Below are 53,973 nucleotides of genomic sequence, written 5' to 3'. Positions count from 1 at the left end.
GCTCGGGGTCGGGCGTGGGCTCGGGGTCGGGCGTCGGCTCGGGCTCCGGCGTGGGCACGGTGGCGGCCTTCAGCACCAGCGAGTAGTGGGTGAGGTTCCCGCCGTCGGTGTGGCGCAGCACGATCGAGGTCACCGGCGTGGCCAGGGTGACGTACTCCGGCTCGCCCTTGGTGCCCTTGAGGCCGGCCGACTTTACGCAGTAGCCAGCGATGACCTGGCCCGAGGGGGCCGACACGGTCAGGGAGTCGGCGTTGCCGGGGACGACGACGGCGTCCGGGCAGTTGCCGACGGGGGCGGCCTCCGCGGCGGTCGCGCCGGCGACCAGGCTCCCGAGGAGGATGCCGGCGACGGCGGTGGCCGAGAGGGCGATGCGGGGGGTCATGGGAAGACCGTGACAGCGGCGCAACCCGGGGGGAAGGGACTTGGGGAGACCTTGAGCCAACCTGCGGCAATCTTGAGGATTCCTTGAGCGAACCGCCTCCACGGCGCGCCTGACAGGATGGATCCATGACCGCGCCGAGCCCCAGCTCAGCCACTCTGGGCCTCGTCCGCACGCCGGAGGAGCGCTTCGCCGCGATCTCCGACTACCCCTGGACCCCGCAGTACGCCGAGGTCGGCTCGCCCGGCGACGACACCTGCCCGGGCCGCTGCGGATGATCCTGGGTCGCGCCGACGGCCCGCTCATCGCCCACGTGCCAGGTGCCCAGGGGCAGCCGCACGACCGCCTGGTGGGCGGCCACTTCGTCCAGGAGGACGTCGGGCCGGAGCTGGCCGCGGGCATCGTCGACCTGGTGCAGCGCACCGGCTGAGGCTGCTGCCCGGTGCGCGCGCCTGGTCCGGACCAGCCGTGCGCTCCGGCGTGACCGTCGCGTGACCTCCCGGCGGTGTGCTCGTTGAGACGAGCACACCGCACCAGTGCCTGGAGGGAGGCCCGCGATGACCAGCAGCTGCACCGTCACCGAGACGGGTCACCCCGTGGCCGGGGTCCGCGCCGGCACCCGCACCGTCGAGGTCAGCGGCGCCTGGGCCGGCGGCACCTGGATCGACGCCACCGTGCTCGCCCAGGCCGAGCGCTCTGCGTTGGGCGGCTTCGACTTCACCGTCCGCTCCGCCGAGGTCGCCGACGCGCTCGTGCGCCACGGCCTGGCCACCCGCTCCGGCGACCGGGCCCTGCGCGGGTCCACGGTCGTCTCCGCCGTACGCCGCGAGCAGGAGGTGCCCGCGCCGCGACCCGAGGTGCGCGGCTGGTGCGCCTCGACCCACCACGTGGAGCCCGTCCGGGCCGTCGTCGAGGGCCGTCGCGGCCGCTCGCACGACGACCCGTGGGCCGAGGACGTCCGCCTGTGCGGTCGGTGCGCCGACCTGCTGGGTGAGGCGGGCTTCTTCACCGCTGCCTGAGCATCGTCTCGAAGGAGGAGTCACCGTGCTGCCCACGATGTCGCTGGACTCGTTCCACACCGCGCACCTGGACCCCGCGAGCGGGTACGGGCTGGTGGTGTGCCCGCGTCCCGAGGACGACGTGGTGCTCGACGGGCACTCGCTCTTCACCGCCGCGTGGGACACCGCGTGCGAGTCCCTGGCCTCCCTGGGCTGGTCGCCGGTCCGGGACGACGCCGGCTTCCTGTCCTACCTCGGCGCCACCGTCGACGGCGGGCTCGTCGTCGAGGCGCGCTCGTTCCGCGCCGGCGCCGGCGCCCCTGACGCCGCCTCGATGCGCACGTTGTTCGCTCAGGTGCGGCTGGTGACCCAGGCCGTGCGGCCGCGTCGCGGCTGACCGGACCTCTCGAGCCGGCGTCAGTCCCGTCGGCGCAGGACCTCACCGGTCCACAGCGCCGCGAGCACCAGGACGGGCTGGAAGAACAGTCGCACGAGGCGCTTGGTGTCGGTGTCGAGCCCGAAGGCGTCCTTCTGCTCGACGTACTGGGCGATGTTGCCGGGGAAGATCGCGACGAAGAACGCCGCCAGCAGACCGCCCACCAGCGGGCGTCGGGCCTTCGGTGCGGCCACGAGCGCGGCGCCCAGACCGATCTCGACGACGCCCGACCCGAGCACCGTGAGGTCCTCGTCGAGCGGGAACCAGTCCGGGACCTGGGCCTGGAACTCCTCCCGTGCGAAGGTCAGGTGGGCGGTGCCGGCGAAGACCATCGCCGACCCGAGCGCGAGGCGGGTCACGGTGCGGAGGAACGACATGGAGCGAGCATCGCCCACTCACGCGACCCGGGCCATCCCCTGACCGGTGGTCGGGCGGTCCGGAGTCGTGGGCAGGACGTCAGCGACGGTTGCGCTTCTTCTTCTTGACCTTGACCGTCATCTCCGGGGTGACCGCGCCCGTGACGGACTCGGTGCCCGGGACGGTCAGCCGGTAGGTGACCTTGCCCTTCTTGCGCTCCTTGGGGAAGGAGATCACCACGCGGTCGCGCTCGACGGGCAGGGTGCGCAGCACCTGCCAGTCGGCGCCGTCGCGGGTGCGCTCGAGCTGGACGTCGGAGAGGCCGGTCTCGTCGACGGTCACGATCTCGGTCGAGGTACGGGTGCCCTGGCGGACGACGCGGCGGGCGGGGTCCCAGTCGTCGATGGTGGTGACCGACTGCGGGACCTCGACGGTGTCAGGGTCGCCGTCGTCACCCAGGATGCAGTGCAGCGGCCCCTCGATGGGTGCGTTGTGGAAGCTCTCCCCGTAGTGGTAGTTCGACCCGCCGACCTGGGTCCACTCGACCCAGTACTCCGACGTGCCGGCCGGCCAGCTCGGGTGCTGGACGTAGTTGAAGGCACGCATGCCGGTCCAGTTGCCGCCGTTGAAGTGGTAGTTCAGCGTGCGGCTGGTGCCGTCGGTGAAACGGATGCGGACATTGACGTCGTTGGTCTGGTTGTCCGGGATGTTCGAGGGATAGAGCACCGTCAGTGCCGAGCACGACGGCGGGTCGTAGCGCCAGTTCCAGTTGAAGCTTCCGTCCGGGTTCGTCGCGGGCGGCCCGGTCACCTCCGGGATGTCGTCCTCGGTGACCTCGGTCGGCGTCGCGGTGGGGGAGGTCGGGGTCTCGGTCGGCGTCGCGCTGGATGTGGTGGGGGTGGCGCTGGGCGTCGTCGGCGTCGCACTCGGGGTCGGCGTGGCCCCGGACCCGTAGAGCACCGAGTAGGCCAGGATCGCCTTGCCGTCGCCCTTGCGCATCAGGACGCTCTGCGCGGGCGTCTGGAGCCGGATGTACTCCACCCCGCCGCCCTGGTCCTCCACGCAGTAGTACGTCACGACCGTGCCCTCGGGAGCCGTGTAGACGTAGGTCTGCGGCTTCTGGCCCGTGATGATCGTGCGCGGCGTCGACAGGGTCTGGCAGTTCTCGCCCGAGCTGCTGGGCGCCGTCGCGGGCGCGGAGGAGGCTCCTGCCCAGGTCGCGGCCGTGCCGAGCGCGGTGGCAGCCAGGGCGCCGGTGGTGAGCAGCGCGACGGCAGGGGTGGTTCGACGGGGCACGGGGGACTCCTGGACCGAGAGAAGGGGGGGGTGACTGTGGGACCAGTCGGTCCCATGGTGGAGCACGTGAGCAGTCCGGCGCTGTCGAACACGAGGAAACGCGAAGGGCCCCAGGTCATCGACCTGGGGCCCTTCGTTCTGTACGCCATCAGGGACTCGAACCCCGAACCCGCTGATTAAGAGTCAGCTGCTCTGCCAATTGAGCTAATGGCGCCTGGTGAAGCGACGTGAACGTTACCAGCGAGGGGCCGTCGCGAAAAATCGAGGGCGCACCCCGGGGCCGTCCTGCCCGGGATCGTCTCCGCAGGGCGGTCCGGCACGGGTCAGCGCGCCTCCAGGACCGCCTGCGCGGCGTTGTGACCGCCCAGACCGGAGACGGCGCCGCCCCGTCGGGCACCGGACCCGCACAGCAGCACCCGCTCGTGGTCGGTCTGCACGCCCCACCGTGAGGCGGGGGTGTCCAGCAGCGCCCGGTTGGCCGCCCAGGGCCACTCCAGGTCGCCGTGGAAGATGTGCCCGCCGGGCATCGCCAGGTCGGCCTCGATCTCCTGGGGGATCTTCGCCTCGATGCAGGGCCGGCCGGACGCATCGGTCGCGACGCAGGAGGAGATCGGCTCCTCCAGGTGCTTGTCGAGCTCGGCGAGGGCGCGCTCGACGGCCAGTGCCTTGCGTGCCTCGCGGTCGGGGCCCTCGAAGAGCGTCGCGGGCGTGTGCAGGCCGAAGTAGGTCAGCGTGTGCGTGCCCTCCGGGGCGTCACCCAGGATCGAGGGGTCGGTCAGGGAGTGGCAGTAGACCTCGCCGGGCATGGTCGAGGGCACCTGTCCGGCCGCGGCCTCGGCGTACGCCCGCTCGATCTGGGAGTAGTCCTCCCCGAGGTGCAGGGTGCCGGCGAAGGCCTTGGCGGGGTCCATCCCCGAGCGCAGCCGGGGCAGCCGCTCCAGCAGCAGGTTGATCTTCAGCTGCGAGCCCACGGGCTTGTCGGGGTGCTCGCCCTCGCCGAGCAGGATGCGCAGCACCCACGGCGCCACACCGGAGAGGACGTGGTCCGCGGTCACCGAGTGGCTGCCGGAGGCGCCGTCCCAGGTGATCTCCACGCCGTCGGCTCCCGGTGTGATCCGGGAGACGCCCGCGCCGGTGAGGACCTCGGCGCCGGCACCGACAGCGGCCCTCAGCAGCCCGTCTGTCACCGCACCCATCCCGCCCACGGGCACCCGCCACTCGCCGGTGCCGTTGCCGACGAGGTGGTAGAGGAAGCACTTGTTCTGCACCAGCGAGGGGTCGTGCAGCGACGCGAACGTGCCGATCAGGCCGTCGGTGCCGACGACACCGCGGACCGTGTCGTCCTGGAACCGTCGCTCGACGGCCTCGCCGAGGGGACGCTCGACGACGTCGCGCCAGATGTCCGCGCCGACCTGGGCCTGCAGGTCGCGCTCGGTGGGCAGCGGGGACAGGAACGTGGGGGCGAGCACGCCTGCCATCTGCTCGAGCTCGCCGTAGAACCGCTGCCACGCGGCGTACTCCTCCTCGCCGCCGGTGAGCGCAGCGAAGGACTCCGCGGTCCCGGGCCCCTCCGGGCGCTGGACGAACAGGCCTCCCGGGACGCCGTCGCGCAGCGTCGGGGTGTAGGACGCGGTCCCCCGCGAGGTGAGGGTGACGTCGAGGTCTAGGTCGGCCATCAGGGCGTCGGGCATGACCGACACGAGGTAGGAGTAGCGCGAGAGCCGCACCGGGTGGCCGGGGAACGCCTGCGCGGAGATCGCGGCGCCGCCGGTGTGGTCGAGGCGCTCGAGGACCAGGGTGGAGAGGCCGGCCCGGGCGAGGTACGCGGCGGCGACCAGCCCGTTGTGCCCACCCCCGACCACGACGACGTCGTAGTGGCTGCGGCTGCTGGTGTCGGTGCTCACCTCGACAACCTAGTCATGGGACCGACGCGAACGGGTAGGAGGGAGGGCGCGCCGTCGATGGTGTCCGGGTCGCCGGGGTGGTCTGATGGTCGCTGCGAGCGGTGACAGGGAGCAACCGTGAGGAGGGTGCGCGTGCTGCGCTGGTGGTCGTCGTCATGGCAGGTCCGGGTGTCCGCCCTGCTCGTGGTCACGGCCCTCACCGGTCTGATTGCCGTCTCCGCCGCTCCCGACGACGGCAAGGTCATCGGCATCTGGCCGGTCGGCGCCGCCGTGGGAGCGTTGCTGCTCGCCCCCCGACGCTGGGTGGTGCGACTCCTGCCGATCGTCACGGTGCTCGCGCTGCTGACCGTGGGACTCGGTGGTCGCCCGTGGGGCGTGGCCACCGGGTACGCCGTCACCATCACCGTCGAGGTGGCGCTGGTGTGGGTGCTGCTCTCCCGTGGCCAGGAGCGCACGTGGACGCTGTGCCGCGACGCGGACCTGCGCCGGTGGTTCCTCGCCTGCCTGGTCGGTGGTGCGGTGGGTGCCGGCGGCGGCGCCCTCACGGCGCTGGCCACCGGGTTCGGCCACCCCCCGCTCATCGCGCTGGGGATGGGCACCGCCCACCTCGCGTCGTTGATGGTGCTGACGCCACTGTGGGCGACCCTCCCGGCGCACGACTCGATCGCCGGGCGCGGGGAGTACGCGCTGCAGTGGCTGCTCATCACGGTGGCCGCCCCGCTGATCTTCATCCCGCAGGACACCCCGCCGCTGGTCTACCTCCTCGTCGCTCTCCTGGCGTGGAGCGCGCTGCGCATCTCGGCCCGCGAGGCGCTGGCGCAGATGATCCTGATGCTGGCCTTCGCCATCCTGCTCACGACCGCCGACCGGGGCCCGTTCGCCGCCGCCCCCGACGTCTACGGACTCGACCGGGACCTGCGGGGGATCCTGCTGTCCTCGTTCGCGGTCGTGTGCGCGGTCATCGTGGTGCCCCTCATCCTGCGGGTGGGGGAGAGCGTCGAGGCGGCCCGGGACGCGCAGGCCGAGCGCGACACCCTGGACCGCATCGTGGCGAGCGCGACGGGGGTCGCGATCATCGTGACCGACGAGCACAGCAGGATCTCGCTCTTCAACCCCGGTGCCGAACGGATGCTGGGCTACCGCGCCGAGGAGGTCCTGGGGCGCAGCACGAGCATGTTGCACAGCCCGTCGGCGGTCGAGGCGGCCGCCGCCCAGCTGGGGGTGGCGCCCGACTTCCGCTCGGTGGCGGGAGAGCTGCTTCGGCGCGGCGTCGCTCCGGTGGAGATGGGCTTCACCCGGGCCGACGGGGTCGACCGCACGCACTCGATGACGCTCAGCCGGGTCACCGACGACCAGGGCGCGGTGGTCGGCTACGTCAGCACCTCCGAGGACGTGACCGACCGGATCGAGACCGAGGAGGCACTGCGCGAGGCGCTCGAGCGGATGCGGGAGGTGGACGCGGTCAAGGACGCCTTCGTGTCCTCGGTCAGCCACGAGCTGCGCACCCCGATCACCAGCATCCACGGTTACCTGGAGATGCTGCTGGACGCGACGCTCGGCGAGCTCAGCCCCGCGCAGCGCTCGGCCGTCGAGAAGGTCGAGTCCAACTCCCGCCGGCTGCTGGGTCTCATCGACGACCTGCTCACCCTCTCGCGGCTGCAGGAGGACGGCCTCAACCTGGCGCCCCGGGTCGTCGACCTGCGCACGGTGGTGGGCGATGCCTGCCAGGTCGTCGCGCCGGCGGCCGAGACCGGCGGCCTCCGCCTGCGGGTCTCGGTGCCCGAGGAGCCGATGCCGTTCCTGGGCGAGCGCGACATGTTGGAGCGGGCCCTGGTCAACCTCGTGGGGAACGCCGTGAAGTTCACCCCGGGCGGTGGGGAGGTGGAGGTCTCCCTGCTGCCGCGCGAGGAGGGCAGCGTGGTGGTCGTGCGCGACACCGGCATCGGCATCCCGCTCGCCGAGCAGGAGCACCTGTTCACGCGGTTCTTCCGGTCCTCCCTGGCCCAGCGCCAGGCCATCCCCGGCAGCGGGCTGGGGCTCTCGATCGCCCGCGCGGTCGTGCACCAGCACGGTGGGTCGCTGCGCGTCGAGAGCGCGGAGGGTGCCGGGACGACGTTCTACGTCGAGCTCCCGGCACTGGTCTGAGTCGCCTGGCCAGCCCTCTCGGACCTGCCCTCCCAGGCGCGGTCGGCGCTCTCGCCGGCAGCGGAATAGTTCGAGTTTCAACGACGTTCTTCCGCTCGACCACCCCGAGGAGGAACCCATGCCTGCCGTCACCGTCGACGACCTCACCGTCCTGCCCCGCCTGCGCACCCCCGGCCTCGGTGACCAGCCGCGCCCGGTCTGGCAGCTGACCACCGCACCCCAGGGCTACGAGGGGGAGGGCTTCCCGGTGCGCCGGGCCTTCGCCGGTCTCGACCTGCGTGCCCTGGACCCGTTCATCATGATGGACCAGATGGGCGAGGTGGAGTACGCGCCCGGCGAGCCCAAGGGCACCTCCTGGCACCCGCACCGCGGCTTCGAGACCGTCACCTACATCATCGACGGCACCTTCGACCACCAGGACTCCCACGGCGGCGGCGGGACCATCACCAACGGCGACACCCAGTGGATGACCGCCGGCAGCGGCCTGCTGCACATCGAGGCCCCGCCGGAGTGGATGGTCACCCAGGGCGGTCTCTTCCACGGCATCCAGCTGTGGGTGAACCTCCCGCGCGACGCCAAGATGAGCGCCCCGAAGTACCAGGACATCCGCTCCGGCGAGGTCCAGCTGCTCACCACCCCCGACGCGGGGGCCCTGGTCCGGGTCATCGCGGGCTCGGTCGACGGGCACGCGGGCCCGGGGTCGACGTACACCCCGATGACGCTCGTGCACGCCACCCTCGAGCCCGGCGCGCGGCTCGATCTGCCCTGGGAGGTCGAGCACAACGCGCTTGTCTACGTCCTCAACGGCCAGGGCACCGTGGGCACCGACGGGCGCCCGATCCGCACCGGCCAGGCGGCCGCGATGGGCGCCGGTGACTACCTCACCCTGACCGCCGACGGCACGCAGGAGAGCCGCAGCCCGCGGATGGACGTCATCGTCGTCGGCGGGCAGCCGATCCGGGAGCCGCTGGCGTGGGCCGGGCCGTTCGTGATGAACACCAAGGCCGAGGTGCTCGAGGCCTACCAGGACTTCCAGCGCGGCTCGTTCGGGCAGATCCCCGGCTGAGGTCCTACAGCTCCTTGCGGAAGAACGCCTCGGCGTAGGGGTTGTCGTTGTAGCGCTCGACCTCGCGGTAGCACGCCGCGGCGTACATCGACAGCGCCTCGCCGAGCGTGCGGTTGGTGTCGAGGACGACCGTGCGGTGCCCGAGCTCGACCGCAAGCTCCTCCAGGGCGGCGAGCACCCGTCGTCCGAGCCCCAGTCCGCGGTACGCCGGGTCGACCCACATCCGCTTGACCTCGGCCGCGCCCTCGGGGCTCGCGATCGCGCGGACGCCGCCCACCGCGGCGGGTGCGCCGTCGACCGTCGCGAGGAGGTAGTGCCCTCCGGGGTCCACGAGGTCGTCGGGACCGGAGACGGTGAAGCCGCTCGGGAAGCGCTCGTCGAGCTCGGCGACGTAGCGGCCCACCAGGGCCAGGACCTGCGGGTCCTGCGACGTACGCCGCTCGAGCCGCACCTCGCGCGCGGGGGACCGGTCGGGTGCTGCCATGCGGCGACCCTAGCTATCCCCGCGCACGGGGGAGGAGCGGCGGAGACGCGACGAGCCCCTGACCCGGAGGTCAGGGGCTCGTGCTCGTGGGGTGAGCGACGGGGCTTGAACCCGCGACCCTCGCGACCACAACGCGATGCTCTACCAGCTGAGCTACGCCCACCACGGACCCGGCGGAGCCGGACCGGGGACGAGTGTAGGGGACTAGGACGCGGGCGCCGAATCCGAGGCCGCGCCCTGCGCTGCGGTGGTCTCACCGGTCAGCCCCGTGAGGGAACCGCCGTGCCGACCGGCGATCTCGCGGGCGGTGTCGGTGTCGGGGCCGGGCTGCGGCACGAACACCGCCTCGCGGTAGTAGCGCAGCTCCTCGATGCTCTCCTGGATGTCGGCCAGGGCGCGGTGGTTGCCCCGCTTGTCGGGTGCGGCGTAGTAGGCCCGGGGGAACCAACGGCGCGAGAGCTCCTTGATCGAGGAGACGTCCACGATCCGGTAGTGCAGGAACCCCTCGAGCGTGGCCATGTCGCGGGCCAGGAAGGCCCGGTCGGTGGCGACGGTGTTGCCGGCCAGCGGCGGGCGACTGCCGTCGGGGCAGTGGGTGCGGATGTAGTCGAGCACCTGCCGCTCGGCGGCGGCCATGTCGACGCCCTCCGCGAGCTCCTCGAGCAGCCCGGACTTCTCGTGCATCTCCCGCACGAAGGGCACCATCTGCTCCAGCGCGGCGTCCGGCGGCTTGATGATCACGTCGACGCCCTCACCGAGCACGTTCAGCTCGAAGTCGGTGACCAGCGCCGCGACCTCGATCAGGGCGTCGGCCCCCAGGTCCAGGCCGGTCATCTCGCAGTCGATCCACACGAGTCGGTCCGTCATGGATCGACACCCTACGCGTCGGCGCCCCCGCCGGTGCGGGCCGCACCAGCGGCCTCTCAGCCGCCCCTCAGACCCTCCCTCTAGGCTCGCGGTCGTGGAGGGACGTGTCGTGGGCTGGCTGGTGCTGGCCGCGAGGCTCGTCGTCGGGGGCGTCTGGATCGTCGCCGGGGCCCTGAAGATCCCCGACCCCGCATCGAGCGTGCAGGCCGTGCGCGCCTACCGGCTGCTGCCCGAGGCGCTCGTGCCGACCGTGGGGCAGCTGCTGCCGGTCGTGGAGGTCGTCGTGGGGCTCGCGCTGGTCGTGGGACTGCTGACGCGGACGATGGCGGTGGCGTCGGCGGTCCTGTTCGTCGCCTTCATCATCGGGATCGCGAGCGCCTGGGCACGCGGGCTGACCATCGACTGCGGGTGCTTCGGCGGTGGGGGCTATGACCCCGACGCCGCCGAGAAGTACCCCTGGGAGATCGCCCGCGACGTCGCCCTGCTGGCAGGGTCGCTGTTCGTGGCGGCCGTCGGCCACCGGGGCCGATGGGCCCTCGACCACGTGCTGTTCCGTCGTACGCCGCTGGAGAGCTGAGGAGAATCATGTCGAAGAAGAACCGCGCCGAGGACCGCGCCGCTCGCGCCGCCGAGGCGCGTGCCGCCCAGCAGCGCGCCGAGCGGCGTCGCACGATCCGGATGGCCACGATCGTGGCGGTCGGCATGGCGCTGGTGATCCTGGCCGGGTTCCTGCTCACCCGTGCCCTGGACACCAGCACCGACGTCTCGGCGGCCCCCGCGGGTGCCAGCGAGCACGGCGTGACGGTCGGCGACTCCGACGCCCCGCACACGGTGGTCGTCTACGAGGACTTCCTCTGCCCGTTCTGCGGCGAGCTCGAGGCCGCGACCCGCGACGACTTCGAGCGCCTCGCCGAGGAGGGCGAGCTGCTGGTGGAGTACCGCCCCTTCAACCTCCTCGAGCGGATCAGCGACTACAGCCCGCGGGCGGTCAACGCCTTCGCCGTAGTGCTGGAGGAGTCCGGCCCCGAGGTCGCCAAGCGCTACCACGACCTGCTCTTCGACAACCAGCCGTCCGAGTCCGGTCCCTTCCCTGACAACCAGGACCTGCTCGACCTCGCGGTCGAGGCCGGTGCCGAGGAGGACGCCGTCTCCGAGGGCATCCTGGAGGTGACCATGCGCGACTGGGTCGACGACGCCACCGCCGCGGCGATCGAGGCCGGCGTGCAGGGCACCCCCACGGTGATCCTCGACGGCGAGGTCGTCCAGGGCCAGCCGCAGGACATCCTCGACGCCGTGCTCGAGGCGACGGACTGATCCGGTGCGCGTGGACCCCGCCTTCATCGCCGGCCTGCCGAAGGCCGAGCTGCACGTCCACCACGTCGGCTCGGCCTCCCCGCGCATCGTCTCCGAGCTCGCGCGGCGCCACCCCGGCACCGTGCCGGAGGACCCCGAGGCGCTGCGCCGCTTCTTCGAGTTCCGCGACTTCGCGCACTTCATCGAGGTCTACCTCGCTGTCGTCGACCTGGTGCGCACCCCCGAGGACGTGCGGGTGCTGACCTACGAGGTGGCCCGCGAGATGGCGACCGAGCAGTCCCTGCGCTACGCCGAGCTCACCTGCACTCCCTACACCTCCGTGCGCCCGCACGAGGACGGGGTGGGGATGCCGATCGAGGCGTACACCGAGGCGCTGGAGGACGCCCGGGTCGCCGCCGAGCGCGACTTCGGGCTGGTGCTGCGCTGGATCTACGACATCCCCGGGGAGTCCGGGCTGCCCGCGGCCGACGCCACGCTCGACTTCGCGCTGCACCACGCCGGGGACGGGCTGATCGGCTTCGGCCTCGGCGGCCCCGAGATCGGCGTGCCCCGCCCGCAGTTCCAGCCGCACTTCGACGCGGCACGCGCCGCGGGGCTGCGCTCGGTCCCGCACGCGGGGGAGACCACCGGGCCGCAGACGGTCTGGGACGCGCTGCACCTGCTGGGCGCCGAGCGGATCGGCCACGGCACGAGCGCCGCGCAGGATCCTGCGCTGCTCGAGCACCTCGCGGCCACCGGCGTACCCCTCGAGGTGTGCCCGTCCTCCAACCTCGCCACCCGCGCGGTCGCGACGCTCGAGGAGCACCCGCTGCCGCGCTTCGTCGAGGCCGGCGTCACGGTCGCGATCGCCTCCGACGACCCGCCGATGTTCGGCACCACCCTCAACCGGGAGTACGAGCTGGCAGCCGACCTGCTGGACCTCGACGAGGAGGGCGTGCGGGAGCTCGCGCGGACGTCGGTGCGGGCCAGCTTCGCCCCCGACGACGTACGCCGGAGCCTGCTCGCCGCGATCGACGACCACGCCTGAGGCGTCGACCCGCCCGGCCCCCGCGTGCCAGTAGGGTCCTGCCATGTCCGAGGCACCAGCACCGGCTCCCGACGTCCGCCCGGGCAAGTCGGCACGCACGCGGGCCGCCCTGCGGGACATGGCCTTCAAGCACTGCCCACCCTGCTGGGTCCGGCGGCGCGCGGCAACCCCCGGGACGGGGCTGTCGGGGTAGCACCCCCGGCAGGACTCGAACCTGCGACCAAGTCATTAGAAGTGACTCGCTCTATCCAGCTGAGCTACGGAGGCTGGGCCCGCCAAGGCTATCTCCCACATGCCGGGACCACCCTGGCGGGGAGCACGGGGAGATACCGGGAGCGGTACCCTTCGGCCGTGGACGAGAAGACGACAGAGTCGAGCCGCCAGCTGCGGTTCCTCGTCGTCGACGACACCGACGACATCCGCGAGGTCATGGCCCGGATGGTCGAGCGGCAGGGCCACAGTGCCGACCAGGCCATCGACGGTGTCGAGGCCGTCGAGGCGCTGCAGCGCACCAGCTACGACCTGATGCTGCTGGACCTCTCGATGCCGCGGATGACCGGCGAGGAGGTCGTGCGCTGGATCCACCAGCACCCCGAGCACGCCACCGGTCTGCGGGTCGTCGTCGTCAGCGCCTGGGCGGGCGACAAGCGTCCGCTGCTGCAGGAGCTCGGCATCACCGACGTGCTGCCCAAGCCGTTCCGGCGTCAGCAGCTCGAGCAGCTGATCGCCGAGACGATCTGACCCGACGCGCGACCTGAGCCGGATCTTTACTCGATCATGGTCAGGACGATGCCGGCAGGGGTATTCTGCGCAGGCTGGGCAGTGAGGGAGGCTGTCCTGCCCGGGTCGCCCACTCTCGGGGACTCGGACGACCTAGTGCGCAAGGGAGGAACGACCATGCTCGCGAAGATCCGCGCCCGCCGGGCCGCTCGACAGCTGTCCGCTATCTACATGTGGCGTCCGTCCCCCTGAGGACCGACACCACCACGGACGACACCTTGGCGATCGGGCGCCTCGGTGCCGTTCTCGGCCTCCGCGACGAGCCCGGGCCGGTCGCCCTGGGGCCGGGCGGCCCCTACCTCGTCACCTCGGTCGTCGACACCCGTCGGGTGCTGACCGACAGTGACGCCTTCCTCTTCCCCGTCGACGTGACCCGCCGCGCCACGACCGGGGAGCACGCGATGATCACCCGGCTGCGACCCGACCAGGTCACCCGTGGCCTCGCCACCTTCGAGCACGAGCTCTCCCGGGCCGTCGTCGCGTGGGCCGCCGACGACGCCGCGGACGCGATGCGCGTCCTGCGCGAGCCCGTGGCCAGGTCCACGACCGACGCCGTGCTGGGCCCGCTCGAGCCGGCGGACCGCGACCGCGTCGCCGACCTGGTGCTGGCGTGGATCGACGCCCTGGCGCCCGTCATCGCCGCGGCGCGCCCTCCTCGTCGGTGGTCGAACACGCGCCGTGCCGAGCGCGCCGCCCGCGTCGACCTCGAGCGAGCGCTCGCCGACCTGCGGGTCGATGCCCCCACGGTGAGCGCGGTGGAGCTGGCCGCCGGTGTCCAGGTGCCGATCGCCGCGGGGGCCTGGCTGCTCGTGCTGCTAGCCGAGAACCCCGCCGCCGCGGCCCAGGCGGCTCGCCGCGGCCTCGCCACGGAGACGGCCTGGGAGACCCTGCGGCTGCGGCCGCCCACGTGGGTCACGGCCCGCATGACCGCGCGGGAGGTCGCGCTGGAGCACGGCACGGTGCCCGCCCACGCCGTCGTGCTCGTGAGTCCGCTGCTGCTCGGGCGCGGGGCCGACCTCCTGCCGGCGGGGTCGGCCGACCCGGCGCTCTTCGACCCCGCGCGGTGGGACGGCGCGGACGTGCGTCCCGGTGCCTGGCTGCCCTTCGGGGCCGGGCACCACGCCTGTCCGGGTCGCAGCCTGGGGCTGGCGCAACTGACCGCGCTGGCCCGATGGGGCCTGGATCGGCAGGTTGTGCTGACGCAGCCCGCACGGATCGACCAGACTAGGGGCATCTTCCCCTCGCCGGCGCTGCTGCGGTGCGGGGCTCTTCCTTCATCCCCCGAGGAGTGACGTGGCCCCCGCGACACCCGTGGCCCTGCAGGAGCTCGCGGTGGACGTCGCCCCCTCCGCGGACGCAGCGCTCCTGAGCGGCCGGCTGCTCACCGGCGAGCTGTCCGTGGAGGGGGCGTGCGAGCGGGTGTCGGCGCACTTCCTGACCGGCGGGGAGGCGGAGATCGTCGTCCTCGCCCTCACGCTCACCCCGCCGGAGGACCGCGACCCCTGGCTGCACCTCGGGGACCGGGTGTGGCTGCGGGAGTGGGTGGCTCCGGGGTCGCCGTGCCACTCCGTCCCGCGCGACGGCAGCGAGGGGGCGCTCACCATGCCCTACCTCTCCCAGCTCGCCCGCGACGAGATCGTCGCGCTCACCGACCGCGACCTGCTGCCGCCGGAAGCGGCCACCGACCGCGACGAGCTCGAGCAGTGCGGCACCGCCGCGATCGTCTCGTGCGCCCTGCAGCGCGACGCCGCGATGTACGGCAGCCTCTCCGTGGGACGGAGCACCCCCGGCCCTTGGTCCCAGCAGCTGCTCGCCGACTACCGCCTGCTCTCGGCCGCGCTGGCCGCCGGGCTCGCCGCGCAGCACTCCCGCTCGCTGCTCACCGACGCCCTCGCGGTCGGCGACCAGGCCCGCCACGTCCAGCAGCAGTTCTTCGCCACGGTCGGCCACGAGCTGCGGACCCCGCTCTCCACGATCATCGGGTACGCCGAGCTGCTGGCCGACCAGGCCGAGCGCCAGTCGCCCGGGGAGTTCGCGGCGGAGGTGGGGCGCGACGCCGGCCACGTCCTCACGGCCTCCGAGCACCTCCTCGACGTGGTCGAGGACCTGCTGGGCACGGGGCGGCTGCTCGGCGCGGAGGACTCGCGCCTCTCGGTCGACGTGGCCGGCGCCGTGGCCGACGTCGTGCACTGGCACCGGGTGCCCGCCGAGAAGCACGGGGTCACGGTCGTCAACGGCGTACCCACCGGCCTGTCGGTGCTCGCCCGCCCCGCCGGCCTGCGCCAGGTGCTGACCAACCTCGTCGGCAACGCGATCGTGCACAACCGCCACGGCGGCACGGTCGAGGTGGGCGCGCAGCCGCTGGTGGGGGAGGGGGGCCAGCCGCGCGTTCGGGTGACGGTCCGCGACACCGGCCGGGGCCTGAGCGCCGTGCAGCTGCGCTCGGCGTTCGAGCCGTTCGTGCGCTTCGCGGGGCCGAGCGTCAAGGGCACCGGGCTCGGCCTGCCGCTGGCCCGCACCGTCGCCGAGCGCGACGGCGGCGAGCTGGGCGCCGACTCGACGCCCGGCGAGGGCTCGGTCTTCTGGGTGGACCTGCCGGCCGGTTGACCACCCGCCGACCGGCTGCGCCGGGTCGAACGGGTGGGGTCAGCGGATCCGCTGACCCATCCACTCCTCGACCGCGTCGGGCGTGCGCGGCAGGGAGGCCGAGAGATTGTCGTAGCCGTCGGCGGTCACGAGGATGTCGTCCTCGATGCGGATGCCGATGCCGCGCAGCTCCTCGGGGACGAGCAGGTCGTCCTCCTGGAAGTACAGCCCCGGCTCGACGGTGAGCACCATCCCCTCGGCCAGGGTGCCCTTGGCGTAGGCCTCCGGCGCCGCCCGGCCGCAGTCGTGGACGTCCATGCCGAGCATGTGGCTGGTGCCGTGGAGGGTCCACCGCGCGTAGGTCTTGTTGTCGTCGGCCAGCGACTCCTCGGCGCTGACCGGCAGCAGCCCGAGGTCGTCGAGGCCGTGGGCCAGCACCCGCATCGCGGCGCGGTGGGGGTCCTGGAACGCCGCGCCGGGGCGCACCGCTCCGATGCCGGCCTCCTGGGCGTCGAGGACCAGCTGGTAGAGGTCACGCTGCAGCGGGGTGAAGGTGCCGTCGACCGGCAGGGTGCGGGTCACGTCGGCGGTGTAGAGGTTGTGGCCCTCCACGCCCATGTCGAGCAGCACCAGCTCCCCGGGCGTGATCGCGCCGGAGTTCTCGATCCAGTGCAGCGTCGTGGCGTGCTTGCCACCACCCACGATGGAGTCGTAGCCGATGTCGTTGCCCATGGTGCGGGCGCGACGGAAGAAGGTGCCCTCGAGCCAGCGCTCGCCGTAGCGCAGCACGTTGTCCCAGTCAGCGACCGCGTCCTCGAAGCCCAGCGTCGTGGCGTCGCAGGCGGCCTGCAGCTCCCCGACCTCCCAGGAGTCCTTGACCAGCCGCAGCTCGGAGGCCACCCGGGCGAGGTCGCCGTCGGAGGTCAGGTCGCGGGTCTTGGTCGTGGAGGCGGACAGTCGCGACTCGAGCTCGTCGACGTGACGCACCTCCAGACCCAGGGAGTCGGAGATCTCCTTCAGCGACGGACGGCGACCGGCCCAGAGCTCGCCGTACTGCCGGTCGCGGAAGAACTCGTCGGTCTGGCGCGAGGAGCGTGGGCGGGCGTAGAGCACGCCCTCGCCGTCCTCGACCACGAGCACGGCGTCGGAGGTGAGGTTGCCGGAGAAGTAGGCGTGCGCGGTGTCGGCACGGAAGCGGTAGTCGGTGTCGTTGGCGCGCACCTTGTAGGTGCCGGCCGGCAGCACCAGTCGCTCGCCGGGGAAGGCGGCGGAGAGACGCTCGCGACGGGTCGCGGCGAGGTCGGCGACCGGGTGGCGCGGTAGGTCGAGCTCGCGGTCGCCCCAGCCGGTGCGCATGAAGGCGGCGTACGCCTCCGGCACCGCCGGGTCGTGCGACTCGGTCCGGGGCTCGGGCTGCGTCTCCTCGCTCATGCCGCCACTGTACGACGGCGCGCGCGACAGGGGTGATCGGTGCGGGCCGCCGGCCGATAGGCTCGTGACCATGGTCAGGACACGTCGCCAGGGAGTCGCGTTCACGGTCGTCGTGACCGTGCTCGTGGCGCTCGGCGCCCTGCCCATGCTGCTGGTCCTGGCACTGTCCGGCGCCCCGGGCACGCTGCTGCTGGCCACCGTGCTGGCCGCGCTGCCGGTGGGCCCGCTGGTCGGCTGCTACCTCTGGCTGGACCGCTACGAGCCCGAACCCAAGTCGCTGCTGGCCCTGGGCCTGCTGTGGGGTGGCTTCGTCGCCACCGCGGGCGCGCTGCTGGTGCAGGGCATCGGAGGCCTGGTCGTCGGGGTGGGTGAGGTGGCCAGCCTCGCCGTCGTCGCCCCGATCACCGAGGAGGCCGGCAAGGGCGCCTTCCTGGTGCTGCTGCTGTGGCTGCGACGCGCGGAGCTCGACGGCATCCTCGACGGCATCGTCTACGCCGGCATGGTCGGCATCGGGTTCGCCTTCGTCGAGAACATCCTCTACCTCGCCGCCGCCTACGACGGCACCGACGGGATGGGGCCGGGCGGCACCGAGGCGGTCACCGCCACGTTCGTCATCCGCTGCCTCTTCAGCCCGTTCGCCCACCCGCTCTTCACGACCTTCATCGGCATCGGCGTCGGCATCGCCGTGACGAGCCGGTCCGGTGCCGTCCGGTTCCTGGCGCCCGTGGGCGGCTACGTCCTGGCGGTGCTGGCGCACGGGCTGTGGAACGGCTCCACCGTCTTCGGGCTGGGCAGCTTCGCGGCTGTCTACCTCGTGCTGATGGTCCCGGCCCTGATCGGCATGTTCGCCCTGGCCTTCTGGGCGCGCCGGGCCGAGCAGCGGATGCTGGGGGTGGCCCTGGGCGACGCCGCCCAGCGCGGGCTGCTGCCGGCCACCGACATCGCCTGGGTGGTCGACCTGCGGGCCCGTCGTACGGCCCGGTCCTTCGCCCGGCAGCACGGCGGTCGCGAGGGCGAGCAGGCCATGCGGGTCTACCAACAAGCAGCGATCGAGCTCGGATTCCTGCATCATCGCTACCTGCGCGGCACTCCTCCGCCAGACTTCGCGGTGCGCGGCCAGGAGCACGTCCGACGGATCTCCGCCGTGCGCCCATCCATCGCTTTCCCCGGACAGGTGGTCCCGACCCGCATGAGTGCCCGATGAGTGCCCGGCACGAGACCTCGACCGACGTCGGCTCCGGCGACGCCGCCATGATCACCGCGCTGGTGCGTCTGCGCGGCGCGCTGCAGGCCGCTGCGCTGCCGCTGGACCTGCCCGGTGTCGACGAGGTGCGCACCTCCCACCAGGAGATGGTCGACCAGCTCGAGGACTACGTCATCCCACGGGTGATGACCGTCGACGCGCCGCTGCTGGCGGTCGTCGGCGGCTCGACCGGCGCCGGCAAGTCGACCCTGGTCAACACCCTGGTCGGCCACCGCGTCACCGCCTCGGGCGTGCTCCGCCCGACCACGCGCTCGCCCGTGCTCGTGCACCACCCCGAGGACGGCCACTGGTTCGGCCAGGACCGCCTGCTGCCGGACCTGCGCCGCGTGGACCACGCCACCAACGACCCGGACTGCCTGCAGCTGGTCGCCTCCGAGACGATCCCGCAGGGCCTGGCGGTCCTGGACGCGCCCGACGTGGACTCCGTCGACGAGCAGAACCGCGCGCTCGCCGCGCAGCTGCTCGCCGCCGGCGACCTCTGGCTCTTCGTCACCTCGGCCGCGCGGTACGCCGACCAGGTGCCCTGGACCTTCCTCAAGCAGGCCGCCGACCGCTCGACGGCGGTGGCGATCGTGCTGGATCGCACCGCCCCGGAGGCCGTGCAGACGGTCTCGACGCACCTGGCCAGGATGCTGGCCGCCCGCGGCCTGAAGGACTCCCCGCTCTTCGTCGTCCACGAGGGCGCGGTCGACGAGGAGGGGCTCCTGCCCGCTGGTCACGTGGCCGAGGTGCGGGGCTGGCTCGAGTCGCTGGCCGAGGACTCCGGCGCGCGTTCCGCGGTCGTGAAGCAGACCCTCGACGGCGCCATCCGCTCCCTGACCCACCACGTGCACCCGGTCGCCGACGCGGCCGCCGCCCAGGTGGAGGCCGCCGAGCACCTGCGTCGTCTCAGCGACCAGGCCTACTCCGACGCGTTGTCCCGGGCGCTGGCCGCCACGGCCGACGGCACCCTCCTGCGTGGCGAGGTCCTCGCCCGGTGGCAGGAGTTCGTGGGCACCGGGGAGCTGCTGCGCTCGCTGGAGACCAAGGTCGGCTGGCTGCGCGACCGCGTCGTCGGCGCGGTCAAGGGCAAGCCCGCCCAGGCCGAGCGGGTGACCGTCGCGGTCGAGTCCGGCCTGGAGCTGCTCGTCCTCGAGCACGCCGAGGAGGCCGCCGAGGCGGCTGAGCGGGCCTGGCGCCAGCTGGAGTCGGGCGTGAGTCTGCTGGCCACCGCCGGCCCCGACATCGGGCGCGCCTCCCGCGACCTGCGCCGCCGCGCCGAGCGTGCGGTGCGCGAGTGGCAGGGCGACGTGCTGGAGATGGTCCGCGCCGAGGGGGAGGGCAAGCGCACCACGGCGCGCTTCCTCGCCCTCGGGGTCAACGGGCTCTCCGTCGCGCTGATGGTCGTCGTCTTCTCCCACACCGCCGGCCTGACCGGCGCCGAGGCCGGCATCGCCGGCGGCTCGGCGGCGCTGGGCCAGAAGCTGCTGGAGGCGGTCTTCGGCGACCAGGCCGTGCGCGGCATGGCCGAGCGGGCGCGGCAGATGCTGGAGGAGCGGATCACCGGCCTCTTCGCCACCGAGCAGGCGCGCTACACCGCCCTGGTCGAGGGCCTGGGCCTGAGCGACGAGGCGCCGGAGGCGCTGCGCGTGGCGGCCCGTCGGGTCGACGACGTGCGCTTCTCCAGCGCCCAGCGCGAGCACTGAGCGCACCGACCCCCTAGGGTGTGGGCCAGCACCACGAACAGGGTCGAGCGGGTTGGGGGATCATGACGTCCTTGCTGGAGGGGGCCAAGAAGCTGGTCACCCGGGGCACCGACACCGGAGCCCGGCTCGAGGGCCTGGGCGCCGCGACCGAGGCGGCCCGGGGTCGGCTCGACGACGAGCTGGTCGGGCGTGCCGCCACGGTGGTCGAGCGCGGCACCAGCCGGTTGCGGCTCTCCGCGCACCACACGGTCGTCGGGATCGCCGGTGCCACGGGCTCGGGCAAGTCGTCCACGTTCAACGCGCTGACCGGGCTGGAGCTCTCGGCCGTCGGCGTACGCCGGCCCACCACGTCGTGGGCGACCGCGTGCGTCTGGGGCACCGAGGGTGCCGGCGAGCTGCTGGAGTGGCTGGGCATCCCGCCGCGCCACCAGACGACCCGTGACTCGATGCTCGACACCCGACGCGAGTCCAACGCGCTCGAGGGCGTCGTGCTCCTCGACCTCCCCGACCACGACTCGACCGAGGTGGCGCACCACCTCGAGGTGGACCGGCTCGTCGCGCTCGCCGACATGTTCGTGTGGGTCCTCGACCCGCAGAAGTACGCCGACGCGGCCATCCACGACCGCTACCTCGCGCCGATGCGCACGCACGCCGACGTGATGGTGGTCGTGCTCAACCACATCGACACCGTGCCCGAGGACCGGCGTGACGCGATGGTCGACGACGTCCGGCGCCTGCTCGCCGCCGACGGCATCCCCGACGTCCCGGTGATCCCGATCTCCGCCCGTCACGGTATCGGCATCGACCAGCTCAAGGGCGAGATCGAGAAGCGGAGGGTGCCGGCGTCCCGGCGATCGTGGAGGCGGTGGAGCGCTCCACCCGCTGGCGGGCCGGTCGCGCCACGGGATGGCCGCTGGTCTCGTGGGTCGGCCGCCTGCGTCCCGACCCGTTGAAGAAGCTCGAGATCGACCTCGGGGCCGACTCCAAGGCACTGCGGGGTCAGGGCGTCTCGGTGCCGCAGGCCACCGCCGTGCAGCGCGCCAAGATCGACGCCGAGGTCCGCTCGCTCGCCGACGACGTCTCGACCGGGCTCGGCGCCCCGTTCGCCGCCTCCGTCCGTCGCGCCTCGACCGCCCGCCTCTCCGAGGTCGGGGACCGTCTCGACGACGCCCTGCGCACCGTCGACCTCGACGCCGAGCGACTCCCGGTGTGGGCCGGCGCCGTGCGGGTCCTGCAGTGGCTGCTCGTGCTGGCCGCCCTCGTCGGGGGCGCCTGGAGCGTGGCGGCCATGCTCTCCGGAGGTCTCGGCGACCTGCCCCGCGTCGGGGGAGTCGCGCTGCCGCTGGTGCTGCTCGGTGGCGGGGTGCTGCTCGGGGTGTTCCTGGCGCTGGTCTGTCGCGGGCTGGTCGCCGCGACCGCGCGCTCGCGTGCGGCCGCAGCGGACCGCAGGCTGCGGGAGGCCGTCTCGGAGGTCGCCTCCGAGCTGGTGGTCGCCCCCGTGCAGACCGAGCTGACGGCGTACACCTCGCTGCGCACGGGCCTGGACCGCGCCCTGGCCTGAGTCCCTCCGGGAGGGGACGGGACCGCCGGGCGTCCACAGGGGCGTCCCTCGGCACGGGTCTCCCCAGCGGTCCTCGAGGCCGCGTCGGAGCACGGCGTACGACGGCAGGCTCCTGCCCGTGGGGACGCCGGTCCCCGAGGAGGAGGACATCGTGCTCAACGACACCCTGGTGACCATGGAGGGCTGGCTCGGCAGCAACGTCACCGTCCGGCAGGCGGGGGAGGCCAGCGTGGCCAGCTTCCGGCTGGCGGCGACGCCCCGCCGGTTCAGCGCGGCGACCGGGCAGTGGAGCGACGACACCACGCAGTGGTTCACCGTCAACGCCTGGCGCGCGCTCGGGGAGGGCTGCGCGGCCTCGTTGCGGCGCGGTGACCCGGTGGTCGTCGTGGGGCGGCTGCGGGCCTCGACGTGGACCAACGCCCAGGGGGTGGCGATGACCTCCTTCGAGGTCGATGCGCAGGTCGTGGGCCACGACCTCAACCGCGGCACCACCGTCTTCACACGCACACCGCGGCAGGCGGGTGAGGAGGGGCAGGCCGCCTGAGCCCGGGCCGCTGGCCGTGGGTAGGCTCGGGGACCATGGCGGAATATGTCTTCACCCTGCGCAACGTCCGCAAGGCCCACGGTGACAAGGTCGTCCTCGACAACGTCACCCTGTCGTTCCTGCACGGCGCCAAGATCGGCGTCGTCGGACCCAACGGCACCGGCAAGTCCTCGCTGCTCAAGATCATGGCCGGGCTCGACCAGCCCAACAACGGCGACGCGATCCTCGACCCCGAGGCCACTGTCGGGATGCTGCAGCAGGAGCCGCCGCTGACCGAGGGCAGGACGGTCCTGGAGAACGTCCAGGAGGCCGTCGGCGAGATCAAGACGAAGATGGACCGCTTCAACGAGATCGGCGAGCTGATGGCCGAGCCCGACGCGGACTTCGACGCCCTGATGGCCGAGATGGGCGACCTGCAGACCGACCTGGACAACGCCAACGCCTGGGACCTCGACAGCCGCCTGGACCAGGCGATGGACGCGCTGCGCTGCCCGCCGCCGGACGCGATCGTCGACAACCTGTCCGGTGGCGAGCGCCGCCGGGTGGCGCTGTGCAAGCTGCTGCTCCAGCAGCCCGACCTGCTGCTGCTCGACGAGCCGACCAACCACCTCGACGCCGAGTCGGTGCAGTGGCTGGAGGGCCACCTGGCCAGCTACCCCGGTGCCGTCCTGGCCATCACCCACGACCGGTACTTCCTCGACAACGTCGCCGAGTGGATCCTCGAGCTCGACCGGGGCAAGACTCACCCCTACGAGGGCAACTACTCCACCTACCTGGAGACCAAGAAGGAGCGCCTGAAGATCGAGGGGCAGAAGGACGCCAAGCGCGCCAAGATGCTCGAGAAGGAGCTGGAATGGGTCCGCTCCAACCCCAAGGCGCGCCAGGCCAAGTCCAAGTCGCGTCTCGCGCGCTACGAGGAGATGGCGGCCGAGGCCGACCGGATGCGCAAGATCGACACCTCCGAGATCAACATCCCGGCCGGTCCGCGCCTCGGTGACGTGGTGCTGGAGGCCAAGGAGCTCACCAAGGGCTTCGACGGCCGCACCCTCATGCACGACCTGTCGTTCTCGCTGCCGCGCGCCGGCATCGTCGGCGTCATCGGCCCCAACGGCGTCGGCAAGACCACGCTGTTCCGGATGATCACCGGCAACGACCAGCCCGACGAGGGCGCGCTCGACGTCGGCCAGACCGTCAAGATCTCCTACGTCGACCAGAGCCGCGGCGGCATCGACCCGGACAAGAACGTCTGGGAGGTCGTCTCCGACGGCCTGGACTTCATCAAGGTCGCCAACTTCGAGATGAACTCCCGCGCCTACGTCGCCTCCTTCGGCTTCAAGGGCCCGGACCAGCAGAAGAAGGCCGGCGTGCTCTCCGGCGGTGAGCGCAACCGCCTCAACCTCGCCCTCACGCTGAAGATGGGCGGCAACCTGCTGCTGCTCGACGAGCCGACCAACGACCTGGACGTGGAGACGCTCTCCTCGCTCGAGGACGCGCTGCTCGACTTCCCCGGCTGCGCCGTGGTCACCTCCCACGACCGGTGGTTCCTCGACCGCGTCGCGACCCACATCCTGGCGTGGGAGGGCGACGAGGAGGACCCGGCCAAGTGGTTCTGGTTCGAGGGCAACTTCGCGGCCTACGAGGAGAACAAGATCGAGCGCCTCGGCGTGGAGGCAGCGCGTCCCCACCGGGTGACGCACCGGCGCCTCACGCGGGACTGACGGGGACGCGCCAGCGGACCCGTCGTCGGTGGTCGAGCGAGCGGCACGGCTGAGCTTGCGAAGCCGTGACCCGCGTGTCGAGACCCGGTGACGTACCCGCTGACCGTTACCTGATCTCCGCCTCCGGGTGACCGGCCACCAGCCGGTCGGAGACCGCGTCGAAGACCCGCGCGACGGCACGGAAGTCATCGGCGTCCACCAGGTCGACCAGGTGTGCGCGCACGCCGCGCACGTGCACCTGCGCGGCGCGCTCGAGGAGCTCCAGCCCCTCCTCGGTCATCACGCACACGATGCCGCGCCCGTCCTCGGGGGAGGTCGTGCGCTGCACCAGGTGCGCCTTCTCCATGCGGGACACGGTGTGGGTGACCCGGCTGCGCGAGTGCGCGAGCGCGTCGGCGAGCTGGGCCATCCGCATCCGGCCCTCGCGCTCGGAGAGCCGCACGAGGATCTCGTACTCGGTCAGGGAGAGGTCGAACGCCCGGCGCAGGTCGGCGTCGAGCCGGTCGAAGAGCAGCGTCGTGCCGAGGACGAGGGAGCGCCAGGAGTGCTGCTCGTCCTCGCTGAGCCAGCGGGTCTCGGTGGAGAGGTCGGGCGTGGGCACCCGCGTACTTTACGCGGCTGCCCACCCCGATCAGCTCAACCGGTGCCGGTCGGGCGGGTGCCCGTCCGGCGCGGCGTCGTACGACGGGACCGCCGGCGGCCCCGCGGGTGGATCAGGACAGGCGCTCGAGGATCAGCGCCATGCCCTGGCCGCCGCCCACGCACATGGTGATCAGACCGGTGGTCTTGTCGTGCCAGTCCAGGCTGTTGAGCATGGTGTTCTGCAGGCGCGCGCCGGTCATGCCGAAGGGGTGACCGACGGCGATCGCGCCGCCGTTGACGTTGAGGCGGTCGATGTCGATGCCGAGGTCCTGGTAGGACGGCACGACCTGCGCGGCGAAGGCCTCGTTGATCTCGACCAGGTCGATGTCACCGATGCTCATGCCGGCGTTGGCCAGCGCCTTCTTGGTGGCCTCGACCGGGCCGAGGCCCATGATCTCGGGGGAGAGGCCCGAGACGCCGGTGGAGACCACGCGCGCGAGCGGGGTCAGGCCCAGCTCGGCGGCCTTGGTGTCGCTCATCATGACCACGGCGGCGGCGCCGTCGTTGAGCGGGCAGCAGTTGCCGGCCGTCACGACGCCGTCGGGGCGGAAGACCGGGTTGAGGCCGGCGATGGCGTCGTAGGTGACACCGGCGCGCGGGCCGTCGTCGGCGGAGACGACGGTGCCGTCGGCCAACGTGACCGGGGTGATCTCACGGGCCCAGAAGCCGTCGGCGATCGCCTTCTCGGTGAGGTTCTGCGAGCGGACGGCGTACTCGTCGAGCTCCTTGCGGTCCAGCCCGCGCAGGGTGGCGACGTTCTCGGCGGTCTGGCCCATCGCGATGTAGACGTCGGGGACCAGGCCGTCCTCGCGCGGGTCGTGCCAGGCGCCCGCGGCGTTGCCGAGCTCGGCGGTCTTGTTCGTGCGCTCCTGCGCCTCGGCGAAGACGGGGTTCTTGGTGTCGGGCCAGTGGTCGGAGGTGCCCTTGGCGAAGCGGGACACGGTCTCGACGCCGGCGGAGACGAAGATGTCGCCCTCACCGGCCTTGATGGCGTGGAAGGCCATCCGGGTGGTCTGCACCGAGGAGGCGCAGTAGCGGGTGGTCGTCGCGCCCGGGACCTCCAGGCCCATGAGCGTGGTGACGATGCGGGCCATGTTGTTGCCGGACTCGCCTCCGGGCAGGCCGCAGCCGAGGTAGAGGTCCTCGATCGTGGTGGGGTCCAGCGCCGGGATCTTGTCGAGCGCGGACTGGATCGCGAAGGCGGCCAGGTCGTCGGGGCGGAAGTCCTTCAGCGAGCCCTTGTTGGCACGCCCGATCGGCGTGCGGGCGGCGGAGACGATGACTGCTTCGGGCATGCGGGGATGCTCTTCTCTGTGGGGTGGCTCCGGACCGGATCACACTAGCCTGGGAGCATCGGGCGCGTGAGACACGTCTATGAGTGCCCGGTGCGGTGGGCGGACCTCGACGCCCTGGGCCACGTCAACAACGTCGTCTACGTCGACTACCTGCAAGAAGCCCGCGTCGACATGTTCCGCAGCCACCGCGTGGAGCTGATGGGGCAGGAGCTGGTCGAGGGGCTCGTCGTGGCCCGCACCCAGGTGCGGTACGTCGAGCCGCTGATGTTCCGCTTCGAGCCGGTGCGCATCGACTGCTGGGTCACCGAGGTCCGCGCGGCCTCGTTCACCCTCGCCTACGAGGTCTACGACGAGCGGCCGGACGGCTCGCGGAGGCTGTACCTCACCGCGACGACCGAGCTGACGCCGTACGTCTTCGCCGAGGAGCGCCCGCGCCGCCTCACCGCCGAGGAGAAGGCGGTCCTCGAGGGCCACCGCGACCCCGATGCCGAGGCCCCCGAGCGCGCGCCGCAGCGGACCCCGGCGCACCGCCTGGAGGTGGGCCACTACCCGGTGCAGGTGCGGTTCAGCGACGTCGACGTCTACGGGCACGTCAACAACGTGAAGTACTTCGAGTACCTCCAGGAGGCCCGCATCGCGATGATGGGCCGGCTCTGGGAGGAGGTGCCCGGGGAGACCGGGCGCAGCTCGCTCGTGGTCGCCCAGGTCGACGTCGACTACAAGGTGCCGATCCTGCACCGAGCCGCGCCGTACGACGCGTGGACCTGGGTCAGCCACGTCGGCTCGACCTCGTTGGTCATGGAGACCGAGATCGTCGACGCCGCCGATCCCGAGCGGGAGGTGCTCCTGGCCCGGGCCCGGGTGGTGCTGGTGTTCTTCGACCCGGCGTCGGGCCGGCCGCGTCGTCCCGACGATGACGTCCGTGCTCCGCTGCTGGAGGTCATGTCTCCATCGTGTTGACCATGAACTGCGCCGCGTGGGTGACGTAGTCCCAGAACTGCTGGTCCTGCTCCGGCGGCAGCGCGACCTCGTCGAGGGCGTCGCGGAAGTGCTTGAGCCAGTGGTCGCGCGCGGTCGGGTCGACCGGGAAGGGCGCGTGGCGCATCCGCAGCCGCGGGTGGCCGCGTCGCTCGCTGTAGGTCGTGGGGCCGCCCCAGTACTGCATGAGGAAGAGCCGGAACCGCTCCTCGGCCGGGCCCAGGTCCTCCTCGGGGTACATCGGGCGCAGCACCTCGTCACCGGCCACGCCGGCGTAGAAGCGGGCCACGATGCGGGTGATGGTCTCCTCGCCGCCGATCTCGTCGTAGAAGCTCACCGGTCCATCATGCCGATCGGGCGGTGGCGGCTCACACCCGGCGTGGAACAGTGGGCTCGACCGCAGGGCCGAGCCCTGACCCACGCACCCCAGGAGTTCACCGTCATGGCCACCACCCGCACCGCGAAGACCACCTGGCAGGGCTCCCTCGCCGAGGGCGCCGGCAGCGTGGAGCTGCAGTCCTCCGGCGTCGGCAGCTTCGACGTGTCCTGGCCCTCCCGCTCCGAGGAGGCCAACGGCAAGACCTCGCCCGAGGAGCTCATCGCTGCCGCGCACTCCTCCTGCTTCTCCATGGCGCTGTCGGCCGGGCTGTCCAAGGCCGGCACCCCGCCGACCACGCTGGAGACCAGCGCCGAGGTCGAGCTGACCGTCGGCACCGGCATCACGGGCATCAAGATCACCGTCCGCGGCACCGTGGAGGGCATCACCGAGGAGCAGTTCGTCGAGGCCGCCGAGGGCGCGAAGGCCAACTGCCCGGTCAGCAAGGCGCTGGCCGGCACCACCATCACGCTCGACGCCGCGCTGGCCTGAGCCGACCGCCGCACCGACCACGCACGAAGGGCCGGCCCCCTGGCAGATGCTGGGGGGCCGGCCCTTCGGCGTACGGCGCTGGGTGCCGGGTGCTGGGTGCCGGATCAGGCGTCGTCGGAGCCGCGGGGCTCCCTGGCCGCCAGCTCGGCGGCGGCCGCGGTCTCCTCGCGGTGCCACACCACGCGCTGGGCGAAGGGGATCTCGATGCCCTCGGCGTCGAAGCGGGCCTTGATGCGTTGGCGCAGCTCGCGGGCCACGGCCCAGTTCTGCAGCGGGGCGGTCTTGACCATGATCCGCAGGTCCACGGAGTCGGCGCCGAGGCCCTCGACACCGGTGACCTCCGGCTGCTCGATGAGCAGGTCGCGGAAGTCGTCGTCGTCCCACAGGGACTCGCCGACCTCGGCGAGGACCTTCTTGGCGTGCACGACGTCGGAGTCGTAGGCGATGCCGACGTCGATGACCGCGCGCGACCAGTTCTGCGACAGGTTGCCGACGCGCATGATCTCGCCGTTGGGGACGTACCAGACCGTGCCGTCCAGCGAGCGCAGCCGCGTCACGCGCAGCGACACCGCCTCGACGGTGCCGATGGCCTCGCCGACGTTGACGACGTCACCGACGCCGAACTGGTCCTCGAAGATCATGAAGATGCCGGAGAGGAAGTCCTTGACCAGCGACTGGGCGCCGAAGCCCAGCGCCAGGCCGACGATGCCGGCCGAGGCGATGATCGGGGCGATGTTCACGCCGATCTCGCTGAGCATCATCGTGCCGATGATGGCGATCAGCAGGCCGGTGACGATCGACTTCAGCAGGCTGCCCATCGTCTGGGCCCGCTGGACGCGACGTGCCTGGGTGATGGAGTCGCGCGCGGCGACCTCCTGCTCGGCCTTGGTGGAGCGGCCGCGCGAGAAGCGGGGCACCCGGGCGGGCAGCACGCCGTCCTCGGCGCTGTTGACGAGACGGTCGACGAGACGGTGGAGCACCCAGCGGACCACGAGCCCGATCAGGAGCAGCCCCAGCAGGGCGAGGGGGACCCCGATGAGGACGTCGGCCGCTCGGGCGAGTGACTCGTTGCCGGTCCAGTCCTGGACCTGCGTGCACCACCACTCGTCCGCCGTGCAGGTGTCGGCTAGGGAGAACATGCCGGCCAGTAAACCGGGGGAGCGGCGAGGAATCGAACCACCCCGAGCGTGGGTCCGGTGTCACGCCCGTCACGTTGCGCACCCGCGCCGGCGGACCGCGCGGAGGGATGAGCGCCGAGCCACTATCCTGGCGCGCGTGACCTCGCAGCTCGCCCCCACCGTCCGTCGTGCCCTGGCCGCGTTCCTCGCGCTGGGCGCCACCGTCCTGACCGCGGTCTCCCTCGCGGTGCTCACCGCGGCTCCCGCTGCGGCCGAGGTGCCGACCGGCTGGTCCGACCCGGACCCGGTCGACCCGGTGTTCGTGCTGCTGGTCGCCGTCGGTCTGCCGCTGCTCGGTGCGCTGGTGATCACCGCGATGGTCTACGGCCCGCCGCTGGCGCGTGGCGAGCGCGTCGCCCCCGGCGCCCCCGAGGTCGAGAACCAGTGGCTCGGCGGCCCCCGGAAGGCCACCGTCGAGCTGGCCGGGCCCGATGGCGAGGGCTCCCAGGCCGGAGGTGCCAGTGGCCGCTGGTGACCCCTTCACCGCCTCCGAGCGGGCCCAGCTCGACGCGACCATCCGGCGCGCCGAGCAGACCTGCCGCGCGGAGATCTCGGTCTTCGTCGGCAACGCCGAGGGCGAGGACCCCCGCGTCTTCGCCACCCAGCTGCACAACACCCTGGTCGCGCCCTCGCGCAGCATCCTGGTGATGGTCGACCCCACCCGCCGTCTGCTCGAGGTCGTCACCGGCGCCCACGTGCGCCGTCACCTCACCGACGCCGAGGTCGAGATCGCGGTGCTGCACATGCGCACCGACTTCGCCACCGGCGACCTCGCCGGCGGCCTGCGCCGCGGGATCGAGATGCTCGCCGAGCACGCCCGCCCCCCGCGCACCCTCCACTCCGGCGCCTGACCGCCGAGAAGTCACTCACGCACGGCCGAGCCGTCACTGGCGCACGGCCGAGAGGTCGCTGGCGCGCGGCCGAGAGGTCGCTGACGCACGCCCGTCGCCCGCCGCCGTACGACGAAGAGGTCACTCCCGCACGTCGACCGTGCGGGAGTGACCTCTCGAGCGTGCGTGAGTGACGCCTCGGCTACCGGGCGGCGTCGCAGGCCTGGGCAGCGAGCGCCCGCTGGGCGTCGGCCAGGCCCTCGCGGACGTAGCGCTGCGCCGGGACCGGGGCGTCGGTCGTGGCCAGCCACGACTCGACCTTCTCGACCAGCTCCGGCGAGGCCAGCGGGGTCGGGAAGATGTAGCCCAGGACCGTCGAGGCCCGGTGGGTGCCGAGGTGCTCCCAGGCCTGCTCGCCGGCGGTGAGGTACTTCTCGACGTACGGCGCCAGCAGCTCCTCCTGGCCGGTGCGCACGAACGAGAACACGATCGAGCGGGCGGTCTCGTTGGGCGTGGACTCGTCGAGGACCGCGAGCCTCCATGCCTCGGCCTTCGCGTCGGCGTCGGGCTGGGCGGCGCGGGCGGCGGCGGCGTGCTCCTGGCCGGAGATCGTCGAGTCCTGGGCCAGCTCATGCTCGATCCGGTCGCCGGCGCGGCCGGTGGCGGCGAGCGAGGTGACCAGCGACCAGCGCAGGTCCTGGTCGACGGCGAGGCCCTCGAGCTGCTCGGTGCCGTCGAGCAGCCCCTCGACGAACGACAGCGCCTGCTCGGAGCGGGCTGCCCCGGCGTAGGAGCGGACGAAGGTCAGCTGGTGGTCCGAGCCGGCCTCGGCGGCCAGGGCCAGCTCGCGCAGGCCCTCCTCCCAACGGGTCTGCAGCGCCTCGCGCCGAGCCGGGTCGGAGTAGAGGTTGACCGCGGTGGCGGCGGTCGCGGGGATCCGCGAGACGCCCCAGGCGTCGGTCTCCTGGCCGATGTTGGCCAGCACCAGCTCGGCGTAGTCGGTGGCCGGCATCTCGGCGTCGCGGGTCATGTCCCAGGCCGCACCCCAGACCAGCGCGCGGGCCAGGGAGTCGTCGAGCTTCGAGAGCCCCTCGATCGCGGTGGCCCGCGAGCGCTCGTCGAGACGGATCTTGGCGTAGGCCAGGTCGTTGTCGTTGAGCAGCAGCAGGTCGGGCTGCTGCTCGCCCACGAGCTCGGTGATCTCGGTCAGCTCGCCCTCGACGTCGGTCTCGACGTAGCGGGTGCGCACGAGCGAGCCGCTGTCGTCGTAGGAGTAGCAGCCGATGCCGATGCGGTGGCGACGCAGGGTGGGCCAGTCCGGGTGGGCGGTCTGGCGGACCGCGACGCGGGAGTAGGCGCCGTCGGCGTCCAGCTCGATCTCGGGGGAGAGCGTGTTGACGCCCGCGGTCTGCAGCCACTCCTGGGCCCAGCCGGTGAGCTCGCGGCCCGAGGCCTTCTCGAGGGCGGCCAGCAGGTCCTTGAACTCGCTGTTGCCGAACGCGAAGTCCTTGAAGTACTGCCGCAGGCCGGCGATGAAGTCCTCGATGCCGACCCAGGCCACCAGCTGCTTGAGCACCGAGGCGCCCTTGGCGTAGGTGATCATGTCGAAGTTGACCTCGACCGCGTGCAGGTCGTGGTTGTCGGCGGCGATCGGGTGGGTCGACGGCATCTGGTCCTGGCGGTAGCCGGTCTGCTTGCGCGCGTTGGCGAAGCCGGTCCAGGCGTCGTCGTACTCCGTGGCCTCGACCTCGGCGTGGTAGCAGGCCCACTCGGCGAAGGACTCGTTGAGCCACAGGTCGTCCCACCACTTCATGGTCACCAGGTCGCCGAACCACATGTGCGCCATCTCGTGCAGGATCACCGAGGCGCGGAACTCGTAGAACGAGCGCGGCTGGCGGGACCGGGGGAGGTACTCGTCGCGCAGCGTCACGGCGCCGGCGTTCTCCATCGCGCCCATGTTGTACTCCGGCACGTAGAGCTGGTCGTACTTGCCGAACGGGTAGGGGAAGTCGAAGAGCTCCTCGAAGAACTCGAAGCCCTGCTTGGTGAGCCGGACGATCTCCTCGCGGTCGCGCTCGAGGTACTCCACCAGCGACTGGCGGCAGAAGTGGCCCAGCGGGATGGTGCCGTGCTTGCCCTCGTAGACGTCCTGGACCTCGTGGTACTCGCCGGCCACCAGGGCGGTGATGTAGGTCGACATCCGCTCGGTGGGCTCGAAGGCCCACTGCGCCTTGCCGTCCCCGAGCGGCGTCGGCTCGGGGGTGGGGGCGTTGGAGACGACCTTCCAGTCCTCCGGCGCGGTGACGGTGAAGCGGAAGACCGACTTCAGGTCGGGCTGCTCGAAGGTGGTGAAGACGCGGCGGGCGTCGGGCACCTCGAACTGGCTGTACAGGTAGACGCGCCCGTCGACCGGGTCGACGAACCGGTGCAGGCCCTCGCCGGTGTGCGAGTAGGCGCAGTCGGCGCGGACGACCAGCGTGTTCTCGGCGGCCAGGCCGGTCAGGGTGATCCGGCTGTCGGCGTACGCCGTGGCGGGGTCGATCGACTCGCCGTTCAGCGTGATCTCGTGGACGACGGCGCCGACGAGGTCGGCGAAGGTCTCGGCACCGGGCTCGGTGCAGGAGAACTCCAGGGTCGTGGTGGACGCGAAGGTCTTCTCGCCCGTCGTGAGGTCCAGGTCGATGGAGTACGACGTGACGTCCAGGAGGGCGGCGCGGGTGGCGGCCTCGTCCCGGGTGAGGTTGGTTCCAGGCATGGCGCCGATCATGTCACCGCCTGTCGAGCCCTTTCCCGCGGGTGCGTGCGAGAGTCCAGCGAGCGTCGGTGGGAGCCCGGCGTGGGACCGAGGTCCCGTGGCTGACGGGACCATCGGGACTGGTGTGACCAATGTGAAAATTTGGTCACGGTCGGCGTGTCGGTGCTTGACATGCGGTTTACTCACGCCTCGTGACCAGGATTCGTGGCCTGATCGGCGTGTCGCTCGCGGCTTTTCTCGTAGCCGTGGGCTTACCCTTCGCGCCCCCGGCCGCGGCGGAGCAGGTCGCGCTGTGCGACGGCTACGCCGGTTGCGCGGACAAGGGCTACGGCAACCGTGGCTACCGCGCCAACAACGACCGCATGTGGTGGCGGATGTACACCGGCCACAACTGCACGAACTACGTCGCCTACCGCATGGTCCAGAGCGGCATGTCGTCCGAGCGTCCCTGGGAGGGCAGCGGCAACGCGTCCAACTGGGGGCACGCGATGTCCCGCATCACCGACGACACCCCCATGGTCGGCTCGGTGGCCTGGTGGGACAGCCACCAGGGCTACGCCGGGTCCAACGGCCACGTCGCCTACGTCGAGAAGGTCGTCTCCAAGCGCGAGATCATCGTGTCGGAGGACTTCTGGGGCGGCGACTTCCACTGGCGCCGCATCACCAAGGGCGACCGCTACTGGCCCAACGGGTTCATCCACTTCAACGACCGCGAGGTCGAGGCCACCGAGCAGCCGACGATCACCGGCGACGCCGCGGTCGGCGAGACCCTGCGCGCCACGACGGGCAGCTGGACGCCGTCGGCCAGCCAGCAGCTGCAGTGGTACGCCGCCGGCAAGCCGATCCCGGGTGCCACCGAGGCCACGTTCACCCCGACGCCCGCGCAGCGCAAGACGCGTCTGAGCGTCGTCGTCACCGCCCGCAGCAAGGGCTACGTCGACGGCACCGCCTCCACCCCGCGCAGCCGCAAGGTGCAGCCGGGCACGCTGGTCGCCGCGGCGGCCCCCGCCCTGGAGGGCACGGCCCGGGTCGCCGAGACGCTCACGACCAGCCGCGGTGACTTCGAGCCCGCCGCCGACTCCACCACCGTGCAGTGGTTCGCCGACGGTGAGCCGATCGAGGGCGCCACCGGCAACCGCCTCAAGCTCACGCCCGGCCTGATGGATGCGCGCATCACCTCGCAGGTCACCGCGGTGCGCGAGGGCTACCACGACCTCGTGGTCACCTCGCCGGCCACCGAGCGGGTCGCACCGGGCCGCATCGTGCTCGACGAGCCCTGGAAGCTCGGGGGCGAGCCTGCGCGCGGCGAGCGGCTCACCGTCGACCCCGGCACCGTCGTCACGCCCGAGGACGCCGAGGTCACCTACACCTGGCTGCGCGACGGCAAGCCGGTCGACGGGCGAGACGGGCTGCGCTACCGCTTGGGCACCGCCGACGTGGGCCGTCTCGTGGCGGTCCGGGTCGAGGTCAGCCGTCGCGGCTACGCCACGCAGACCCAGGTGCTCGAGGCGGCGCACCGCACGACGACGACGTCGCGCACCACCGCCGAGGCCCGCATCAAGGTCGTGGACAAGGGCACCCGTCGCAAGCCGGACGTGCGCCGGCACGTCGTGCTCGACCTGCTGGTCGAGGCCCGTGGCGTCGACGGCCCTGCCGGTCCGGTGGTGGTCAAGGTCGACGGTCGCGAGGTCGAGGCCCGCGTCGAGCAGGGGACCGGGAAGGTCAAGCTGCGCAACGTGGAGCCCGGCAAGCACCGCATCCGCGTGGTCTACCTGGGCACCGAGGTCATCGGGCGCTCCCGCGACGTGCTGAAGGTCCGGGTGCCGAAGGACGCGCCGGCCGAGGAGAGCGGCAAGGAATAGGACCGCGGTCCGGTTCTGTTCGTGCCTGCATGGACAAGGCTGACTTCTGGTTCGACCCGCTCTGCCCGTTCGCCTGGATCACCTCGCGGTGGATCCTGGAGGTGGCGGAGGTCCGCGACATCGAGGTGGCCTGGCACCAGATGTCCCTGGCCTACCTCAACGAGGACAAGGACATCCCCGACGACTACCGCGCGATGCTGGCCGACGCGTGGGGCCCGGTCCGGGTCGTGCGCGCCGCCATCGAGGAGCGCGGCGACGAGGTGACCCTCCCGCTTTACACCGCCATCGGCACCCGCACCCACACCGACGGTCGCGGCGCGACCAAGGAGGTCGTGGCCGAGGCGCTGGCCGAGGTGGACCTGCCCGCCTCGCTGCTCGACGCCTGGGACGACTCGTCCTACGACGACGCAATCAAGAAGTCCCACCACGCCGGCATGGACCAGGTCGGCGACGAGGTGGGCACCCCCACCATCGCCGTCAACGGCACCGCCTTCTTCGGCCCGGTGCTCACCTCCATCCCGCGCGGTGAGGAGGCCGGGAGGCTCTGGGACGGTGCGGTGCTGCTCGCCGGTTACCCGCACTTCTTCGAGCTCAAGCGGTCGCGCACGGCGGAGCTCGACTTCAGCTGACGTCGCACCGGTGCGGCGTCCGTGCCGCACGATCAGGGCGGCTCAGAGGTCGAGGGCCGCCCGGTGCTCGGGCAGCGCGGCCACCCGCAACTCGATGAGCACGGCCTCGACGCGCTCGCGCACGCGCCGGTGGTCCTCGCCCCAGTGGGCGATGTCGGCCAGGGCGTCGCGGACCACCTGCGCGGTGCTGGGCTGACGCAGGACCAGCCGCGGCGTCCCGTCGTCGTCGAGCCGCACCGGCCAGATCGCCGGCGTGGTGAGCATCCGGCGCAGGAGGTCGTGCAGCTGGTCGAGGACCTGCACGGCCGTGGTCGGGTCGTTGACCCCGGGCGACAGGGCTCGCTCGGCCACGTCGACCAACCGGCGTACGCCGTAGCCCAGGTCCTGCTCCATGCTCCGGTCCGAGACGAGCGCGACCCGGCACAGCAGGTCGTCGGGGTCGGCCGGGACATCGGCCGGGTCGCCGTGGACCGCGAGCAGCGGGCTGCCCTCCACCACGAAGCCCCCGATCGGCACCAGCACCTCGACCCGCACCTCGGCGGCGCGGGCGGCCCGGACCAGGGGCACCACGTCGATGCGGTCGAGGTACCCGCTGCGCGGAGCCGCGATCACGTGGGGACCGGGGAGGTCGGGCAGCTCCGGCCGCTCGTGCGGCCAGCCGGAGTGCTGTCCCTCGACGAGGAGCGTGCGACAGTCCTGCGCGGTGCGCTGGAGGATGCTGGCGACCCCCACCGAGGTCGTGATGCGGTGGATGAAGGCCAGGAACATCGCCACCGCGACCAGCACCAGCAGGTAGGCCAGCGTGATCGCCAGCTGCGGGACCCCGTCCTGGCTGTCGACGCCCTCCTCGACGCGACCGTCGACCGAGCGCAGCACGGTCAGGGCGTACACGAACGACGCCGCGAAGGCGCCCAGGGTGTGCTGGGTCAGGCGGTCCTCGAGGAAGGTGCGCAGCACGCGGGGGGAGTACTGGCTCGAGGCGAGCTGCAGCACCACCATCGTGATCGAGAAGACCAGGCCGGTCACCGAGATCATCGCGCCGGCGATGGTCGACAGCACGGTGCGCGCTCCGTCGACGCCTCCCGGGAACAGCAGCGGCACCCGGTCGACGAGCCAGGTGAGCTCGACGTAGGGCAGCAGCAGGCCGAGCCCCACGACCACGAGGCACCAGGCGGCCGGGACCACCCAGAACGGCCGGAGGACCGCCGCGAGCCGGCGCGCGGGACGCGAGGCGCGCCAGCCGCCGAGGCTGGAGACGGCCGAGACCGGGAGGGGTATGACGGTGGGCTGCATGCCCCGACCCTGCCGCACCCGACCGGGTGGGGCACTCACCCGCGTCGGTCGACACCTGTGACCGGTGTGACGCATGATGGAGATGATGTCTCGGCGTCCGTCCCTTCCCCCTGTCCACCGTCGCCGCCTCCTCGGCGGCGCGGCCGTCGTCGGTGCCGCCGTGACGGTGCCGCTCGCCGCCCGTGCCTCGGCGGTCCGCTCCGACTCGGGCCGCTTGCCGGCTGACGAGGTCCCGCTCGACGCGCCCCGCTCGGCCACGCGCGGCTCCGACACCACCTGGCGCACCGGCCCGATGGCGACCGAGGACTTCGCCCTCGTCGGCCTGACCTGGCGTGCCGGTGCGAACGATCCGCGGCGGGTGCGGGTGCGGACCCGACGTGCCGGGTCGTGGTCGGCCTGGCGCACCCTGCCCCTGTTGGAGGACGGTCCCGACCCGACGAGCGCCGAGGGCAGGGCCGCCCGTCGCGGCACCCAGCCGCTCTGGGTCGGCTCCGCCGACGGCGCTCGTCGACCCCGGCCGGGACACCGCGGCCGCGGCCCGCGCCGGTGCGGACCCGGGGGACGAGCCGACCGACGAGCCCACGTCGAAGGCCAAGGTCCGCGCGCCGCAGCCCGACCTGCGCAGCCGCAAGGACTGGGGTGCCGACGAGTCCTGGCGCGACGGCAAGCCGGTGCTGTGCCGCACCATCCAGCAGGTGCACGTGCACCACACGGCCTCGGGCAACGACTACTCACGCCGGGACGTGCCGGCCCTGATCCGCTCGTTCTACCGCTACCACACGCGCTCGCTGGGCTGGTCCGACATCGGCTACAACTTCCTCGTCGACCGCTTCGGCCGCACCTGGGTAGGGCGCGCCGGCGGGCCGAGCCGCCCGATCCGTGGTGCGCACACGCTCGGCTTCAACCACACCTCGGTCGGCGTCGCCGTGATCGGCAACTACGAGTCCGCTGCCGCCGTGGACCGCATCGTGACCGCGATCGTGCGCCTGGCGGCCTGGAAGCTCGACCGCTACGACCGCAAGCCGCGGGGGAAGACCCGCGTCTACAGCCACGGCTCGGACAAGTACCCCAAGGGCTGGGTGCGGCTGAAGGTCATCGACGGGCACCGCGACACCAACGACACCGCCTGCCCCGGGGACCGGCTCTACGCTCGGCTGCCCGAGATCCGCAAGCGCACGCACTGGCACGTGAAGCGCTGGAGCTGAGCCGGCCGGTCCGCGTTGCCCGCGACCGCTCAGCTGCTGGCTGCTGCCGCCCCGCCCGCCACCGCGGCGGCGCCCGCGGCGGCGGTGATCGCCGCGACGGCGTCGCGGACGGCCTTGGCCGCCCAGTCACCGTCGTCCATCTGCTCGACCAGGCGCTTGCCGCGCTTGCGCACCTCGCCGCCCGACAGCCCTTCCCGGTCCACGACCTTGTGCGCCAGGTCCACCGCCGACAGCAGCGCCACCAGCGCCATCGTCCGGGTGTCCGGGGTGAGGCCGCGCACCAGGAGGTCACCGAGCCGGCGGCGTACCTGCTGCTCGTGGGCGAGGTCCTCCGCCGGCCACCGCGTGGTCGGGAAGATCCCCAGCACCCGGTGCTCCTCGCGTCGCACCAGCCCGCGCTCGACCAGCCGCTCGGTGACGTCGTCCTTGAGCGGCTTGCCGATGCGGTTGACGAGGTCCTGGGCCGAGCGCGGCTTGGCCGCCACCTCGTCGTACGCCGCCGCCAGCAGCGCGTCCGAGGGCCGGGCCCCGTCCACGGGGTGCACCTTCGCGGTGTGCCACACGCCGCGCTTCTCCTCGACCTCCGCGGCGCCGGTGAGCGCGAGGTCGGCGAGCACCGCACCGCCCAGCAGCGGGCGCAGGTGGGTCTGCCGCACGGCGCCGGTCTCGTCGTCGAGCAGCAGGAGCATGAGGTCCTCGGCGAGCAGCAGGTCCATGCCCCGACCCTGCCCGATGACCACCGGCTCATAAACCGGTCGTGGGGATCCTTAGGATCGGGGCCATGAGCAGAGTGCTGTCCGCCGTCGCCTGGCCGTACGCCAACGGGCCCCGCCACATCGGCCACGTCGCCGGTTTCGGAGTGCCCTCCGACGTCTTCAGCCGCTACATGCGGATGGCCGGCCACGAGGTGCTCATGGTCTCCGGCACCGACGAGCACGGCACCCCGATCCTCGTCACCGCCGACAAGGAGGGGAAGACCGCGCGCGAGCTCGCCGACGACAGCAACCGCGTCATCGTCGAGGACCTCCAGGGCCTCGGGCTCTCCTACGACCTGTTCACCCGCACCACGACGGGCAACCACTACGGCGTGGTGCAGGAGATGTTCTCGACCTGCCTGCGCAACGGCTACATGGTCGAGCAGACCTCGCTGTCGGCGATCAGCCCGTCGACCGGCCGCACCCTGCCCGACCGCTACATCGAGGGCACTTGCCCGATCTGCAAGTACGCCGACGCGCGCGGCGACCAGTGCGACAACTGCGGCAACCAGCTGGACCCGACCGACCTGCTCGAGCCGCGCTCGAAGATCAACGGGGAGACCCCGCAGTTCGTCGAGACCCAGCACTGGTTCCTCGACCTGCCGGCCGTGGCCGACGCGCTGGGGGAGTGGCTGGACGGCCGCGAGGCCTCGGGCACGTGGCGTCCCAACGTCATCAAGTTCTCCCAGAACATCCTCGAGGAGATCCGTCCGCGCGCCATGACGCGCGACATCGACTGGGGCATCCCGGTGCCGGGCTGGGAGGACCAGCCCAACAAGCGGCTCTACGTCTGGTTCGACGCCGTCATCGGGTACCTCTCGGCCTCGATCGAGTGGGCCCGTCGACTCGGCGAGCCCGAGAAGTGGCGCGAGTGGTGGAACGACGCCGACGCCGAGGCGTTCTACTTCATGGGCAAGGACAACATCGTCTTCCACTCCCAGATCTGGCCCGCCGAGCTCCTGGCGCACAACGGCCAGGGCGAGCGGGGCGGGGAGCCGGGCGCCTTCGGGGTGCTCAACCTGCCCACCGAGGTCGTCTCGAGCGAGTTCCTCACCTTCGGCGACGCCCAGTTCTCCACCAGCCGCGGGCACGTGATCTACGTGCGTGACATGCTCGAGCGCTACGGCCCGGACCCGCTGCGCTACTTCATCTGCGCCGCCGGCCCGGAGACCTCCGACGCCGCCTTCACCTGGGCCGACTTCGTCACCCGCAACAACTCCGAGCTGGTCGCCGGATGGGGCAACCTGGTCAACCGCACCGCCACGATGGTCGCCAAGAACTTCGGCGAGGTGCCCGCGGCCGGCCCGCTGGAGGAGGTCGACGAGACCGTGCTCGCCACCGTCCGAGGCGGCTTCGAGTCGGTCGGCTCGCTCATCGAGCGGCACCGGCTGCGGGCCGCGATCGCCGAGGCGATGCGGGTCGTCGGCGAGGTGAACAAGTACCTCACGGTCACCGAGCCCTACAAGATGAAGGACGAGTCCCAGCGCGAGCGGCTGGCCACGGTCCTGCACGTGGCGCTGCAGTGCGTGAGCGACTGCAACACCCTGCTCGCGCCGTTCCTCCCGCACGCCGCCAACAAGGTGCACGCCGTCCTCGGCGGCGAGGGCGAGAAGTTCCCGATGCCGGTCATCGAGCAGGTCGACGAGCTCGAGCCCGACAACGGCGCCGGCCTGACGACGTACCCCGTCATCACCGGCGACTACTCCGCCACCCCGGCCTGGGAGTCCCGCCCCATCGTCGTCGGCACCCCCATTGCCAAGCCGACCCCGGTCTTCACCAAGCTCGACCCGTCGGTGGTGGAGGAGGAGCTCGCCCGTCTCGACGCCTGACCGCCTCGACGCCTGACCGCCGAGAGGTCGCTCGCGCACGGCCGAAGGGTCGCTCGCGCACGCCTTCCGGCGACCCCTCGGATAGTTTCTGCCCATGGCCGCTGAGATGTACCTCCCGCGCTTCTTCATCAAGCAGAAGTTCGCGATGACGACCAACCGCTACGAGATCTACGCGGCGAACCCGGACGGGACCGAGGGCCAGCTGATGGCCGTGGCGCAGCAGAAGCGACTGGCGTTCAAGGAGGAGGTCACCTTCTACACCGACGACTCCAAGACCCGTCCGGTCTTCTCCTTCAAGGCGCGCAAGAAGCTCGACCTCAACGCCGGCTACGACATCTACGACGAGCAGCGGCGCCAGATCGGCTTCTTCCGCAAGGACTTCGGCGCCAGCCTGCTGCGCTCGACCTACCACGTGGAGGGCCCCGGCTTCGCCGGCACCGGACAGGAGCGCAGCCAGGGCGTGGCCCTCCTGCGCCGCTTCATGGACCTGCCCTTCCTCACCATCCACTTCGACTTCACCTCCACCGAAGGCACCCCGCTGATGAGCTCGGAGCGGCAGTTCAAGCTGCGCGACCGCTACACGATCGACGTCCCCGACCAGCGCGTGGACTTCCGGGTCGCCGCTGCCATCGGCGTGGGGCTCGACGCGCTGATGCAGCGCTGAGGAGGGGGAGCACGGTGCTGCACCCGCAGGCCCGGCGGGCGGTCGAGGTCGCCGCCGGCGAGCCGAAGGTCTTCGACGAGAGCTTCGACATCGAGGCCTCGCGTCGTGCTGCCCGCGCGGAGGCCGCCGCGCACCCGCGCGTCTCCGTGGCCGAGGTCCGCGATCTCGACGCCGGGGGAGTGCCGTGCCGGCTCTACCGCCCTGACGGCGCGGCACCGGGCGTGGTCGTGCACCTGCACGGGGGCGGCTTCGTCTTCCACGACGTCGACGTCCACGACAACCTCGCCCGCTTGCTCGCCGTGCGCTCGGGCCGAGCCGTGCTCAGCGTCGACTACCGCCGTCCGCCCGAGCACCGCTTCCCCGCCGCCCCCGACGACGTCGACACCGTGCTGGCCTGGCTGGCTGACCACGCCGGGAACGAGGGGCTGGCCGGCCCGGTGGGCCTGCACGGCGACTCTGCCGGCGGCAACCTCGCCCTCGTCGGCGCACTGCGCAACCCCGGCCGGGTGCAGGCACTCGCGTTGGTCTACCCGTTCCTCGACCCCACCGCCGGCTTCGACTCCTACCGCACCGCCGCCGACGGCTTCGACCCCCGCGAGGCCGCCTGGTACTGGCAGCAGTACGCCGCTTCGCCCGACGACCTGCGCGACCCCGACCTCGCCCCGCTGCTCAGCGAGCGGCTGCACACGCTGCCGCCGACCCTGGTCACGACGGCCGAGCACGACCCCCTGCGCGACGAGGGGGAGGCGCTGGCGGTGCGGCTGGCCGAGGCCGGCGTCACCGTGACCGCCACCCGCTACCTCGGGCAGGTCCACGGGTTCTACCGCCACCCCGACCAGTTCGACGCCGCCGAGCCGATGCTCGCCGCCGTGGCGGGCTTCCTGGCGGCGTACCTGCGCTGAGGGGCCGCCGGGACGGCGAGCAGCCCCGGGACGCCCGCTCGGGCGGTCGACGTCACACCGCCACCGGTGCGATGGCCTCGGCGCGGTTCTGCCAGGATGCGGGCCATGCGTGTCCACCTGGGTTCCGACCACGCCGGCCTCGACCTGAAGAACCACCTCGTCGCGTGGCTCTCCGAGCACGGCTACGAGCCGGTCGACCACGGGCCGTTCGTCTACGACGCGCTCGACGACTACCCGGTCTTCTGCCTGCGTGCGGCCGAGGGAGTGGCGAAGGCCCGCGCGGCCGGCGGCGACGACCTGGGCGTCGTGATCGGCGGTTCCGGCAATGGCGAGCAGATGGCCGCCAACAAGGTCGAGGGCATCCGCTGCGCCCTGGTGTGGAGCGAGGACACCGCGAAGCTGGCCCGCGAGCACAACGACGCCCAGATGGTCTCCGTCGGGGGCCGCATGCACTCCCTGGAGGACATGACCCGCTTCGTCGAGCTCTTCCTCGCCGAGCCCTTCAGCGGCGACGAGCGCCACGTGCGCCGCATCGGCCAGCTCGACCACTACGACCGCACCCGCGAGCTGCCGCCGCTGCCGGAGTCCGCGATCGGGCTCGGCCCGGACGCCTGACCCGTGCCCGAGGGGCACACCCTCCACCGGCTCGCCGGTGAGCTGAGCGCGACCTTCGCGGGCCGCGCGGTGCGCGTCACCAGCCCCCAGGGACGCTTCGCGGAGTCGGCGGCGCTGGTCGACGGCTCGGTCGTGACCGGCGCCGAGGCCTGGGGCAAGCACCTGTTCGTCGCCTTCGAGGGCGGCCGGTTCGTGCACGTCCACCTCGGGCTCTACGGCACCTTCCTCGTGCACCCCGTGGTCGAGGAGGTCCCCGGGCCCGTCGGGCAGGTGCGGATGCGGCTCGAGGCCGGAGCGCCCGGCGCTGCGTCGTACGCCGACCTGCGCGGCGCCACGACCTGCGCGCTGCTCACCGGGGCCGAGCGTGCGGCGGTGGTCGCGCGGCAAGGCCCCGACCCGTTGCGCGCCGACGCCGAGCCCGACCTGGCCTGGGAGCGGATCCGCCGGAGCCGCGCGCCGATCGGCGGCCTGCTGATGGACCAGTCGGTGCTCGCGGGGGTGGGCAACGTCTACCGCGCGGAAGTGCTCTTCCGGCACCGGCTGGACCCGATGCGGCCCGGCCGCACCCTGCGGGTGTCGCAGTGGCAGGCGATCTGGACCGACCTGGTGGAGCTCATGCGCGAGGGTGTGCGCACCGGGCGGATCGACACCGTGCGACCCAAGCACACCCCTGAGGCCATGGGCCGCCCGCCGCGCCGCGACGACCACGGCGGCGAGGTCTACGTCTACCGACGAGACCAGCGGCCCTGCCACGTCTGCGGCGCGACCGTGCGCACCGCCGAGCTCCAGGGGCGCAACCTGTTCTGGTGCCCGCGCTGCCAGCCGCGGTTCCGCTCCCGGGCAGCCTCGTGAGCCCTAAGATGTCGGCACCCCAGCCAGGGTGCAGCCCGGGCCAGCCCGGAAGGACGCACAGATGAGCCGCTACAGCACACCGGGGCGGTTCCGCGAGCACCGCACGGTGCTGGTGCTCGGGATCCTCGCCGCTCTGGTCGTCGTCGGCGTCGCCCTGGCTCCCCGGTTCACGCCGTTCTCGTCGCTGATGATCGCGCTGCTGCTCGGCAGCATCGTGCTCAACCCCCGCCAGCTCCCGTGGTTCGTGGTGTGGGTGCTGGGCATGCTCACGATCGCCCTGACACTCCAGGAGACGATCACGATCCGCACCGCCGGAGCCGCCGCGGTGCAGTTCGTGATGTGCGTGATCGTGCTCGCCACCGCCTTCCGGCGCTCGCGCCTCGGGGTCGCGGGCTTCACCGGCGAGTCGATGTTCGTCGACCTGCGCGATCGGCTCCTGCGGCAGGGCCGGATGCCCAGGCTCCCCGAGGGGTGGCACGTCGAGTCCGAGCTCCGCTCGGCCTCGGGCACGCGCTTCGCCGGCGACTTCGTCGTGGCGACCTACCTCGAGGACGACGAGCGTCTGGAGCTGGTCGTGGTGGACGTGTCCGGCAAGGGCGACCAGGCCGGCACCCGGGCGCTGCAGCTCTCGGGAGCCTTCGGCGGCCTGCTCGGCTCGGTGGGTCCGGAGATGTTCCTCGCCTCGGCCAACGACTACCTGCTGCGCCAGGACTGGGCGGAGGGGTTCGCCACCGCCGTGCACCTCTCGCTGCTCCTCGACACGGGGGAGTACGAGGTCCGTTCCGCCGGGCACCCGCCCGCCGTCCTCCGCGCGGCCGGGTCGGGCCGCTGGTCGGTGCTGGACTCCACCGGTGCGGTCCTCGGCCTGCTGCCGGCCGCCGAGTTCACCACCGCCCGCGGGAGGCTCGAGCGCGGCGACTCGCTGCTGCTCTACACCGACGGCATGGTCGAGGAGCCGCGCCGTGACCTCGAGATGGGCCTGGACCGACTGCTGGGCGAGGCCGAGAAGCTGCTGTGCGGCGGTGTCGACGGCTCCGCCGCACGACTGGTGGAGCAGCTCGGCTCCCGCGACGACGACCGCGCCGTCGTGGTGGTGCACCGCCGCTGAGCGGGGCAGGGGCCGCGGCCGGAGCCGTGCGGGGGGCGGCGCCCCGTTTGGGGTGCGGGCGCGGGCCTGTGGCAGGATTCCAGGGTCGCGGATGTAGCTCAATGGTAGAGCCCCAGTCTTCCAAACTGGCTACGCGGGTTCGATTCCCGTCATCCGCTCCAAGGGGCTCCGCAGGGTCGTGACCGCGGTCGGGTGGTGCCCGCTTGGCGGGGCGTAGCGTAGTGGCTAGCGCGCCTGCTTTGGGAGCAGGAGATCGCAGGTTCGAGTCCTGTCGCCCCGACAGCCTCACCCGTGAGTCCCGCACGACCCAGCACGCCCAGCAGCACGCACCACCAGCCAGCAGCACCGAAGCAGCACCCGCACGATCCACCGATCCCCTAGGAGAAACCTGTGAAGAGCGCCGTCGAGACCTTGAGCCCGACCCGGGCCAAGCTGACCGTCGAGGTGCCCTTCGAGGAGCTCAAGCCGAGCCTCGACGCGGCGTACAAGGCCATCGCCCAGCAGATCAACATCCCCGGCTTCCGCCGCGGCAAGGTCCCGCCGATGGTCATCGACAAGCAGGTCGGCCGTGGCGCCGTCCTCGACCAGGCAATCAACGACGTGCTCCCCAAGAAGTACGTCGAGGCGCTGCAGGCCAACGAGCTCGAGCCGCTGGCCCAGCCCGAGGTCGAGGTGACCCGTCTCGAGGACAACGACGTGCTGGAGTTCACCGCCGAGGTGGACGTCAAGCCGACCATCGAGCTCCCGACCTACGACGGCCTCGAGGCCTCGGTCGAGGACATCGAGATCAGCGACGAGGACGTCGAGGAGCAGGTCACCGCGCTGCGCCAGCGCTTCGGCACCCTGACCGACGTCGAGCGCCCGGCCGAGGACGGTGACTTCGTCGTCCTCGACCTCAAGGCGATGCAGGACGGCGAGGTGCTCGAGGGCGCCGAGATCACCGGCACCTCCTACCAGGTCGGCCGCGGCGGCATGATCGACGGCCTCGACGAGGCCCTGGTCGGCATGTCGGCCGGCGAGGAGAAGACCTTCTCCAGCCAGCTGGTGGGCGGCGACCTCGTCGGCCAGGACGTCGAGGTCCAGGTCAAGGTCTCCCAGGTCCAGGAGCAGGAGCTGCCCGAGCTCGACGACGAGTTCGCCCAGCTCGCCTCCGAGTTCGACACCGCCGACGAGCTCGTGGCCGACGTCCGCGTGCGTCTCGGCAACGGCAAGCGCCTCGAGCAGGCCGCCGCCGCGCGCGACGCCGTCCTGGAGGCCCTGCTGGAGAAGGTCAGCATCCCGCTGCCCGAGACCCTGGTCACCGAGGAACTCAACGCCCGCCGCCAGAACATCGAGCAGCAGCTCGCGATGGCCGGCATCACCATGGCGAAGTACCTCGAGGACGAGGGCCAGACCCAGGAGGAGTTCGAGGCCGACCTCGACCGCCGGGTCCGCGACGCCGTCGCCGCGCAGTTCCTGCTCGACGAGATCGCGAAGAAGGAGGAGCTCGGCGTCGACCAGCAGGAGCTCTCCCAGCACCTGGTGCGCCGTGCCCAGCAGTCCGGCCAGGACCCGCAGTCCTTCGCCAACCACATGTTCGAGCACAACCACATCCCCGACCTCGTGCAGGAGATCCTGCGCGGCAAGGCCCTCGCGACCATCGTCGAGTCGGCCACGGTCAAGGACGCCTCCGGGAACGTCGTGGAGCTCAAGGGCCTGCAGCCCGACGGCACCATCGCTGACGTCTCCGACGAGGAGCCGGCCGCCGAGGCCGAGGAGGAGAAGGCCGAGGCCTGATCCCCACCCGTCGTACCCCGCGGCCCGTCCGGAGACTCCTCCGGGCGGGCCGAGGTGTATCCGGGGACGTGCCTCACACGCGACATGAGTGCACATATGTGCACTCAGGCGGTACGCTGCCGCGGTGACCACCGCACCCGGCCCCACCGTGCTCGACGCCGCCTCGCTGCTGTGCGAGGTGGCCGACGAGCTCGTCGTCCGCACCGTCCGCGACACCCACACCGCCTGGGTCGACCGCATCTACGGCGTCGGCCGCCTGGCCACCCGGGCACAGTCGCCGTCGTTCGGCGAGCGGGCGCACCGGGGCATCGCCTCGGCCGTCTACGCCGGGGTGGGCGGCGGCCTGCGGCTCGCCTCGACCGGGTTGGACCTCGTGGCCGCCACGGGCCGGGGCCCTCACCTGGAGAGCACCCCCGAGGGTCGTTTCGTCTCTTCGGCCGTCAACGGCCTGATCGGGGACCGGCTGCTGCGGGAGCGCCCGCAGATGGCGATCCCGATGGCCGTGCGCCACGCCGGCGCGGACGTCGACCCCACGCCGGCGGGTCTCGGCGCGGCCTTCCCGGAGGCCTCGGGGCGGCTGGTCGTCTTCCTGCACGGCCTGTGCGAGAACGAGTCCTACTGGCAGCGTCACCGCGACCGCACCGGCACGACGTACGCCGAGGAGCTGGCCGCGCGCGGGTGGACGCCCCTCATGCTGCGCGCCAACACCGGCCTGCGCCTGCGCGAGAACGGCGCGGCCCTCACCGGGCTGATGCAGCAGGTCGTCGAGGCCTGGCCGGTCCCGGTCGAGCGGATCGCGCTGGTGGGCCACTCCATGGGTGGTCTGGTCATCCGTGCGGCCGGTGCGGTGACCGCCGACGTCGAGGAGCCGTGGAGCTCGAAGGTCTCCGACGTGGTCACGCTCGGCACGCCGCACCTGGGCGCACCGATCGCCTGGGGCATCGGCCACGGCAGCCGGGGGCTCGGCGTGCTCCCCGAGACCGCCGCCTTCGGACGGCTGCTCGACTGGCGCTCCGCCGGGGTCCACGACCTCGTGGCCGGGCTCACCGAGGACGTCCCGCCCCTGCCGCACGCGCGCTACCGGCTGGTCGCCGCCACACTCACCGAGTCCCAACGGCACCCGGTCGGCCACCTGGTGGGGGACCTGCTGGTGCGACCGGGCTCGGCGTACGGGCGCGACCGCCGCGGGCGCAGCCTCTTCCCGGACGCCGACGTGCTCCACGTCGGGCGCACCGACCACTTCGGCCTGCTCAACCACCCGCAGGTGCACACGGCGCTGCTGGAGTGGCTGGCCTGAAATCCGCTGTCGGCGAACAGCCCCCGATTGTCCGTGGAACTGTCCGCGGCACGGGCTAGGGTCCTTGACGTGAACCCGAACTCCGCATCCGCTGCCCGCGGCGCCGAGCACCTCCCGATGATGGGTGGTGGCGCAGGTCTGGGCGTCCTCGACGACCACATCTACCAGCGACTGCTGCGCGAGCGCATCGTGTTCCTCGGCTCCGAGGTGCGCGACCAGAACGCCAATGCGATCTGCGCCCAGCTGCTGCTCCTCTCGGCGGAGGACCCCGAGGCCGACATCTTCCTCCACATCAACAGCCCCGGTGGCTCGGTCGACGCCGGCATGGCGATCTACGACACGATGAACTACATCCCCAACGACGTGGCGACGGTCGGCATGGGCCTGGCCGCCTCGATGGGGCAGTTCCTGCTGTGCGCCGGCACCAAGGGCAAGCGCTACGCCCTGCCGCACGCGCGGATCATGATGCACCAGCCCTCCTCGGGCATGGGTGGCTCCGCCTCCGACATCAAGATCCAGGCCCAGCAGTCGCTGCACATCAAGAAGGTGCTCCTGGACCTGATCTCCGAGCACACCGGCCAGCCGATCGAGCAGGTCGTCGCCGACGCCGACCGCGACCGCTGGTTCACCGCCGACCAGGCGCTCGAGTACGGCCTGGTCGACAAGGTCATCCGCAGCGCCCGCGAGGCCGCCGACGAGGGCCGCCCGGCCCACTCCAAGTGACGAGAGGCCCGAGATGAACTACTACATCCCCCAGTGGGAGGAGCGGACGTCCTACGGCATCCGCCGGATCGACCCCTACGCGAAGCTCTTCGAGGAGCGCATCATCTACCTCGGGACGCCGATCTCCGACGACGTCGCGAACGCCGTGATCGCCCAGCTGCTGTGCCTGCAGTCGATGAACCCCGACCAGGAGATCAGCATCTACATCAACAGCCCCGGTGGCTCCTTCACCGCGCTGACCGCGATCTACGACACGATCAACTTCATCAAGCCCGACGTGCGCACCGTGTGCCTGGGTCAGGCGGCCTCGGCCGCGGCGATCCTGCTCGCGGCCGGCACGCCCGGCAAGCGGATGGGCCTGCCCAACAGCCGCGTGCTGATCCACCAGCCCTACACCGAGGGCACCTTCGGCCAGACCTCCGACATCGAGATCCAGGCCAACGAGATCATCCGGATGCGCGAGCTGCTGGAGAAGATGATCAGCGACCACACCGGCAAGCCGGTCGAGGAGGTCAGCCGCGACATCGAGCGCGACAAGATCCTCACCGCCACCCAGGCCGTCGAGTACGGCCTGATCGACTCGGTGCTGGAGTCCCTCAAGACCCCGGCACTGGCCTAAGAACCTTCCGCCTCGGGCCGATCGGACGACGAGGACCCCGTGTCATCCGCCCCAGCGGGGGCGGGCGAGGGGTACCGTCAGATGGTCGGCCCGAGCGGCGGACCGGTCCAGCACGACCCGCGCCCTGACGGGCGCACGACCGAGCACCACCACAGCAACACCAGCACTCGACCCGGCGCACCTGGCCGGGCGGCACAGGGAGGATGACCGCATGGCACGGATCGGTGACGGCGGTGACCTGCTGAAGTGTTCCTTCTGCGGCAAGTCGCAGAAGCAGGTCAAGAAGCTCATCGCGGGCCCCGGTGTCTACATCTGCGACGAGTGCATCGACCTGTGCAACGAGATCATCGAGGAGGAGCTGAGCGAGGGCGCCGAGGTCAGCCTCGACGAGCTCCCCAAGCCCCGCGAGATCTTCGAGTTCCTCAACTCCTACGTCATCGGCCAGGAGCAGGCGAAGAAGTCGCTGGCCGTCGCGGTCTACAACCACTACAAGCGCGTCCAGGCGGGGCTGCAGCCGGTCAGCGGCAAGCACTCCAAAGACGAGCAGGTCGAGGTCGCGAAGTCCAACATCCTGGTCATCGGTCCGACCGGCTGCGGCAAGACCTACCTCGCCCAGACGCTGGCGCGGATGCTCAACGTCCCCTTCGCCATCGCCGACGCCACGGCGTTGACCGAGGCCGGCTACGTCGGCGAGGACGTCGAGAACATCCTGCTCAAGCTGATCCAGGCTGCCGACTACGACGTCAAGAAGGCCGAGACCGGCATCATCTACATCGACGAGATCGACAAGGTGGCCCGCAAGGCGGAGAACCCCTCGATCACCCGCGACGTCTCCGGTGAGGGCGTCCAGCAGGCGCTGCTGAAGATCATCGAGGGCACCACCGCCTCGGTGCCGCCCCAGGGCGGACGCAAGCACCCGCACCAGGAGTTCATCCAGATCGACACCACCAACATCCTCTTCGTGGTGGGCGGTGCCTTCGCCGGGCTCGAGCACATCATCGAGCAGCGTGTCGGCAAGAAGACCCTCGGCTTCACCGCCGAGGTCAAGGGTGAGGCCGAGCGCAGCGAGGCCGACCTGCTGGCCCTGGTCCGCCCCGAGGACCTCACCAAGTTCGGCCTGATCCCCGAGTTCATCGGACGACTCCCGCTCATCGCGAGCGTCTCCAAGCTCGACCGCCCTGCGCTGGTGCAGATCCTCACCGAGCCGCGCAACGCGCTGGTCAAGCAGTACCAGAAGCTCTTCGACCTCGACGGCGTCGAGCTGGTCTTCACCGACGACGCGGTCGACGCCATCGCCGACAAGGCCATGGAGCGTGGCACCGGTGCGCGCGGTCTGCGCGCCATCATCGAGGAGGTCCTCCTCCAGGTGATGTACGACGTGCCCTCGCGCGGCGACGTGGCGAAGGTGGTCGTTACAGGTGCGGTCGTGGCCGGCGAGGAGGCCCCCGAGCTCGTCCTGCGCGAGTCGGAGACCAAGAAGCGCAAGTCCGCCTGATCTCCTCGCCCACGCAGCGAGCAGCCCACGCGCGAACAGCTGGACAGGTAGTCCGAACGGACTACCTGTCTAGTCATCTCGGGCTGTCTAGCCCGGTCGATTGCGATCGGGAGGCCCGGTCGCGCGAGAATCGGGGCCGACACACTCGGGACGTGGAGGAGCGCCAGGCATGGAGGAGAAGCCGCTGAGGCTGCTCTCCGAGCTGCGCTCGCCCCAGCACCGCCCGGCGATGGCGGCCTTCGCGCTCGTCGCGGTGGCGTGCGCCGTGGTGATCGCGACGAGCATCCGGTTCGGCCCGGCCGGCGGACTGGTCCCCCCGGTCCCGAGCCTCCTCGCTGACCTGACGATCGGGCTGGTGACCGAGCCCGAGCCCCCGGCGCGGGTCGTGCAGGCGGGAGCTGCGATCGAGCCCGAGGAGTCGGAGCCAGCACCCTCCCCGTCCGCGGAGCCCACGACGTCGCTGCCGTCGGTCTCTCCGCCGACGTCCAGCGCCCAGGGACAGGGCGTCGGCACGGACCGCTCACCCGGCCAGGCCAAGGGCAGCGGCAAGGACAAGGGTCCCGGCAAGGGCAAGGGCAAGGGCAAGGGCAAGGGCCCCGGCAAGACCAAGGGCAACGGCGGGACCAAGGGCAACGGCGGGACCAAGGGCAACGGCGGCGGGAGCCCCGGCGGCCACGGGTCCACCGCGCCCGGCGGCGGTCAGGGGAACGGCAAGGCCAAGGGGCACGGCAAGGCCAAGGGGCAGAGCTCGTCCCCGAGCAGCGGCAAGGCTACGAGCTCCGGCAAGGCCAAGGGCCCCGGTAAGGCCAAGGGTCACAGCAAGAGCAACGGCCCTGGTAAGTCGAAGAGCCCGGGCAAGTCCAAGGGACACGGCAAGGCGAAGGGCCACTCCAGGCACTGAGCCGGACCACGGAGCCGGATCACGGTGGGTTCGGCGCACCAGGCGTACCGAACACTCCGTGATCTCGCTGGACGACCTGTCTGGGCGGACCCGACAGGTCCGCCCAGCGTCGTACGTCGTCAGTCGGGCTGGACGGCCAGCTCGGCGTCGACCGAGAGCTCGCTGCCCCCACCGGGGGTGAAGACGAGGTCGCCGGTGATGCGGCCACTGCGGCGCAGGTCGCCGGCAGCCTTCTCGGCCGCCCGGACGATCGCCTCCGGGCCGGTCACCTCGACGCGTGCCAGCTCGGCGCGCATACTCACCTTGGCCTGCGACTTCGCGCCGCGAATGCCGATCAGCGCCGCGGCGACCGCCTCCAGGACCGAGGGGTCGGCCGCGGCCGCCGAGCCGAGGTCGAGCTCGGTGGGCCACGAGGCGTGGTGGATCGAGCCCTCCTGCCACCACGACCAGACCTCCTCGGTCACGTACGGAAGGAACGGCGCGAGCAGCCGCAGCTGGACCTCGAGCGCGATCGCCAGGGCGGCCTTCGCCGAGGCGGTGGCCTCGCCGCCGTCCTCGTCGTACGCGCGCTCCTTGACCAGCTCGAGGTAGTCGTCGCAGAACTCCCAGAAGAACTTCTCGGTGGTCTCCAGGGCGGTGGTGTAGTCGTAGGCCTCGAACGCCTCGGTGGCGCGGCGCACGACCAGGGCCAGACGACCCAGCAAGGCGCAGTCGACCGGCTCGGAGACGGCGAAGGCGTCGGTCCTGGTGGCACCGACGTTGCCGAGGACGAACTTGGAGGCGTTGAGCACCTTCATCGCCAGACGACGCCCGACCTTCATCTGGGTCTCGTCGAAGGGGGAGTCCAGGCCCGGGCGAGCCATGGCGGCCCGCCAGCGGACGGCGTCGGCGCCGAACTTGTCGAGGATCTCGGTCGGGACGACGACGTTGCCCTTGGACTTCGACATCTTCTTGCGGTCCGGGTCGAGGATCCAGCCCGAGAGCATGGCGTGGCTCCACGGGACCCGGCCGTGCTCGAAGTGGGCGCGCACCACGCGGCTGAACAGCCAGGTACGGATGATGTCGTGACCCTGGGTGCACAGGTCCATCGGGAAGACCCGCTCGAAGAGGTCCTGGTCGTCCTCCCAGCCGCCGGCGATCTGCGGCGTCAGCGACGAGGTCGCCCAGGTGTCCATGACGTCGGGGTCGCCGATGAAGCCGCCCGGCTTGCCGCGCTGCGCCTCGTCGTAGCCCTGCGGGGCGTCGGTCGACGGGTCGACGGGCAGCTGCTCCTCGCGGGGGAGCAGCGGGTGGTCGTAGTCGGGCTCGCCCTCGGCGTCGAGGGGGTACCAGACGGGGAAGGGGATGCCGAAGAAGCGCTGACGCGAGATCAGCCAGTCGCCGTTGAGGCCGCTGACCCAGTTCTCGTAGCGGTGCTGCATGTGCGAGGGGAGCCAGGTGATCCGGTTGCCCTCCTCCACGAGCTCGCCGCGCAGGTCGGCGTCGCGGCCACCGTTGCGGACGTACCACTGCCGCGTCGCCACGATCTCCAGCGGCTTGTCGCCCTTCTCGAAGAAGTTCGCCATGCGCTGGGTGGGCTTGGGCTCGCCGTCGAGGTCGCCGGTCTCGCGCAGCATGGCGACCATCTCCTCGCGGGCCGAGAAGACGGTCTTGCCGGCCAGGCGCTGGTAGGCCTCGTCGGCGGCGGCGAGCCAGTCGGGGGTCTCGCGGGACAGGCGGCCGTCTCGGCCGATGACGGTGCGCACGGGCAGCTGGAGCTCGCGCCACCAGGTGACGTCGGTGAGGTCACCGAAGGTGCAGCACATGGCGATGCCGGCGCCCTTGTCCATCTCCGCGGCAGGGTGCGCCACGACGGGCACCTCCACGCCGAAGACCGGCGAGGTGACGGTGGTGCCGAACAGCGGCTGGTACCGCTCGTCGTCGGGGTGGGCGATGAGTGCCACGACCGACGGGATCAGCTCGGGACGGGTCGTCTCGATGTGGATCGGGGTGCCGTCCGGGCGGTGGTAGGCCACGCGGTGGTAGGCGCCGGCGTACTCGCGCGCCTCGAGCTCGGCCTGGGCCACGGCGGTCTGGAAGGTGACGTCCCAGAGGGTCGGCGCCTCCTGGAGGTAGGCCTCGCCGCGGGCGAAGTTGCGCAGGAACGCCCGCTGGCTGACCGTCTGGGCCTTCTTGCCGATGGTCGTGTAGTGCTGCTTCCAGTCCACCGAGAGGCCCAGCGTGCGCCACAGCTGCTCGAAGACCTGCTCGTCCTGCTCGACGAGCTCCTCGCACAGGGCGATGAAGTTCGGTCGGCTGATCGGGACCTGCTTCTTGGGGTCCGGCTTGGCCGGCGGGGTGAAATCGGGGTCGTAGGGCAGCGAGGGGTCGCAGCGCACGCCGTAGTAGTTCTGCACGCGCCGCTCGGTCGGCAGGCCGTTGTCGTCCCAGCCCATCGGGTAGAACACGGACTTGCCGCGCATCCGCTGGAAGCGGGCGACGAGGTCGGTGTGGGTGTAGGAGAAGACGTGCCCGACGTGCAGGCTGCCGCTCACGGTCGGCGGCGGGGTGTCGATCGAGTAGACGTTCTCGCGCGGCTGGGAGCGGTCGAAGGCGTAGGTGTCCTGCTCCTTCCACCGCTGCGACCAGGTGGCCTCGAGGCCCTCCAGTGCAGGCTTGTCCGGTACGACGACGGCACGCTCGGGCGCGCTCGTCGGTTCGGTGGCCTGCTGCGGGGTCTCGGTCATGCGGAGAATCCTATGAGCCGCCCCTGTGGCTGCCGAAACCAGTTCGACACACGGCTGTCGCGTACCCGCTGGTCGACGTGCGAGCGCAGCCTCCGGTGGTCGAGGTGCGAGGAACGCCAGCGACGAGCCTCGAGACCCACGACCCCGCCGGTCGAGGTGCGAGCGCAGCGAGCCTCGAGACCCATGGTCCTGGCACAGGTCACGGTCCGGTCACGATGCCCCGGGCCCTGCTGAAGAAGGGCTCTGAGCGTCTCGGAATGTCGGCGGTCCCTGGAAGAGTCAGCTCATGGAAGGGCTCGGGCAGCACCAGGTCGACCGCGGTGTCGCGGTCATC

At 71.9% G+C, this 53,973-nt stretch carries 51 protein-coding genes, 5 tRNA genes and 1 pseudogene; 39 read left to right on the top strand and 18 right to left on the bottom strand.

The window, feature by feature from the left end; all coding sequences use genetic code 11:
* On the bottom strand, positions 1-382 hold a 382-nt coding region (locus A6R01_RS04675), incomplete at its 3' end, for a hypothetical protein (RefSeq protein ID WP_292604027.1).
* Positions 383-507: 125 nt separating this feature from the next.
* On the opposite strand from A6R01_RS04675, the gene A6R01_RS04670 reads away from it, so the two are divergent.
* From A6R01_RS04670 to A6R01_RS04655, 4 genes are all read left to right on the top strand, one after another.
* Positions 508-657 (top strand): hypothetical protein, encoded by a 150-nt coding sequence (locus A6R01_RS04670; RefSeq protein ID WP_292604025.1) that lies wholly within the window; start codon positions 508-510, stop codon positions 655-657.
* A complete protein-coding gene (locus tag A6R01_RS04665) occupies positions 654-809 on the top strand; it encodes a hypothetical protein (RefSeq protein ID WP_292604023.1) in 156 nt (51 codons plus the stop codon). Before A6R01_RS04670 ends, A6R01_RS04665 begins: the two co-directional genes overlap by 4 nt.
* Positions 810-936: 127 nt before the next feature.
* On the top strand, positions 937-1,398 hold the full coding sequence (locus A6R01_RS04660; protein ID WP_292604021.1) for a hypothetical protein: 462 nt from the start codon (positions 937-939) through the stop codon (positions 1,396-1,398).
* Positions 1,399-1,423: 25 nt separating this feature from the next.
* Positions 1,424-1,774 (top strand): hypothetical protein, encoded by a 351-nt coding sequence (locus A6R01_RS04655; RefSeq protein WP_292604019.1) that lies wholly within the window; start codon positions 1,424-1,426, stop codon positions 1,772-1,774.
* Positions 1,775-1,794: 20 nt separating this feature from the next.
* On the opposite strand, the gene A6R01_RS04650 is transcribed toward A6R01_RS04655, so the two are convergent.
* The 4 genes from A6R01_RS04650 to A6R01_RS04635 all read right to left on the bottom strand — a co-directional run bounded on the left by A6R01_RS04650 (position 1,795) and on the right by A6R01_RS04635 (position 5,370).
* Complete coding sequence (locus tag A6R01_RS04650; RefSeq protein ID WP_292604017.1) at positions 1,795-2,190, bottom strand: hypothetical protein; 396 nt, start codon at positions 2,188-2,190, stop codon at positions 1,795-1,797.
* Between the two features lie 79 nt (positions 2,191-2,269).
* Entirely contained in the window at positions 2,270-3,466 is a 1,197-nt protein-coding gene (locus A6R01_RS04645) for a hypothetical protein (protein ID WP_292604015.1), read from the bottom strand.
* A 141-nt stretch (positions 3,467-3,607) separates the two neighbouring features.
* Positions 3,608-3,680, bottom strand: a tRNA-Lys gene (locus A6R01_RS04640).
* A 109-nt stretch (positions 3,681-3,789) separates the two neighbouring features.
* The gene (locus A6R01_RS04635) at positions 3,790-5,370 is read right to left on the bottom strand and encodes an NAD(P)/FAD-dependent oxidoreductase (RefSeq protein ID WP_292604013.1); all 1,581 of its coding nucleotides are present in this window, start codon (positions 5,368-5,370) and stop codon (positions 3,790-3,792) included.
* A gap of 117 nt (positions 5,371-5,487) precedes the next feature.
* Here A6R01_RS04635 and A6R01_RS04630 point away from each other — a divergent pair, with 117 nt between their 5' ends.
* A complete protein-coding gene (locus A6R01_RS04630) occupies positions 5,488-7,515 on the top strand; it encodes an ATP-binding protein (RefSeq protein ID WP_292604011.1) in 2,028 nt (675 codons plus the stop codon).
* 118 nt (positions 7,516-7,633) lie between these two features.
* Entirely contained in the window at positions 7,634-8,581 is a 948-nt protein-coding gene (locus tag A6R01_RS04625; RefSeq protein WP_292604009.1) for a pirin family protein, read from the top strand.
* Between the two features lie 4 nt (positions 8,582-8,585).
* On the opposite strand, the gene A6R01_RS04620 is transcribed toward A6R01_RS04625, so the two are convergent.
* From A6R01_RS04620 to orn, 3 genes are all read right to left on the bottom strand, one after another.
* Positions 8,586-9,065 carry a GNAT family N-acetyltransferase gene (locus A6R01_RS04620; RefSeq protein WP_292604008.1) on the bottom strand — a complete coding sequence of 160 codons (480 nt, stop codon included), beginning with the start codon at positions 9,063-9,065 and terminating at the stop codon, positions 8,586-8,588.
* A gap of 87 nt (positions 9,066-9,152) precedes the next feature.
* Positions 9,153-9,228, bottom strand: a tRNA-His gene (locus A6R01_RS04615).
* A 41-nt stretch (positions 9,229-9,269) separates the two neighbouring features.
* Positions 9,270-9,932 carry an oligoribonuclease gene (gene orn / locus A6R01_RS04610; RefSeq protein ID WP_292604007.1) on the bottom strand — a complete coding sequence of 221 codons (663 nt, stop codon included), beginning with the start codon at positions 9,930-9,932 and terminating at the stop codon, positions 9,270-9,272.
* A gap of 94 nt (positions 9,933-10,026) precedes the next feature.
* Here orn and A6R01_RS04605 point away from each other — a divergent pair, with 94 nt between their 5' ends.
* From A6R01_RS04605 to A6R01_RS04595, 3 genes are read left to right on the top strand one after another with little or no spacing between them, the layout of a single operon-like run.
* Positions 10,027-10,509 carry a MauE/DoxX family redox-associated membrane protein gene (locus tag A6R01_RS04605; RefSeq protein WP_292604006.1) on the top strand — a complete coding sequence of 161 codons (483 nt, stop codon included), beginning with the start codon at positions 10,027-10,029 and terminating at the stop codon, positions 10,507-10,509.
* 8 nt (positions 10,510-10,517) lie between these two features.
* Positions 10,518-11,246 (top strand): DsbA family protein, encoded by a 729-nt coding sequence (locus A6R01_RS04600; protein WP_292604005.1) that lies wholly within the window; start codon positions 10,518-10,520, stop codon positions 11,244-11,246.
* A 4-nt stretch (positions 11,247-11,250) separates the two neighbouring features.
* Positions 11,251-12,273, top strand: coding sequence for an adenosine deaminase (locus tag A6R01_RS04595; protein WP_292604004.1), 1,023 nt, complete (start codon positions 11,251-11,253; stop codon positions 12,271-12,273).
* Positions 12,274-12,466: 193 nt separating this feature from the next.
* Here the strand turns inward: A6R01_RS04595 and A6R01_RS04590 are convergent.
* Positions 12,467-12,540, bottom strand: a tRNA-Arg gene (locus A6R01_RS04590).
* 84 nt (positions 12,541-12,624) lie between these two features.
* On the opposite strand from A6R01_RS04590, the gene A6R01_RS04585 reads away from it, so the two are divergent.
* From A6R01_RS04585 to A6R01_RS04575, 3 genes are all read left to right on the top strand, one after another.
* Positions 12,625-13,014, top strand: coding sequence for a response regulator (locus tag A6R01_RS04585; RefSeq protein ID WP_292604003.1), 390 nt, complete (start codon positions 12,625-12,627; stop codon positions 13,012-13,014).
* Positions 13,015-13,226: 212 nt separating this feature from the next.
* Entirely contained in the window at positions 13,227-14,345 is a 1,119-nt protein-coding gene (locus tag A6R01_RS04580; RefSeq protein ID WP_292604002.1) for a cytochrome P450, read from the top strand.
* Between the two features lies 1 nt (position 14,346).
* Positions 14,347-15,660 (top strand): HAMP domain-containing sensor histidine kinase, encoded by a 1,314-nt coding sequence (locus A6R01_RS04575; protein WP_292604001.1) that lies wholly within the window; start codon positions 14,347-14,349, stop codon positions 15,658-15,660.
* Positions 15,661-15,699: 39 nt separating this feature from the next.
* Here the strand turns inward: A6R01_RS04575 and A6R01_RS04570 are convergent, their stop codons facing one another.
* The gene (locus A6R01_RS04570; protein WP_292604000.1) at positions 15,700-17,070 is read right to left on the bottom strand and encodes an aminopeptidase P family protein; all 1,371 of its coding nucleotides are present in this window, start codon (positions 17,068-17,070) and stop codon (positions 15,700-15,702) included.
* 70 nt (positions 17,071-17,140) lie between these two features.
* Here A6R01_RS04570 and A6R01_RS04565 point away from each other — a divergent pair, with 70 nt between their 5' ends.
* From A6R01_RS04565 to ettA, 6 genes are all read left to right on the top strand, one after another.
* Positions 17,141-18,274 carry a PrsW family intramembrane metalloprotease gene (locus tag A6R01_RS04565; protein WP_292603999.1) on the top strand — a complete coding sequence of 378 codons (1,134 nt, stop codon included), beginning with the start codon at positions 17,141-17,143 and terminating at the stop codon, positions 18,272-18,274.
* Positions 18,271-20,019, top strand: a complete 1,749-nt coding sequence (locus tag A6R01_RS04560) for a dynamin family protein (protein ID WP_292603998.1) — start codon at positions 18,271-18,273, stop codon at positions 20,017-20,019. Before A6R01_RS04565 ends, A6R01_RS04560 begins: the two co-directional genes overlap by 4 nt.
* Positions 20,020-20,081: 62 nt before the next feature.
* Positions 20,082-20,972 carry a GTPase gene (locus A6R01_RS04555; RefSeq protein WP_292603997.1) on the top strand — a complete coding sequence of 297 codons (891 nt, stop codon included), beginning with the start codon at positions 20,082-20,084 and terminating at the stop codon, positions 20,970-20,972.
* Positions 20,885-21,580 (top strand): hypothetical protein, encoded by a 696-nt coding sequence (locus A6R01_RS04550; protein WP_292603996.1) that lies wholly within the window; start codon positions 20,885-20,887, stop codon positions 21,578-21,580. Before A6R01_RS04555 ends, A6R01_RS04550 begins: the two co-directional genes overlap by 88 nt.
* Before the next feature lie 118 nt (positions 21,581-21,698).
* Positions 21,699-22,124, top strand: a complete 426-nt coding sequence (gene ssb, locus A6R01_RS04545) for a single-stranded DNA-binding protein (protein WP_292603995.1) — start codon at positions 21,699-21,701, stop codon at positions 22,122-22,124.
* Positions 22,125-22,159: 35 nt separating this feature from the next.
* Entirely contained in the window at positions 22,160-23,842 is a 1,683-nt protein-coding gene (ettA, locus tag A6R01_RS04540; protein ID WP_292603994.1) for an energy-dependent translational throttle protein EttA, read from the top strand.
* Between the two features lie 106 nt (positions 23,843-23,948).
* Here ettA and A6R01_RS04535 read toward each other — a convergent pair whose 3' ends face one another.
* Together A6R01_RS04535 and A6R01_RS04530 are read right to left on the bottom strand one after the other, a co-directional pair.
* Positions 23,949-24,443 carry a MarR family transcriptional regulator gene (locus A6R01_RS04535; protein ID WP_292603993.1) on the bottom strand — a complete coding sequence of 165 codons (495 nt, stop codon included), beginning with the start codon at positions 24,441-24,443 and terminating at the stop codon, positions 23,949-23,951.
* A gap of 112 nt (positions 24,444-24,555) precedes the next feature.
* A complete protein-coding gene (locus tag A6R01_RS04530; RefSeq protein ID WP_292603992.1) occupies positions 24,556-25,779 on the bottom strand; it encodes an acetyl-CoA C-acetyltransferase in 1,224 nt (407 codons plus the stop codon).
* 66 nt (positions 25,780-25,845) lie between these two features.
* On the opposite strand from A6R01_RS04530, the gene A6R01_RS04525 reads away from it, so the two are divergent.
* Entirely contained in the window at positions 25,846-26,739 is an 894-nt protein-coding gene (locus tag A6R01_RS04525; protein ID WP_292603991.1) for a thioesterase family protein, read from the top strand.
* Here A6R01_RS04525 and A6R01_RS04520 read toward each other — a convergent pair.
* Positions 26,720-27,094 (bottom strand): globin, encoded by a 375-nt coding sequence (locus tag A6R01_RS04520; protein ID WP_292603990.1) that lies wholly within the window; start codon positions 27,092-27,094, stop codon positions 26,720-26,722. The genes A6R01_RS04525 and A6R01_RS04520 overlap by 20 nt on opposite strands.
* A 105-nt stretch (positions 27,095-27,199) precedes the next feature.
* Here A6R01_RS04520 and A6R01_RS04515 point away from each other — a divergent pair, with 105 nt between their 5' ends.
* Positions 27,200-27,625, top strand: a complete 426-nt coding sequence (locus A6R01_RS04515) for an OsmC family peroxiredoxin (protein WP_292603989.1) — start codon at positions 27,200-27,202, stop codon at positions 27,623-27,625.
* Between the two features lie 104 nt (positions 27,626-27,729).
* Here the strand turns inward: A6R01_RS04515 and A6R01_RS04510 are convergent, their stop codons facing one another.
* On the bottom strand, positions 27,730-28,764 hold the full coding sequence (locus A6R01_RS04510) for a mechanosensitive ion channel family protein (protein ID WP_292603988.1): 1,035 nt from the start codon (positions 28,762-28,764) through the stop codon (positions 27,730-27,732).
* Between the two features lie 136 nt (positions 28,765-28,900).
* On the opposite strand from A6R01_RS04510, the gene A6R01_RS04505 reads away from it, so the two are divergent.
* Both A6R01_RS04505 and A6R01_RS04500 read left to right on the top strand, forming a co-directional pair.
* On the top strand, positions 28,901-29,278 hold the full coding sequence (locus A6R01_RS04505) for a hypothetical protein (RefSeq protein WP_292603987.1): 378 nt from the start codon (positions 28,901-28,903) through the stop codon (positions 29,276-29,278).
* Entirely contained in the window at positions 29,265-29,654 is a 390-nt protein-coding gene (locus tag A6R01_RS04500; protein ID WP_292603986.1) for a TPM domain-containing protein, read from the top strand. Before A6R01_RS04505 ends, A6R01_RS04500 begins: the two co-directional genes overlap by 14 nt.
* A 181-nt stretch (positions 29,655-29,835) precedes the next feature.
* On the opposite strand, the gene pepN is transcribed toward A6R01_RS04500, so the two are convergent.
* Complete coding sequence (pepN, locus tag A6R01_RS04495) at positions 29,836-32,388, bottom strand: aminopeptidase N (protein ID WP_292603985.1); 2,553 nt, start codon at positions 32,386-32,388, stop codon at positions 29,836-29,838.
* 245 nt (positions 32,389-32,633) lie between these two features.
* Between pepN and A6R01_RS04490 the strand changes: the two genes are divergently transcribed.
* Positions 32,634-34,250, top strand: coding sequence for a CHAP domain-containing protein (locus A6R01_RS04490; protein WP_292603984.1), 1,617 nt, complete (start codon positions 32,634-32,636; stop codon positions 34,248-34,250).
* Positions 34,251-34,279: 29 nt separating this feature from the next.
* Positions 34,280-34,879, top strand: coding sequence for a DsbA family protein (locus A6R01_RS04485; protein WP_292603983.1), 600 nt, complete (start codon positions 34,280-34,282; stop codon positions 34,877-34,879).
* A 42-nt stretch (positions 34,880-34,921) separates the two neighbouring features.
* Here A6R01_RS04485 and A6R01_RS04480 read toward each other — a convergent pair whose 3' ends face one another.
* The gene (locus A6R01_RS04480) at positions 34,922-36,172 is read right to left on the bottom strand and encodes a DUF2254 domain-containing protein (RefSeq protein ID WP_292603982.1); all 1,251 of its coding nucleotides are present in this window, start codon (positions 36,170-36,172) and stop codon (positions 34,922-34,924) included.
* Positions 36,173-36,549: 377 nt separating this feature from the next.
* Here A6R01_RS04480 and A6R01_RS04475 point away from each other — a divergent pair, with 377 nt between their 5' ends.
* Positions 36,550-37,377: an N-acetylmuramoyl-L-alanine amidase gene (locus tag A6R01_RS04475; RefSeq protein WP_292603981.1), complete on the top strand. Its 828-nt coding sequence runs from the start codon at positions 36,550-36,552 to the stop codon at positions 37,375-37,377.
* Between the two features lie 29 nt (positions 37,378-37,406).
* Here A6R01_RS04475 and A6R01_RS04470 read toward each other — a convergent pair whose 3' ends face one another.
* Positions 37,407-38,093 carry a GPP34 family phosphoprotein gene (locus tag A6R01_RS04470; RefSeq protein ID WP_292603980.1) on the bottom strand — a complete coding sequence of 229 codons (687 nt, stop codon included), beginning with the start codon at positions 38,091-38,093 and terminating at the stop codon, positions 37,407-37,409.
* A gap of 65 nt (positions 38,094-38,158) precedes the next feature.
* On the opposite strand from A6R01_RS04470, the gene metG reads away from it, so the two are divergent.
* The 14 genes and pseudogenes from metG to A6R01_RS04400 all read left to right on the top strand — a co-directional run bounded on the left by metG (position 38,159) and on the right by A6R01_RS04400 (position 50,913).
* A complete protein-coding gene (gene metG, locus A6R01_RS04465) occupies positions 38,159-39,961 on the top strand; it encodes a methionine--tRNA ligase (RefSeq protein WP_292603979.1) in 1,803 nt (600 codons plus the stop codon).
* Between the two features lie 94 nt (positions 39,962-40,055).
* Positions 40,056-40,625, top strand: a complete 570-nt coding sequence (locus A6R01_RS04460; RefSeq protein ID WP_292603978.1) for a hypothetical protein — start codon at positions 40,056-40,058, stop codon at positions 40,623-40,625.
* Positions 40,626-40,639: 14 nt separating this feature from the next.
* Entirely contained in the window at positions 40,640-41,527 is an 888-nt protein-coding gene (locus A6R01_RS04455; protein WP_292603976.1) for an alpha/beta hydrolase, read from the top strand.
* 105 nt (positions 41,528-41,632) lie between these two features.
* Positions 41,633-42,142 (top strand): ribose-5-phosphate isomerase, encoded by a 510-nt coding sequence (locus A6R01_RS04450; protein WP_179531678.1) that lies wholly within the window; start codon positions 41,633-41,635, stop codon positions 42,140-42,142.
* A gap of 3 nt (positions 42,143-42,145) precedes the next feature.
* Positions 42,146-42,994 (top strand): DNA-formamidopyrimidine glycosylase family protein, encoded by an 849-nt coding sequence (locus A6R01_RS04445; protein ID WP_292603974.1) that lies wholly within the window; start codon positions 42,146-42,148, stop codon positions 42,992-42,994.
* Positions 42,995-43,055: 61 nt separating this feature from the next.
* Positions 43,056-44,102: a PP2C family protein-serine/threonine phosphatase gene (locus tag A6R01_RS04440; RefSeq protein WP_292603972.1), complete on the top strand. Its 1,047-nt coding sequence runs from the start codon at positions 43,056-43,058 to the stop codon at positions 44,100-44,102.
* A gap of 87 nt (positions 44,103-44,189) precedes the next feature.
* Positions 44,190-44,263 (top strand) — tRNA-Gly (locus A6R01_RS04435).
* 46 nt (positions 44,264-44,309) lie between these two features.
* A tRNA-Pro gene (locus A6R01_RS04430) sits at positions 44,310-44,382 on the top strand.
* 110 nt (positions 44,383-44,492) lie between these two features.
* The gene (gene tig, locus A6R01_RS04425) at positions 44,493-45,878 is read left to right on the top strand and encodes a trigger factor (RefSeq protein ID WP_292603970.1); all 1,386 of its coding nucleotides are present in this window, start codon (positions 44,493-44,495) and stop codon (positions 45,876-45,878) included.
* Between the two features lie 124 nt (positions 45,879-46,002).
* On the top strand, positions 46,003-47,175 hold the full coding sequence (locus A6R01_RS04420; RefSeq protein ID WP_292603968.1) for a hypothetical protein: 1,173 nt from the start codon (positions 46,003-46,005) through the stop codon (positions 47,173-47,175).
* 120 nt (positions 47,176-47,295) lie between these two features.
* Positions 47,296-47,898, top strand: a complete 603-nt coding sequence (locus A6R01_RS04415) for an ATP-dependent Clp protease proteolytic subunit (protein WP_292604029.1) — start codon at positions 47,296-47,298, stop codon at positions 47,896-47,898.
* Positions 47,899-47,908: 10 nt separating this feature from the next.
* Positions 47,909-48,517: pseudogene (locus tag A6R01_RS04410) on the top strand (ATP-dependent Clp protease proteolytic subunit); the annotation flags it as partial.
* Positions 48,518-48,728: 211 nt separating this feature from the next.
* Positions 48,729-50,012, top strand: a complete 1,284-nt coding sequence (clpX, locus tag A6R01_RS04405; protein ID WP_292603966.1) for an ATP-dependent Clp protease ATP-binding subunit ClpX — start codon at positions 48,729-48,731, stop codon at positions 50,010-50,012.
* A 169-nt stretch (positions 50,013-50,181) separates the two neighbouring features.
* The gene (locus A6R01_RS04400; protein WP_292603964.1) at positions 50,182-50,913 is read left to right on the top strand and encodes a hypothetical protein; all 732 of its coding nucleotides are present in this window, start codon (positions 50,182-50,184) and stop codon (positions 50,911-50,913) included.
* Positions 50,914-51,032: 119 nt separating this feature from the next.
* On the opposite strand, the gene valS is transcribed toward A6R01_RS04400, so the two are convergent.
* Positions 51,033-53,639 (bottom strand): valine--tRNA ligase, encoded by a 2,607-nt coding sequence (gene valS, locus A6R01_RS04395; protein WP_292603962.1) that lies wholly within the window; start codon positions 53,637-53,639, stop codon positions 51,033-51,035.
* Positions 53,640-53,973: the final 334 nt, after the last annotated feature.

Origin of the sequence: Nocardioides sp. REDSEA-S30_B4 (assembly GCF_001627265.1) — a bacterium.
Lineage (GTDB): Bacteria > Actinomycetota > Actinomycetes > Propionibacteriales > Nocardioidaceae > Nocardioides.
The sequence above is the reverse complement of the archived record's forward strand: the minus strand, read 5'-3'. Positions and strand labels throughout refer to the sequence as shown.

Excerpts from the sequence above, each read along its gene's own strand:
- A6R01_RS04670 (WP_292604025.1), top strand. The coding sequence starts at position 508 with ATGACCGCGCCGAGCCCCAGCTCAGCCACTCTGGGCCTCGTCCGCACG.
- A6R01_RS04665 (WP_292604023.1), top strand. The coding sequence starts at position 654 with ATGATCCTGGGTCGCGCCGACGGCCCGCTCATCGCCCACGTGCCAGGT.
- A6R01_RS04660 (WP_292604021.1), top strand. The coding sequence starts at position 937 with ATGACCAGCAGCTGCACCGTCACCGAGACGGGTCACCCCGTGGCCGGG.
- A6R01_RS04650 (WP_292604017.1), bottom strand. The coding sequence starts at position 2,190 with ATGTCGTTCCTCCGCACCGTGACCCGCCTCGCGCTCGGGTCGGCGATG.
- A6R01_RS04625 (WP_292604009.1), top strand. The coding sequence starts at position 7,634 with ATGCCTGCCGTCACCGTCGACGACCTCACCGTCCTGCCCCGCCTGCGC.
- A6R01_RS04620 (WP_292604008.1), bottom strand. The coding sequence starts at position 9,065 with ATGGCAGCACCCGACCGGTCCCCCGCGCGCGAGGTGCGGCTCGAGCGG.
- orn (WP_292604007.1), bottom strand. The coding sequence starts at position 9,932 with ATGACGGACCGACTCGTGTGGATCGACTGCGAGATGACCGGCCTGGAC.
- A6R01_RS04600 (WP_292604005.1), top strand. The coding sequence starts at position 10,518 with ATGTCGAAGAAGAACCGCGCCGAGGACCGCGCCGCTCGCGCCGCCGAG.
- A6R01_RS04570 (WP_292604000.1), bottom strand. The coding sequence starts at position 17,070 with ATGAGCGAGGAGACGCAGCCCGAGCCCCGGACCGAGTCGCACGACCCG.
- A6R01_RS04565 (WP_292603999.1), top strand. The coding sequence starts at position 17,141 with ATGGTCAGGACACGTCGCCAGGGAGTCGCGTTCACGGTCGTCGTGACC.
- A6R01_RS04560 (WP_292603998.1), top strand. The coding sequence starts at position 18,271 with ATGAGTGCCCGGCACGAGACCTCGACCGACGTCGGCTCCGGCGACGCC.
- A6R01_RS04555 (WP_292603997.1), top strand. The coding sequence starts at position 20,082 with ATGACGTCCTTGCTGGAGGGGGCCAAGAAGCTGGTCACCCGGGGCACC.
- ettA (WP_292603994.1), top strand. The coding sequence starts at position 22,160 with ATGGCGGAATATGTCTTCACCCTGCGCAACGTCCGCAAGGCCCACGGT.
- A6R01_RS04530 (WP_292603992.1), bottom strand. The coding sequence starts at position 25,779 with ATGCCCGAAGCAGTCATCGTCTCCGCCGCCCGCACGCCGATCGGGCGT.
- A6R01_RS04515 (WP_292603989.1), top strand. The coding sequence starts at position 27,200 with ATGGCCACCACCCGCACCGCGAAGACCACCTGGCAGGGCTCCCTCGCC.
- A6R01_RS04510 (WP_292603988.1), bottom strand. The coding sequence starts at position 28,764 with ATGTTCTCCCTAGCCGACACCTGCACGGCGGACGAGTGGTGGTGCACG.
- pepN (WP_292603985.1), bottom strand. The coding sequence starts at position 32,388 with ATGCCTGGAACCAACCTCACCCGGGACGAGGCCGCCACCCGCGCCGCC.
- A6R01_RS04485 (WP_292603983.1), top strand. The coding sequence starts at position 34,280 with ATGGACAAGGCTGACTTCTGGTTCGACCCGCTCTGCCCGTTCGCCTGG.
- A6R01_RS04480 (WP_292603982.1), bottom strand. The coding sequence starts at position 36,172 with ATGCAGCCCACCGTCATACCCCTCCCGGTCTCGGCCGTCTCCAGCCTC.
- A6R01_RS04470 (WP_292603980.1), bottom strand. The coding sequence starts at position 38,093 with ATGGACCTGCTGCTCGCCGAGGACCTCATGCTCCTGCTGCTCGACGAC.
- metG (WP_292603979.1), top strand. The coding sequence starts at position 38,159 with ATGAGCAGAGTGCTGTCCGCCGTCGCCTGGCCGTACGCCAACGGGCCC.
- A6R01_RS04460 (WP_292603978.1), top strand. The coding sequence starts at position 40,056 with ATGGCCGCTGAGATGTACCTCCCGCGCTTCTTCATCAAGCAGAAGTTC.
- A6R01_RS04450 (WP_179531678.1), top strand. The coding sequence starts at position 41,633 with ATGCGTGTCCACCTGGGTTCCGACCACGCCGGCCTCGACCTGAAGAAC.
- A6R01_RS04440 (WP_292603972.1), top strand. The coding sequence starts at position 43,056 with ATGAGCCGCTACAGCACACCGGGGCGGTTCCGCGAGCACCGCACGGTG.
- A6R01_RS04415 (WP_292604029.1), top strand. The coding sequence starts at position 47,296 with ATGGGTGGTGGCGCAGGTCTGGGCGTCCTCGACGACCACATCTACCAG.
- clpX (WP_292603966.1), top strand. The coding sequence starts at position 48,729 with ATGGCACGGATCGGTGACGGCGGTGACCTGCTGAAGTGTTCCTTCTGC.
- A6R01_RS04400 (WP_292603964.1), top strand. The coding sequence starts at position 50,182 with ATGGAGGAGAAGCCGCTGAGGCTGCTCTCCGAGCTGCGCTCGCCCCAG.
- valS (WP_292603962.1), bottom strand. The coding sequence starts at position 53,639 with ATGACCGAGACCCCGCAGCAGGCCACCGAACCGACGAGCGCGCCCGAG.